Source organism: Microcoleus sp. AS-A8, from assembly GCA_039962225.1.
Classification (GTDB): domain Bacteria; phylum Cyanobacteriota; class Cyanobacteriia; order Cyanobacteriales; family Coleofasciculaceae; genus Allocoleopsis.
On record JAMPKV010000007.1, the window covers coordinates 57,672 to 115,342 of the forward strand.

Annotated in this window: 26 protein-coding genes (2 of these 26 cut by a window edge); 19 read left to right on the forward strand and 7 right to left on the reverse strand. The window is 47.2% G+C overall.

Annotation, left to right across the window (positions count from 1 at the left end; genetic code table 11):
* The 3 genes from NDI48_12645 to NDI48_12655 form a co-directional block, all read right to left on the reverse strand.
* Positions 1-454, reverse strand: partial view of an iron ABC transporter permease gene (locus NDI48_12645; GenBank protein ID MEP0832052.1) — the start only. It extends 581 nt beyond the left edge of the window; 454 of the gene's 1,035 nt are visible here — the first part of the coding sequence; the start codon lies at positions 452-454; the stop codon falls past the left edge of the window.
* Positions 455-507: 53 nt separating this feature from the next.
* On the reverse strand, positions 508-1,833 hold the full coding sequence (locus NDI48_12650) for a TonB family protein (GenBank protein MEP0832053.1): 1,326 nt from the start codon (positions 1,831-1,833) through the stop codon (positions 508-510).
* A 901-nt stretch (positions 1,834-2,734) separates the two neighbouring features.
* Entirely contained in the window at positions 2,735-4,939 is a 2,205-nt protein-coding gene (locus NDI48_12655) for a TonB-dependent receptor (protein MEP0832054.1), read from the reverse strand.
* Between the two features lie 455 nt (positions 4,940-5,394).
* On the opposite strand from NDI48_12655, the gene NDI48_12660 reads away from it, so the two are divergent.
* A complete protein-coding gene (locus NDI48_12660; GenBank protein ID MEP0832055.1) occupies positions 5,395-6,048 on the forward strand; it encodes a MotA/TolQ/ExbB proton channel family protein in 654 nt (217 codons plus the stop codon).
* Positions 6,029-6,430: a biopolymer transporter ExbD gene (locus tag NDI48_12665; protein MEP0832056.1), complete on the forward strand. Its 402-nt coding sequence runs from the start codon at positions 6,029-6,031 to the stop codon at positions 6,428-6,430. The genes NDI48_12660 and NDI48_12665 overlap by 20 nt, the downstream gene beginning before the upstream one ends.
* 81 nt (positions 6,431-6,511) lie before the next feature.
* On the opposite strand, the gene NDI48_12670 is transcribed toward NDI48_12665, so the two are convergent.
* The 4 genes from NDI48_12670 to NDI48_12685 all read right to left on the reverse strand — a co-directional run bounded on the left by NDI48_12670 (position 6,512) and on the right by NDI48_12685 (position 12,485).
* The gene (locus NDI48_12670; GenBank protein MEP0832057.1) at positions 6,512-7,312 is read right to left on the reverse strand and encodes a thioesterase II family protein; all 801 of its coding nucleotides are present in this window, start codon (positions 7,310-7,312) and stop codon (positions 6,512-6,514) included.
* 93 nt (positions 7,313-7,405) lie between these two features.
* Positions 7,406-8,704, reverse strand: coding sequence for an MFS transporter (locus NDI48_12675; protein MEP0832058.1), 1,299 nt, complete (start codon positions 8,702-8,704; stop codon positions 7,406-7,408).
* An 85-nt stretch (positions 8,705-8,789) separates the two neighbouring features.
* Positions 8,790-9,914: an iron-siderophore ABC transporter substrate-binding protein gene (locus NDI48_12680; protein MEP0832059.1), complete on the reverse strand. Its 1,125-nt coding sequence runs from the start codon at positions 9,912-9,914 to the stop codon at positions 8,790-8,792.
* A 15-nt stretch (positions 9,915-9,929) separates the two neighbouring features.
* A complete protein-coding gene (locus NDI48_12685; GenBank protein ID MEP0832060.1) occupies positions 9,930-12,485 on the reverse strand; it encodes a TonB-dependent siderophore receptor in 2,556 nt (851 codons plus the stop codon).
* 603 nt (positions 12,486-13,088) lie between these two features.
* Here NDI48_12685 and NDI48_12690 point away from each other — a divergent pair.
* The 17 genes from NDI48_12690 to NDI48_12770 all read left to right on the forward strand — a co-directional run.
* The gene (locus NDI48_12690; GenBank protein ID MEP0832061.1) at positions 13,089-13,367 is read left to right on the forward strand and encodes a phosphopantetheine-binding protein; all 279 of its coding nucleotides are present in this window, start codon (positions 13,089-13,091) and stop codon (positions 13,365-13,367) included.
* Between the two features lies 1 nt (position 13,368).
* On the forward strand, positions 13,369-13,767 hold the full coding sequence (locus NDI48_12695) for a holo-ACP synthase (protein MEP0832062.1): 399 nt from the start codon (positions 13,369-13,371) through the stop codon (positions 13,765-13,767).
* Between the two features lie 102 nt (positions 13,768-13,869).
* Positions 13,870-15,411, forward strand: a complete 1,542-nt coding sequence (locus NDI48_12700; protein ID MEP0832063.1) for a benzoate-CoA ligase family protein — start codon at positions 13,870-13,872, stop codon at positions 15,409-15,411.
* Positions 15,412-15,525: 114 nt separating this feature from the next.
* Positions 15,526-16,857: a salicylate synthase gene (locus NDI48_12705; GenBank protein MEP0832064.1), complete on the forward strand. Its 1,332-nt coding sequence runs from the start codon at positions 15,526-15,528 to the stop codon at positions 16,855-16,857.
* On the forward strand, positions 16,854-17,309 hold the full coding sequence (acpS, locus tag NDI48_12710) for a holo-ACP synthase (protein MEP0832065.1): 456 nt from the start codon (positions 16,854-16,856) through the stop codon (positions 17,307-17,309). Before NDI48_12705 ends, acpS begins: the two co-directional genes overlap by 4 nt.
* A gap of 191 nt (positions 17,310-17,500) precedes the next feature.
* Positions 17,501-19,015, forward strand: a complete 1,515-nt coding sequence (locus NDI48_12715) for a phosphopantetheine-binding protein (protein ID MEP0832066.1) — start codon at positions 17,501-17,503, stop codon at positions 19,013-19,015.
* Positions 19,016-19,223: 208 nt separating this feature from the next.
* Complete coding sequence (locus tag NDI48_12720) at positions 19,224-22,709, forward strand: non-ribosomal peptide synthetase (protein MEP0832067.1); 3,486 nt, start codon at positions 19,224-19,226, stop codon at positions 22,707-22,709.
* A complete protein-coding gene (locus tag NDI48_12725) occupies positions 22,706-27,478 on the forward strand; it encodes a non-ribosomal peptide synthetase (GenBank protein MEP0832068.1) in 4,773 nt (1,590 codons plus the stop codon). The genes NDI48_12720 and NDI48_12725 overlap by 4 nt, the downstream gene beginning before the upstream one ends.
* Positions 27,475-32,070, forward strand: a complete 4,596-nt coding sequence (locus tag NDI48_12730) for a non-ribosomal peptide synthetase (GenBank protein MEP0832069.1) — start codon at positions 27,475-27,477, stop codon at positions 32,068-32,070. The genes NDI48_12725 and NDI48_12730 overlap by 4 nt, the downstream gene beginning before the upstream one ends.
* Positions 32,071-32,152: 82 nt before the next feature.
* Complete coding sequence (locus NDI48_12735) at positions 32,153-33,163, forward strand: TauD/TfdA family dioxygenase (protein MEP0832070.1); 1,011 nt, start codon at positions 32,153-32,155, stop codon at positions 33,161-33,163.
* Positions 33,164-33,277: 114 nt separating this feature from the next.
* A complete protein-coding gene (locus NDI48_12740; GenBank protein ID MEP0832071.1) occupies positions 33,278-36,553 on the forward strand; it encodes a non-ribosomal peptide synthetase in 3,276 nt (1,091 codons plus the stop codon).
* A complete protein-coding gene (locus tag NDI48_12745; GenBank protein ID MEP0832072.1) occupies positions 36,553-42,273 on the forward strand; it encodes a non-ribosomal peptide synthetase in 5,721 nt (1,906 codons plus the stop codon). Before NDI48_12740 ends, NDI48_12745 begins: the two co-directional genes overlap by 1 nt.
* Positions 42,274-42,518: 245 nt before the next feature.
* On the forward strand, positions 42,519-46,892 hold the full coding sequence (locus NDI48_12750; protein ID MEP0832073.1) for an amino acid adenylation domain-containing protein: 4,374 nt from the start codon (positions 42,519-42,521) through the stop codon (positions 46,890-46,892).
* Between the two features lie 116 nt (positions 46,893-47,008).
* Complete coding sequence (locus tag NDI48_12755; GenBank protein MEP0832074.1) at positions 47,009-48,400, forward strand: aspartate aminotransferase family protein; 1,392 nt, start codon at positions 47,009-47,011, stop codon at positions 48,398-48,400.
* 365 nt (positions 48,401-48,765) lie between these two features.
* Positions 48,766-51,123 carry a response regulator gene (locus tag NDI48_12760; protein ID MEP0832075.1) on the forward strand — a complete coding sequence of 786 codons (2,358 nt, stop codon included), beginning with the start codon at positions 48,766-48,768 and terminating at the stop codon, positions 51,121-51,123.
* 267 nt (positions 51,124-51,390) lie between these two features.
* Positions 51,391-57,543: an AAA family ATPase gene (locus tag NDI48_12765; protein MEP0832076.1), complete on the forward strand. Its 6,153-nt coding sequence runs from the start codon at positions 51,391-51,393 to the stop codon at positions 57,541-57,543.
* A 5-nt stretch (positions 57,544-57,548) separates the two neighbouring features.
* A protein-coding gene (locus NDI48_12770) for a PAS domain S-box protein (GenBank protein ID MEP0832077.1) crosses the window boundary here: on the forward strand, positions 57,549-57,671 show its beginning. 3,771 nt of this gene lie beyond the right edge of the window; the window shows 123 of its 3,894 coding nt (coding positions 1-123); the start codon lies at positions 57,549-57,551; the stop codon falls past the right edge of the window.

Below are 57,671 nucleotides of genomic sequence, written 5' to 3' on the forward strand. Positions count from 1 at the left end.
GAGAGCCTAACAAGTAGACTGTTACGGCTGCAACACCTGCCCCCAAAAAAGCAGACCCGGCATAAACAATGGGAGAGGATGTGCCGAAGATAAAATTAGTCATGACAACAGCCATTGCTGCACCAGCATTAATTCCCAGAATTCCAGGGTCAGCTAAGGGGTTACGAGTCAATCCCTGCATCAAGGTACCAGCTACAGCGATCGCAGCACCGACAAACATAGCAATCAATGATCGCGGCAACCTCACTGTACGAATAATCAGGTGGTCGGTAGAACCGTCAAACGCAAACAATCCGGAACAAACTTGGCTCAGGGAAATGTCTGCTGCACCGTAAGTTAGGCTTACCACTAGACTCATGAGTAAAACCAACAGGCTGACGAACAAACCTGTCATCAGTAAGATATGCGATCGCTTCCTCGATATTCGATTTGTCGTAACAGTTTCAATGACCAATCGCTTCTTTCCTCAATCCAGGATTTATAAAGGTTGAAGGCTGATGAGGGAAACTAATTTTGCACAGGTGGAGGCAGTGGTAGCTTTTCCTGTTGTTCCTGGCGTTCCCGTTCCTGTTGTTGCTGGCGTTCCTGTTGTTCTCGTTCCCGTTCCTGCTGTTGCTGGCGTTCCCGTTCCTGCTGTTGCTGGCGTTCCTGTTGTTCTCGTTCCCGTTCCTGCTGTTGCTGGCGTTCCCGTTCCTGCTGTTGCTGGCGTTCCTGTTCCTGTTGTTCTCGTTCTCGTGCCTTTTGTTCCTGCTGTTCCCGTTCCTGCTGTTGCTGGCGTTCCTGTTCCTGTTGTTCTCGTTCCCGTGCCTTTTCCTTTTGTTCCTGCTGTTGCTGGCGTTCTTGTTGCTCCTGACGTTCTCGCTCTACCTGCCCCTGACGTTCCCTTTGTTGTTCTTGGCGTTGCTGTTCCAACTGCGCTCGTCGTTCTTGTTGTTGACGTTCGCGTTCTAACTGTGCCTGACGTTCGCGTTCTAACTTGGCTTGACGTCTCCTTTCATTCTGGGCTTCACGTTCGCGGGCTTGGCGAATCAAATCAGAGTTTTTGCGTGCAAAGTTAACCTCCATGTTGAACGCAGAACGGCTTCCGCCCTCTGATACGCTAAACTTCATCTTCCTTACGGCTGCGTGCACGGCTTGATTGAATTGGCTACTGCCGCCGCTTCTTTTGATTTCCGAATCAACCACATTTCCGCTGCTATCCAATACAACCCGGACAACGGCTGTACCTTCCTCATCATTTAGTTCAGGTGGATATTTGGGCGGACACCCCCTAATGCAACTCACTCTAGCCTCTCCAGCACGAGTTCCAGTACCACCTGGGACACCACCTGGGACACCACCTGGGACACCACCTGGGACACCACCTGGGACACCACCTGGGACACCACCTGGGACACCGCCTGGGACACCGCCTGGGACACCGCCTGGGACGCCACCTGGGACGCCGTATCTTGACCCTGACCCTAGGGGTGCTGAGCGATTAGCTGCCACCGCTCCTGATGACGGAGTGCGGGCGTTTGAGCCGCCACCATCGGGTGACTTGGCTTGCGAGGAACCCCCACCGCTCAAACTTTCTCTGAGTTGCCGGGAGCCGGAGGAGGAACCTTGTAGCGGCTGGGCACTGCGCTCTGGTTTTGGGGGCGTTAAAGGATTGCTTGCAACTGGACTCGGTGCTGTAGGGCTGGTATCCGAAGAGTTATTACTAGGTGAGGTGGCTGGTTCGGACTTAGTTGGCTCACTCAATCGCTGTCTAAGTGGTTCCGGACTTGAGTCAGTGGGCAGGGGCTGGGAAGGGGCATCGGGTTGTGGAGGTGCCGAGCGGTTGCTTGCCACTGACGAAGGGGGTGAAATCGGGGCGGGTTTAGGAAGAGAGGGAACAACTGGCTGGGGTACTCTAGTTGGTGGGATCGGCGCTGCGGGGACTACGGGTGCAGGCTGTGCCACTGACCTTGGCGGCGCTACGGGCGCAGGGGGGGCTGGAGGAGGCGGGGGCGCTGGAGGGGGCGGGGGCGCTGGCTGAGATACCTGTTTTTGGAGTACTGCTGGTACTACGGCTTGCGGTATAGGTGGCTGAGGAATCTCAGTTTTAATCGGTTGCTCTGGAGTCGGAGGTTCAACTGCCTTTGGCTTTGGTGGGGGTTCAACTGCCTTTGGCGCAAGCGTTGGAGTATCTGCTAATGGTTTTGGTTTTTCCTCAATCTCTGGATTCTCGACCATAGTTACTTCGATTGGGTCGTCGGCAAATTCTGCCTGTTGAGCCAATAGCTGACCTATGCCGAAACCCGCTACTACATGAAACACGGCTGAACCGGCGAGGCTATAGACGAGAAACTTTTTGAGAGCCTGTTGTTCTCTCTCGCGTTGTTCAATGCAGAAGTTTGAAATGCTCATCCCCTCTACTCTTTCCCTGCTTACTAGAACGCATACCGTCTGAACCGCTCAAAATTATTGCATATAAGTTGCATTAACGAGTTAAACGATAAGATGACTAAGATGCTGTTGTCAAGAAAAAAATCAGGCGATCGCAGGGCTAGCGTTCAACGATAACCCATTAACCATAAAGCTTTCACTCTTTCACCCCTTGACAAAATCATCCCCATCTTCTACCACTTGTTGATAATTAATAGGTTAAGCAATTGAGATTAATTGCAATTTTATGCTAAGAGCGGAAGATGAATATAGGTTTACAACGTCACGAAACATCTAGCTGCTATCTTCCATTACCCATTTCTCCTCAAAAACTGGTCTGTAAACCGATGCGGAATGTCAAACCGGGCTGATAAATGCGATTGGCTTTTTCGTAAGTCACATCTGCCAAATTTTCTAAATAGATGACGACGCCTATCGTCCGAGTCACAGGAATACGGCCACTCAAATCTAAATTCACCCAGGACGGAATAAACTCTGTAGTACTCTCATCGGGTCGGTTAAAAAAGGCTCTACGGGCACCACTGTTGTAACTTGCCAAAAAATTTAGCTGCCATCCAGCCGAGGCATAACCGATGCCGAATTGTGCGACAGAGTAAGGAATCATCGCTAACTGTAAGCCTTTCTCAGAGCCAGTTTCAATCTTCGCATCCGTATACGTGTAGTTGAGAAAGGTGGAAAACTCTGAAGTCATTTGCCAGCGAAGTGCCGCCTCAAATCCGTTAGTATTAACCAGACCAATGTTTGCCCATCGACCTGTTTGGATGGCAATGCGGTCATTTAATCGGCTACCAAAGTAGGTAAACTGTCCTGTCAAACTGGGAGACAATGCCACATCAATTCCAGTTGTCCAAGAAGAACCCGTTTCAGACTCTAAGTCAGGGTTGGGCAACCAATTATGAACCGTGTCATAAACATACAATTGGTCTAAACCAGGGTTGCGTTGAACGGAAGCCCAACTTCCACGCACGGCAACAGATGGAGTAACGACCCATCGCGTTCCTACACTTGGATTTAAATAACTACCAAACTCACTATTAAAGTTCTGTCTCAGTCCCAAATCCATCTGGAATGAATCGGTAAGTTTCCAGGTATTTAAAGCAAATAGTGCGGTATGAAACCTATCTCTATTTTCAGTTTCATTCAGGGCGATTCGGTTGGGAACTGTACTCAACGTCTCACCCTTTAACATTTGATTTTGCAAGTCAACTCCCCAAGTCAGCTTGTAGTTAGGAGTGATTTGCCACTGATGTTCGACTCTCCCTGTAATAGATTGTGAATCCAGCGTACCTGTACGGTAATAAATGTTTTGAGTTGGGCCATAAGTGTTGAAGTAATCTTGGTTGTACGCGAGTGTTGTTCTGAGGACAGAATCATCACCGCCACCGAGCAAGGTTTTCCAAGATAAACCTACGTTAACTCCATCGTGGTCTAATCGGTCTGTTTGTAAGGGGAAACCGAAATAAAGTAAACCCCGACGACTGGTAATTTTGTAAGCATCTAAACTAACAGTATTTCTGGGATTCACATCAAGCGCGAGACTACCAAAATAATTGCTAACAGCCGTGTCTCCGTTAAACAAGCGCCCCTCTGAATCACGATTAGCGGCACCTACTGGGACGCGATAGCGGTTATCTGCCTGGTTTTGCTCGTAGCCGAAGTTGAACCTTAACGAACCTGTGGAACCGCCATAACTAGCCCGATAATTCAACTGTTCGTAAGAGCCATATTGCACTGAAAGATTTAGTTTAGGAACTTCTTGACCCTGTTTTGTAGTAATATTGACCACTCCCCCAAAAGCTTCTGAACCATACAGAGTGGAACTCGTACCGCTGGATAATTCCACCTGTTCAATTGCCCCAACTGGAAGGCTATTGAGGTCAGTCGCACCATGATAAATGTTGATATTGGTGCCGATGGGTCTACCGTTGATGAGGAAAACCGATTGATTGATAGAAGCTCCTCGGTAGTAAGTCCCTGTATGAATATCAGCTCCAAAACCGAAATCATTAATGGCAAATCCGGGTAAACCCCTCAACGCTTCTGCTGCACTATCAGCGCCTTGCTTTTGGATCTCTTGTTCAGTGATTGTGTATTCTGGAGCAGATGTCTCTGGGATAGTATCTTTCTCCCCCGTTACAAAAATTTCAATTTCCTCCTCCTGGGTAGCATTGGGTTCAGTTTCGTTAATGGGTGAGGTTGGCTGAGCTTCTTCAGCAATTTGGTTTGTTTGGGTGAGGCTGGGTTGAAATCGAGTTGGCTGTTGAACAAGTAACTGGGCGTTGGTGTGGAGACGCTCTAAGTCACTGATTCGGGGGATGTCTAAGATGGGCTGCTCTGGGGGTAAAGCGTTGGTGGTGGAAGTGAGCTGGGATGACACAGGCTGAGCAGTGGCACTCGTATCTGCCTGATTAATACCGCTTGTTGTCAGGGAAGTTGTCTGTACACTAGCGATTGACTCAATACCCCAGCTGAGTAGGACAACGCTAGGCAGAAGAAGATGCAATTTCATGTATTTTGACGCAAATGACTCACACCACTGGCTCTAGCTTCTTTGAGCAAGCGCTGAAAAAATAAACTTCGCGTTGACTCCAAAAAGCTACAGGTTATTTACGCAGAAGCCCTTATCTACGTCAAAAGACATGCTGTCAAACATGCAACAAGTCGTTAATTGATATTTATTAGCAGTAGTGATGAGAAAATAGAACGAATCGTTCTCTATGTCAAGTCAAAAAAATTAAGGCCGTCGTGGTAGTCGCTCTCACTCTCAATGAATCAAATCCTTATTTTCAGGCAATTCTAGCCTTTATTTTTTCTTGAAATTCTCCAAGGAAGCAACTTCTTTGGCTCAATTACTTGACAAATGATCAGTCTCAGATTTATTTCTATTGAAAAGGATTGTCATCTTTGCCCGTACAATAGGCTCTTAGACTCACTGAGAGTTTTGACCACTATCTTTGAGAGTGCATGACAGCTATTAAATGGTTTCAGGACTGTGGAATCGTCGCTTGGCCGCTCTTGGTGTTTTCCATTATGGCGCTGGCCCTGATTGTTGAGCGCATCGTGTTTTGGTATCAAGTCAATCGTCGGCAGCGTCGGCTTGTGCGAGAAGTACTGAAGACTTACCCCTACGATCCAAACGCGGCTCTCAATGGACTCAAAAGGAATGCAGATTTGCCCATTGCCCGAATTTTTTTGGAAGCTTTGGAGCTACAGCGCCCTAGTCCAGAGAAATTTCGCCTCGCTATGGACAGTGCCATACAAGCGGAAATACCGATACTTAAGCGATTTAACACAATTTTTGACACGATTATCTCTATTTCGCCGTTGCTGGGGCTGTTAGGAACCGTTTTGGGTTTGATTACCGCTTTTGGCTCCCTGTCGCTTGGTGATGTGGGTGGAACTAAGGCGGCGGGCGTTACGGCAGGTATTAGTGAAGCGCTGGTTTCGACAGCTACAGGCTTAGTCGTTGCGCTCTTTACATTGTTGTTTTCCAATAGCTTTCGTGGCTTGTATCTGCGAGAGATTGCCCGAATTCAAGAGTATGGAGGGCAGTTAGAACTGCTGTATATCGAGCAACACGAACAAGGAGAGGTGCCTTATGCCACGACTCATCGATGAACCTGACATTCCTCCCCAGATCAACATCGTGCCGATGATCGATGTGATCTTTGCAATCCTGACTTTTTTCATCGTCGCGTCGATATCTTTGACTCGTTCGGAAGGGCTACCTGTCAATTTACCGAGCGCCTCAACCGCAAAGAGCCAACCCAGTACGAAAATTACGGTGTCGATTAAACCCGATGGCGAGATTGCACTTAACCGTAAGCCAATTAAGTTGGAAGCTTTGGAAGAAGCGGTACGCTCTTTAGTGGAGCCGAACTCCGAACCCCTGGTGATCGTGAATGCTGATAAAAAAGTCGATCACGGTCAGGTAGTCAGTGTGATGGATCGCTTGCGTCAGGTCAAAGGAGCAAAATTGGCGATCGCAACCCAGAAATAGCCGCCCCAATTGACGAAAGCTGCTGCCGTGAAGCGCAGCTACTTCAAAGGGTTAGGCGATCGCTCTTTTCCTAAAAATTCGCTATCTAGAAATTTTTTGTTGATAAACCTCACTACCTACGTCCTGCACAATCTGATGCAGTTTTTGGTGAAGATCTTGTAGCAGGAGTGACCCAGCTGAGTGTAAAAAGAAATGATCGCCAGGAAACATCTTTAAGACAAAGGAAGCATTGGTCTGTTCCCGCCAAGCTTCCAGTTCATCGCAACTGGCTTCCCGATCTTGTAAACCACCAAAAGCCGTGATGGGACAATCCAGCGGCGTCTCTGGTGTGTAAGCATAAGTTTCAATGACAGCAAAATCTGCTCGCAGAGTAGGAAGGAGTAGCTGCATCAGTTCGGCATTCTTTAATACCGCTTCCGGTGTACCGTTGAAGCGGCGCAGTTCCTGTAGAAACTCCGACTCTGGCAGAGTGTGAATAGGTGGGTCTGGATCGGGAACTTGAGGTGCACGATACCCAGATACAAATAAGTGTACTGGACTCACTCCATACTCTCTGCGGAGTAAGCGCGTAAGCTCAAAGCTAACCAGTCCACCCATACTGTGACCGAAAAAGGCGAAGGGTTTGTCCAGGTAAGGAAGGAGAGTACTGGCAAGATGTTGTACGAGAGGCTCTAGTTGGGTGAATGGAGATTCCCTAAGCCGCATTCCTCGACCTGGAAGTTCGATCGCACAAACTTCGACGCTCTGGGGTAGACTATCTGACCAAGTACGAAAGACTGAAGCCCCTCCTCCGGCATAGTGGAAGCAGAACAGTCTGAGTTTTGCCTGAGGATTAGGTTTGAAACAGCTAACCCAACGGTTAAAAGTGAGGGGAGTTTTCATAATTTTGTAGTTGGGAGTCAGGAGTCAGATTTTCATCGCAACATTCGTGTGCTTTAAATGCCAATAGTTATATAGTGATTCTCAAGAGAAACGTTATGCTGCTTTAGCATCATGGTCAGGCACGCTGTCTTCCACATCGCGTAATAAGGGGAAGGCATAGCCAACCAAACCAACGCTCAACATACCCAAAGCACAGATGACGTACAACAGCGCCATGCCAGCACCAGAACCACTGCCAAACATCCCGCCGAAAATGGCTGCAAGATTGCCGTCGGGCTTCATTGCGGGTTCAAAGATGTAATCTGCTAGAGGGCCAGCTAGCAACCGACCGATCGCAGGAGAAAAGCCAGATATCAAAGTGTGGGTGGCTAAAACCTTGCCTTGCAAATCTGGCTCGACTTTGGTCAACCAAATTGCTCGATCAGAGCTAGAGATGGCAGGGAAATTGAACGATGAGCAAAATTGGGCAGGAATCCAGATCAACGGTATCTGAGCCAACCCAAAGATAATCTTACTGACACCAGCGCCCACCATCCCCAACAATAAACTGTGTATCCGGCGTTTGTGACCCCCCCAAACACTCAAAAGTATCCCTCCAGTTACACCACCGACTCCCGCCGCCGCTTGCAAACTTGCCAAGACTTGGGCGTTACTATTGGTGCGAGCCAAAATCATCGGTGAATAAAGTGAATCACCAATGTCGTGAGCGAACCCAAAGAACGACGCTAATAATAGGAGTGCTAGCAAGCTTTTGCGGGCAAAAATGTAGCGGAAGCCGAAGGCAAGCTCTGGGAAGATGCCAGTAGGGCTTTGACGTCCTGCCTCACTAATAACGGGTTGCGGGATGTGTACGGCAAAGATGGTGCTGATACCAACAATAAAGCTGGTGAGGTCAATGAGCAAAATACCAGTGAAGCCAATGAGAGAATAAAGAACACCAGCTAAAGCAGGGCCAATGATTGCAGCACCGTAACTGAGTACCGAACCCATGCTGATAGCGCGAGTGTAGTGTTGCTTGGGCACGAGCATTGGGATGGAAACACTGTATGCCAAGGTTTGAACTTGACTGCAAAGTCCGTTGAGGATGGCTACTAAGTAGATATGCCAGATTTCTAGATTGCCTGCAAGATGTAGGAGTAAGATTGCGACTGTAGACAACCCAGCAACCGTGTCACCGAGTATAATCAGCCGCTTGCGGTTGGAGCGATCGACAATTACCCCTGCAAAGGGAGCGATTGAGATACTCGCTGCGAAGTAAAAGAAACCAATCAAGGCCAATGCTGTTGCTGAGCCGGTGAGTTCCCAAGCCCAGAGTGTGATAGCGAAGACCGTCATGCGGGTGCCGATCGTTGATATCATCTGACCGAGCCAGATGATAGTAAAAGTATGCACGGTAATATGTTTGAGTCTTTAAGTCTGGAACAAAGGAAGAGTGGGAAACGGGGAGAACTTCTTGCGCTCGACTCCTCTTGAGATTCTAAGAGAGTAGTAACTGACGGAGTTGATTCAAGACGAGTTCTGCCGCAATCGGTCCGCGCAGGACGCTCCAAAGATAGTAGTTGACAAAGTACACGCGATCCTGTTTGCTAGCGTTCAGGGTTTGTGCGATCGCATTTGTGTTCCATTCCTGCTGAAGATTTTTCAATGGGTTATCTACTGCGTTAACTGTCTTATTGTCAGGGCTAGAGTCCCAGCCTCGAACGAAAATGAGGTCGGCATCTAACTGGGGTAATATTTCTAGTGAAACGCCGGTACTCTGGTTAGCCTTGGCTGGAAGGGACTTGAGTTTAAAGCCAAGGTCTTCAAGCAATCCACCACTGTAGTCTGTGCGATCGCTAAACCAAATCTGCTCCTTGAGTCCCATCGTCGCTAGCAGCAGCGCTTGGGGATGCGCCGCGACTATCGGCGCTAGTTCGGTACGAACCGTAGCTAGTCGTTGATTGTATTCCTCAATCACTTGTTGGGCTTTTTCAGAGCGTCCCAGTGCCTTGCCAAGCACCTGGATGCTTTGCTGCCAGTCATCCTTTCTAGAACCCTTGAACAACAATGTAGGGGCGATTTGTGAAAGTAAGGCATACTCATCGCGATTCGGTCCAATTTCGCCCAAGATCAGATCGGGTTTGAGCTGGACAAGCAATTCTAAAGAGGGTTCGCCCCGTGTACCGACATTAACCGGCTGACTCGTCACTCGGCTGCCCAAGTAAGAAATCTGCTCGGCTGGGTTATTGTAGTCACTGCGCTGAAGTGCTTCTATCTCAGCAAAACCCGCAGGCTGCACATCCAGCGAAAGCAGGATATCTAACATGTGCGGCCCCAACACAACCACCTTTTGTGACTGAGTGCAAACTTGAGTTTCACCCGCCTCGTGCTTGATAACTTGGCAGTCGCTAGTAGGAGACTGCGCTACCTCGATACTGGTTCTATTTTTGGAGGCATTGCTACTACAGGCGGTAATGAAGATGGCCGTGAGAATCCCCAGGATCAAGAGTTTGAGTGTGCGACTCCATCTCCAGCTGATGACGGCTTGTTTGATATGACGATAATTGCGGTGAAGCTGCCGACCTGCACGGGTTGCCTGCCATAACCCAGTAAGATTTATCATTTCAGACCTCTCCGCTCAAAATTCCACTGATATTGAGCCTAAAACCGTCAGCGGAGCACCAGGGTAACCTCCTCTTGCTCTAAGGCCACTCGAACTCTCAAAATAACCGACGTTGAAAAGGTTTTTGACACTGAGAGCTGCTTTCCAATTAGCTCGTCGGTAAGAGATAGTGCCATTCGTTACGAAGTAACTTGGCAACTCAAAGGTATTTTCAATATCTCCTTCTCTTTCTCCCACAAAGGTAAATCCAATTCCAAAGCCTAAACCTTGCAAATCGCCGCGTGGAATTTCATAGGTCGTCCAGAGACTTGCGCTGTGTTCGGGAATATTTCTTAATCTGTTGCCAACTGGAATCCTATTATCTTTTGTCACTTCAGAGTCAGTGTAGGCATAAGATGCAATAATTTTCCAGCTAGGAAGGATTTCCCCAGCGACATCGAGTTCAATCCCTTGACTCCTTTGCTCACCTGAGGCAATTACAAAGTTAGGATTGTTGATATCGACCGTGGCAACATTTGTCTTTGTGATGCGGTAGAAGGATAAATTCGTGGAGAGTCTGCCGTCGAGCAAATCTGCTTTGGCACCTACTTCATACTGCGTACTGCGTTCAGGTTCGAGGAGCGAACCGTCGAATGTATTTCCCTCGTTGGGTCTAAACGAGCGGATATAGCTGGCGTAGAGGGAAATAGGTTCGATCGGTTGATAAACAATACCAACTCTTGGGCTAAAGGCTTCATTATATTGAGTTGACGAAGAACTGGTTGCAGCGGAAGCAGTCGGATTGTTTTTTATATCTTGGTCTACGATGTCAAAGCGTCCACCTAGCAACAGTTTTAAATTGTCGGTGAGCGTAATCTGATCTTGTAGATAGACGCCCAAACTGTCTGTCTTTGTTGTTTGGCTACTCAGCAAACCCAGTTCGCTAAAACTCTTTCTGGGAACCAAGCCGTAAACTGGGTTAAAGATATTGAGTGGTGCTGGCGTAGACGAATCGGCGGCCAAATCCACGTCTCTGTCTCTATGACTGAGATCGACACCAAACAAAAGAGTGTGTTTAATTGGACCCGTGGCAAACTTGCCCACTAAATTGGTTTGTAGGCTATAAGATTGACTTAGTACATTGATACGTGTTTGGCGACGAGATAAGTTGCCGTTGCTCTCTGAAAGGCGACGGGGGTCAAAATTCCTGACACTGACATCTTCGTCGAGAAATTGAAACCCATTACGTAATGTCCAGTTTTCGCTGAAACGATGCTCTAACTGATACTTAGCCGTCAACTGTTCGTTTTGAACAAAATCGTCGGGTTCGCCGGTAATGCGACTCAGTGGGATATCTGCTATCCCTTCGCCAAAGGCAGGTATGCCTCGATCTATCGGTCGCTTATCGTCCGAATACGCCAATTGAAATGTTACATCGGTGCGATCGCTAATGTTCCAAGTCACGGATGGACTAATGAAAATACGCTCGATGTCCTGATCAAAGTCACGAAAACCGTCAGACCTCTCGTAAACTGCGTTCAGCCGGTAGAGTAGGCTTTTGTCTGGATTTAATGGCCCGGAAATATCAAAACGAGGTCGGATCAAACCAAAGCTTCCCGCTTGGAATTCAGCTTCAAAAAAAGGCTCTGATAAAGGCTTTTTGGTGACTAAGTTCACCACTCCCCCCGGTTCAGTCGCGCCGGATAAAATCGAAGCTGGACCCTTGAGGACTTCAACGCGTTCGAGATTTGCCGTTTCTGGAGAACCATAGTCAGACAGTACGAACCCATCTTGCAGGGTAGAGAGCTGCTCGAAACCACGAATAATATACGCAGTTGTTGCACCACCCGCACTATTCCCTTGGGACACACCACTGACGTTACGTACAGCCTCTTCGACTCGAATAACTTGTTGATCTTCAAATACTTGTTCAGGAACAGCCTGAATGGATTGAGGGATGTCGCGTAACGGGGTGTCTGTCCTAGTCACTGATACGGCGCGCTCGACTCGATATCCTCTTTCTGGCTCTTGTTCACCCGTCACCACGATTTCAATCTCCTCCTCAACCTGCGGCGCTTCGCTAGGCACCTCAGATTCAGCCCCTGGCGTACTCGGAGCCGAGGGCTGTGTCTGCCCATCAGGCTGGGTTTGGGAGGTTTCTGGAGTAGGCGTTGCCTCAGCCGTAACAGAAGGAGCGCTAAAGCTGAATACCAGTCCCTGAGGACTCGGAATGACTTGTGCTTTTGGCACAGCGCGATCGCCTGTCACTGTCACTCGAATGCTGTTAGGAGACAGAGAGGTTACCGTTACAGAAGTGATGCCCTGAGCTGGGTTTTCGGAACGAAACTCCCGACCCCCTCGTAAGTTCAACTGAGCATTGCTCAAGTCAATCAACAAGGTTTGCTTCTCGCTGGACGTGTTGACTTGGGGTGATGCTCCTGAAGCCGTCTCTAAAATCACTTCTAGACCATCAGTGGTTGTGTTGAGCCGCACGTCCGTCACTTGTACGACATCTGCTTTGGCTGGCATCCCTACCAACACAGCAACTGAGCCTGTGAACAACAGGCTAGGGAGTAAGGGCTGTAGTTTCAATCCGGTTTCCTCACACTCAATCGATGCACTCGATTTGCCGTCGGTGCCCTAGTTACTTATTGCGACTATTTATCACTAGACTTGAAAAAATTACACCAATTGATAAATCAATGTCAAGGGAGTAAAATTTTTTCTTATTGACAATCTATATCAATTCTCTAGTAGAATGTGCTGATTAGATTGGCGATTGCCTTCGGCAGCAGTAAAGCATGTCGTAGCCAGAAACACCTTGCCCGTGTTTCTATGGCGTTTTGACAGATACACCATTAAAAGCCTTATAGAGGGATGTTGGTTGATGTCTGCTAAAAGCCTTCTGCTGGTGTCGTCGCTCTAACGGGAAGTGATTGCTAAAACCGTCCAAGTAAGCTGTAATTTACTATTGCGGCAACCCTCAAGAGTTTTTTGACTATTACTTTCATTTAGGGCTTGTCAATAGCAAAACAATGTAATAAGCTGGTCAACACTATCAAGAAAGACTTCTAATAAGCAACATCAGTTGCTAGGAAATTCATTTCTTAACCCGCAAATTGCAACTAGGTTGTTCTAGTGCAGATAAGCTGCGTCTGACCTTTCAGTCGCACAATTCAAGAACGGTGCATTGTCATGGAAACTCTCAAAGTGATGGAAACTCTCAAAACAACCCTAACTGACTTAGGTATTCCCGCAGAGATGATTCATCAAGACGCTTTACTACGCGAAGATTTGCAGCTTGATTCTACTGAAACAGTGGAACTGGCTTTAGCACTCAAGCGTATGTTAGGAGTCAGTGTAAAACTCGAAGGTCGGCAAGATATAACATTAGCTCAACTCTGCGATCGAGTTGAGATAGCAATGTCCGCCGCTGCTGGGGGAATTCAGGACAAATCAGCATCGCGTGTGTGAAATGATAGTTCTCGAACACGAGCAAATCACTGGAGTTAAAGGAATTGGCATCGATATCACACCCATTCCTAAAATTGCCAGAATAATCGACCGATGCGATTGCGAAACACTCAATTCCTTATTCACTGCCAACGAAATAGACTACTGCCAATCTACTAGCAATCCCCACCAATTTTATGCCTTATGCTTTGCCACTAAAGAAGCCGTGGGAAAAGCACTAGGTACAGGATTAGCTGGCATTGATTGGAATGAAATTGAAGCCAACATCACCCATGACCAATTAACCATGCACCTCCACGGAAAAGCCAGGATTCAGGCAAAAAAACGTGGTATCCAAGACTGGTTTGTGACGTGGTGGTATTGGGATAACCATATATTTGTTCACGTCCTCGCTCATTAACCCAATTTAAGGTTGGAATTTCCAATAATTCGGTAACTTACCGTTTGTAAAATCCCAAACTCACTCCCAAATCCAAAAGCCAAAATCTACCCAAATCGGAACATGGACAGTATTGCTGAACAGTTGCCCGATATCTTTAACGTTGCTGCCTACTTTTTAGAAAGTAACTTAGCGCAAGAACGTAGCGAAAAAGCCGCCTTTTACCATCAAGGTGACATCTACACCTACGCACAAGTAAACCGCCTCGTCCGGCGCACAGCTAGATTGCTGTCTGAACTCGGGTTAGAACGGGAAAACCGGATAGCTATTTTATTGCCAGATACTCCAGAATTTGTCTTTGCCTTCTGGGGGGCTATCTGGTTGGGTGCTGTACCCGTTCCGATTAATACAGCTTCTACCCTTGACGACATTCAGTATATTCTGCAAGATTCACGCGCCAAAATCTTGCTCACTACTCAGGAGTGGCAGGAAAAACTAACTCCTATCTCCTCTCAATTCTTGCGCCGCGTTCTGCTAATAGATGGGGAAAATCCATTCACCTCCCTACTTACCCAACAGGACGAACAACTCCCTCACGCCGAAACCTCTCGCGACGAACCCGCGTTCTGGCTTTATACCTCCGGCAGTACGGGACGCCCTAAAGGTGCAATTCACCTCCATCGCAGCATGGTGGTTTGTGCAGAACACTATGCTAAAACCACACTTGGCTTGCGCGGCGATGACATCACCTACTCGGTTGCCAAGATACCCTTTGCATACGGCTTGGGGAATACGCTTTATATGCCAATGGCAGTTGGTGCCGCCGCTGTTCTATCCGATGCTAGCAACGCCTTTGATATCATCAACGATATCCAACAGTATCGACCCACAATTCTGTTTGGCATACCCAGCGTTTATGCAGGTATTCTTGCTATACATGACATTGCGCCCTTAGATACATCTTCCCTGCGTTTGTGCGTATCCGCCGCCGAACAACTGCCTAAGCCTATCTGGCAAAAATGGCGAGAAACTTACAACCAGCAAATTTGCGAAGGGATTGGCACCACAGAATTTTTGCACATTTTCCTCTCTAACAGAATTGGGGAATGCAAACCTGGCAGTTCCGGTCGCCCCATTCCCGGTTACGATGTGCGAATTATTGATGAAAATGGCTTCCCTTGTTCTCCTGGTGAGATTGGCGACTTGCAGGTGAGTGGCGAAAGCTTGATGCTGGGGTACTGGAACCGACTGCGGGAAACCCGAAAGGCTATTTATGGGAACGCAATGCGAACTGGCGATAAGTATCTGTGCGATGCTGACGGTTACTTTTGGTTTATGGGACGCAAGGATGATTTATTTAAGGTGAACGGTCAGTGGGTATCACCTTTAGAAATTGAGGATATCTTGCACCAGCATCCGGAGATTCTTGAAGTTGCAGTAGTACCCGACTCCGACCAGGGTGAACAATTAACTCAAATTGTGGCTTATGTCAGTCTCAGACCCGGACATAAACCGTCGTTGCAACTAGAGGACAACATTCGTAAATTTGCTAAACAGAAACTTCCGCATTTTAAAGCCCCGAAAGTTATTCACTTTGTCGAAAATCTACCCCGTACTTCCACTGGGAAAATTCATCGCAAATCATTACAAGCTATTCCAGTGTGAAAGATGAAATAAAAACTAAAAAAAACTTGTACTTATACGTTGGAAGAGACGGAAGCGTTTCTGTAACTTTCTCTAAAAGTAAACTATTAACGAATTATCAACAAAGAGAAAAGGATGCTAACTGAATTAAGGACGGCAATAAAATACAATGAAACCTTTATCCCTGGAAAAAGGGAACCTGTCGCCGTATTGCAAAATTTCCTTCAAGCTAATATTTTTTCCAATTACCTCCTGTATGAAGGAAAAAATGAAGTTCGTATTGCTGGAAATGAGCTAGTTAAAGTATCGGTAAGTCAGGATGCTGTATTGTTCAAAGGGATAGATACGTCTTACTCTGAACCAATCAGCGACCCTTTGAAACAAGTTGAAGGCTGGTTGGAGTCTTTACCGATTGAGAATTGGACAGCTTATGGTTATGTCGCGTTCGATATAGCTCGTTTTTATTCCTCTTACTCCAAAGCTATCGAGCAGCCTATTCTCTATTTTTTGATTCCTGAAACTGAACTACGCTTTACAGAAGAAGGAATTTATATCAGAAGTACAAAGTCATTAGAGCGAGTCCGAAATGTTGTAGAATTTGACAGTAAAATCCCCAATTATGTGCCAGCCTCTCTAGCCGTTGATTGCAGCGATCGCGAAATTTACCAAAACCGCATCAAGGCGTTAATCGAAGCAATTCAAAGCTCCAAGCTGCACAAAGCCATTATTTCCCGCTCCATGAAAATCGATGGCGATTTAGATGTTCTTGGAACCTATGTCGTCGGAGCGAGAGCCAACAATGCAGCGCGTTCCTATTGCCTCAATATAGATGATGTCCGCGCCGTTGGCTTTAGTCCCGAAATTCTCATGGAAGTCGATGAAAGCGGGTTTGTTGTGACGAATCCGCTAGCGGGAACCCGACCCCGTGGTGAAAGTTTAGATGAAGATACGCATCTCAACGATGAATTGTTCACTGATGCGAAAGAAGTGAAAGAACACGCGCTTTCTGTTTGGTTGGCGCAAAGCGAAATCGCCTCGCTTTGTTTACCGGGAACCGTTCAAGCGTTTAATTTTATGGAGGTCAAGAAGTATCGGTGTGTGCAACACCTATCTTCTCGTGTTGGTGGTCAACTCAAGCCAGGAAATACCCTGTGGGATGCGTTGAAAATATTATTCCCAGGAATTACAGTTTCTGGGATTGATAAAGAACAAGCTCTTGAATGGATTGACCGCTTGGAAGACGAACCAAGGGGCCTTTATGCAGGTGGCATTGGTTGGGTCGATAGTAGGGGGATGGCAGATTTAGCGATCGCAATTCGCTCTGTTTACCAATATGGTGACTCAATTTGCTTAAATGCCGGAGCAGGTATCGTCGCCGAATCAGTTCCGGAAAACGAATACATCGAGTCAGTCAACAAAATGAACACCATGCTGACCAATTTGGTGTTGAAGTCTTCTGAGAAATGAGCGAATCGGCAGACACCAAACTAATTGGTCATGGAATCGAAATTGTGGAAACAACACGCATTCAAGAACTCGTAGAGCAATCAGGGAAGCAGTTTGAAATGGAGTGTTTCACAGCTACAGAACGCAGCACACCTGCATTGGGTGCAAAGCGTATTGAGTACCTTGCAGGTCGATTTGCTGCCAAGAAAGCGGTAATCAAAGTCCTCGGCATGGCAAAAAACCAAGACGTTTCCTGGCTTGATATTGAAATTCAACGGCTTAAGAGTGGTGAACCGTCAGTCGCGCTGCATGGCAAATGCCAAGACATTGCAGAACAACTCGGTGTTACAAACTGGTTGCTGAGTATCAGCCATACCTCATCCTATGCCGCTGCGAGTGCGATCGCTTGGCGCGGTGCCAGAGGCGATCGCTTTGCACTGCCCCGAAGAGGTAATCGCTTTGAAGGGCAGTAATCAAAAACCTAACCCCCTAGCCTCCTCATCCTCACTAAAGTCCTCACTAAAGCTCCGGCGGTCGCTCCGGTTCCCTGCAAGGGAAGGGGGAACAAGAACTCCCCTCTCCTCGTAGCCGGAGCTTTAGTGAGGAAGGGGTTGGGGGAGAGGTTCTTCCCATCGCGATCGCACATAGCAGGAGTTTTGTCATAATGAATCCTCCAGTCGGTATTCGCTCACTCGCACTCAGCTTTCCCAGCATCATCCGCACCAACGATTATTGGCTCGAGACGTCTCCTGAATTAGTGCGTCGAAACAAACCAAGACGAGCAAGAACATCTAGATCTACGGAACTCATCAATAGCAACAATGGACTGGATATCTGGTCACAAGAAGTAGCGCCCTATCTACCTGATCCATTCCGAGGTAGTATCGAACGGCGAGTACTTGCCCCCAATGAGTCATCACTCACACTCGAATACCAGGCAGCTAAAGAAGCCCTCAATGCAGCACAACTTGCTCCCGAAGATGTTGATTTAGCGATCGTTGCCTCACTCTTCCCGGAACACATCGGTCCCGGCAGTGCCGCCTACCTCGCCCGCAAACTCGAATTGCGCTGTCCCGCCTGGAATCTCGAATCGACTTGTTCGAGTGCCATCATTGCGCTTCAGAATGCCTGTGCGCTGCTGAAAACGCGAGAATATCGCAATGTCCTAGTAGTTGTCTCGCATATTGGCTCTAATTCAGTAGACGAGGAAGATACACTCTCTTGGTCGATAGGCGATGGTGCGGGAGCATTTGTGGTCGATTCAATCCAACCTAACCAGGGAATCCTGGGCAGCAAAATTGTTCCTACGGTTGCTACCTGTGGAGCTTACTCCTACGAACTGATCACAGACACCGAGGGCAACCCTCGAATCCGTACCCGGACGGGTGAGAATGCAAGTATGCTTGCCGAAACGGCTGTGGATTGCGTGCGTACTTGCTGCGAAGGCGCTGCTGCTGCTGCTGGCGTGACTTTCGAGCAAATCGACTTTTTTGCCTTCAATACTCCGACTGCCTGGTATGCCAGCGTTTGTACGAGGGCGCTAGGAATCGATCCGGAGCGAACAATTAACCTTTACCCTCGCTATGCCAACATTGGGCCTGTATTTGCGATCGCTAACTTGTACCACGCCGCACAAGTCGGCAAAATTCGCGAAAACGATTTAGTTCTCGTCTACACCAACGGTGCAGCAGCTACGGCAGCAGCTATGGTAATGCGCTGGGGTGATGTGGCACTCGGTTCAGCCCCTGCTTTTCCCATTAGTGTTACTCCGGAACAAGAGAGAATTCATCTAGCGATAAAAGCAGAAAAACTCTGTACTGAAGTAAAAAGTTTGCTCTCCAGAGAACAAATCCTCGCTGCAAAACCAGGGGAACGGCGGCAGATACTAGAGAGTTACCTTCTGGAATGTTTAGCTAGTTCGCTACAGCTTCCTATAAACGAGTTGAACTCTCGGCAGTCGCTTGCCACATTACTGGATTCTTTGATGGCGATCGTACTCAGAAGTCGAATCGAAACTGATCTAAAGGTGCGAGTACCAATGGAGAAATTTTTTGGTGAAACTACCGTAACCCAACTAGCTGAATATCTACTTAATCAATTAACCTTAGCGAGCCTAATTTCATTAGACTCGATTGCTAATGCTATTGGAGGCGAAGAACGGGAAGTATTGAGTTTCTAAACCAAGCACAACCGCTCAAATTCCTATATCAGAAAGCACATAAATAACTCACCATAGCCCTTTTTGTATGCAAATTTTCCTGGTCTTGCGACACGCTTAGATCCCCCCCAACCCTCCTTAAAAAGGGGGGAGCAAGATTAGAACTGTTGCAATGGTTTGGAAAAACAGTACTACTCCTAACATCTAACTCCTGACTCCTACTTTAAACATGGATTTGCATTTACTTTTAACCAATCTTTCTAACAAAGGTATAAAACTCTCTGTCAATGGAGATTCACTCTTGGTTGATGCGCCTAAGGGAGTGATGACACCAGAAGTGCGCGACTCGCTTACCGAGCATAAGGCAGAGATTTTGTTAATGCTGTGTCAATATGATTTGGGGACGAGTTCTGGTGTTTTGCCAACTATTGTGTCAGCGCCAGAACAGCGCTATGAACCGTTTCCTCTCACTGACATGCAACATGCCTTCTGGGTCGGTCGTAGTGGGGCGATAGAACTGGGTGGTGTGTCCAATCACGGTTACTACGAGATTGAGGGGAATGATTTAAACCTAGAACGCTTGAACTGGGCGCTGCAAGAATTAGTTAAACGTCACGATATGCTGCGGGCTGTGGTGTTACCAGATGGTCAGCAGCAAATTCTGGAACAGGTGCCTGCTTACCCGTTTGAAGTTTTGGATCTGAGGGGAAAGGATGAGGCATTTGTCAAGGCTCAGTTAGAGGCTATTCGGGAGCGAATGTCTCATCAGGTTTTACCGTCTGATCGATGGCCTTTGTTTGACTTTCGAGCAACGTGTTTGGATGAGGAGCGCGTTCGGCTACATATCAGCTACGACTTGCTAGTATTTGATGCCTGGAGTCTGTTTCGGCTATTTGAAGAGTGGTTTCAACTGTATCAAAATCCTGAAGTTATACTGCCACCGTTAGAACTTTCATTCCGCGATTATGCTTTGGCAGAGCAAGGCTTGCGAGAGACGGAATTGTATAAGCGATCGCAAGATTATTGGTTAAGCCGCATCGATAGTCTTCCCCCAGCCCCAGATTTACCTCTAGCGAAGAGTCCCCAGCAACTCAAACAACATCGAGTCAAGCGTTATGAGGGAGGCATCGATCGCGCAGATTGGCAGGAGTTGAAGCAGCGTGCCGCCAAAGCTGGTTTAACCCCTTCTGGAGTCTTGCTTGCTGCTTTTGCTGAAATTATGACTCTTTGGAGCAAGAATCCTCAATTTACCCTGAATCTTGCCCTGTTTAACCGCCTGCCTCTGCATCCCCAAGTCAATGACCTCTTGGGAGACTTTACCTCTGTAACTCTTCTGGCAGTGGACAACTCGGAAGCAGAGTCATTTGGCAAACGCGCCGTTCGCCTCCAGAAACAACTTTGGCAGGATTTAGAACATCGCTACTTTAGTGGAGTGCGCGTGACACGGGAACTGTCGCGCAAGAAAGGGGCAGCCCCCAATGCCATGCCTGTGATTTTCACGAGTACTTTGGGCTTTGGTTCGTTGGGACAGGAAACCCGAACGTTCAGTCATTTCGGAGAATTAGTCTACGGCATCAGCCAAGCATCCCAGGCATGGATGGACATTCAAGTCTGGGAGGAAAAAGGCACACTGACGTTTAACTGGGATGTCGTTGAAGAACTCTTCCCTGAAGGTTTGATTGAGGATATGTTTGAGGCGTATTGCCGCTTCCTCAAACACTTAGCTAGCTCAGAATCGGCCTGGGTTGAGACGACTCGACAACTGTTGCCTCCTGCTCAACTGGTGCAACGGAATGCTATTAATGCGACTGAAGCATCTATTTCCGAGGAACTGCTACACGAGTTATTTGCCGCGCAAGTACAGCTTCGAGGAAATGAGCTTGCGATTATTTCGTCTGAGCGTAATTTAACTTACCAGGAATTATGCGATCGCTCCAATCAGGTTGGTCATAAGCTTCGGTCATTGGGGGCAACTCCCAACCAATTGGTAGCCGTCGTCATGGCAAAGGGATGGGAGCAAATTGTTGCGGTTATGGGTATTTTGGCGGCTGGTGCTGCCTACGTTCCCATCGATCCAAACCTACCTCAAGAGCGCTTTTTATACCTGCTAGAAAATAGCCAAGCTGACATTGTTCTGACCCAATCTTGTCTAGATAAAAAACTTTCTTGGTCTGAGAGGGTTGTGCGCCTATGCATAGACACTGAAGACTTTGCACAGGAGAGTAAAGAGCCATTACAGCCAATCCAAACTCCAGATGATTTAGCCTACGTTATCTACACTTCTGGTTCCACAGGGTTGCCCAAAGGGGTGATGATTACTCATCGCAACGTTGCTAACGTCGTCATTCACACTAATCAGCGTTTTAATATTAGTTCTCAAGACAGAATTTTAGCGCTTACCGCTCTCAATCATGACTTGTCTGTTTATGACATTTTTGGTCTTCTGAGTGCTGGTGGAACAATTGTCATGCCTGAGGCTTGTGGTGTTAAAGACCCCAGTTATTGGGCTGAATTAATGGTGCGAGAACGGGTAACGTTGTGGAATTCAGTCCCCGCCATGATGGAGATGTTGGTGGACTATGCACAGAGTTATTCGGTAGCGCTACCTTCAAGCTTGCGGCTAGCAATTATGGGTGGAGATTGGCTTCCAGTTTCCCTTCCCAATCGGCTTAAAACTTTAGTTTCAGGAATACAAATCCTTAGTATTGGCGGTCCTACGGAAACGACGATTTGGAATATTGGTTATCTGATAGAAAAGGTTGACCCAAATTGGAAAAGTATCCCTTATGGTCAGCCGATGGCTAATGCAAAATACTACATTTTGAACGAAGCTTTAGAAGACTGTCCCGTTTGGGTTCCTGGTGAAATGTACTGTGCGGGAGTGCAGTTGGCAAAAGGCTACTGGCGGGATGAAGAAAAAACAAATGCTAAATTCATCACGCATCCTCGCACGGGAGAACGTCTCTACCGTACAGGAGATTTAGGTCGTTATCTGCCGGATGGCAATATTGAGTTTTTGGGACGGGTAGACTTTCAAATTAAGATTCGGGGATATCGCATTGAGGCAGGAGAAATTGAGGCAGCTTTGATGCAACATCCCGCTGTGCGATCAGTAGTGGTGAGCGTTACAGGTAAACAGCATAACAAAGAGCGTTTGGTCGTCTACGTGGTTCCAGAGCCAAAATCCTTACCCACAGTTGAAGAATTGCCTCTCTTCCTCAGGAGTAAGTTGCCAGAGTATATGGTTCCCTCAGTTTTTGTAATGCTGGATGCCCTACCCTTGTCAGCGAACGGGAAAGTAGACCGTTTTGCTTTGCCTGCGCCCGACTTGGCACTGTCAAAGTTGAATTCCACGTTTGTTGCTCCTCGCACTCCTGTTGAAGAAGTAATTGCAACAGTTTGGGCTGAAGTCTTAGAGGTGGAACAGGTGGGTATCGATGACAACTTTTTTGATTTAGGCGGTGATTCTCTGCTGGCAACCAAAACGCTCTCCCGACTGCGCGAAATCTTCCAGGTTAACTTGTCTGTGCGCCATCTTTTTGAGGGGTTGACTGTAGCTGGCCTAGCTGATGTCCTGCTCCAAAATCCGGCTCAACGGTTAAACCTTGAAAAGACGGCTCAACTGATGCTGATGCTCGCAGAAATTTCAGAGGATGAAGCAGACGCCATGCTGAATCAAAGAACATTGCTGACTCAAGATGGAGGGACGAGATGAGTCGTTTTGCTAAAGGAGCCTTCAATCTTTCTCCTAAAAAACAAGCACTGCTTCAGGCGTTGCTTCAAGCAGAGGGGGTAGAGTCCCGAACGCCCCAAAAGATTTCTCGCCGGAAGGATGACGCATCCATTCCTCTGTCGTTTGCTCAAACGAGGCTTTGGTTCCTCGACCAGTTGCAACCTGGTACTGCCATTTATACGATCCCCGGAGCGTTTCGCCTCAAGGGTTTGCTCAACATAGCTGCGCTCCAATCCAGCTTCAACGAGATCATCCGGCGTCACGAAGCCTTGCGAACCACCTTTACTACAGTGGAGGGGCAACCCGTAGTAGCGATCGCTCCAGCACCTACAGACGAAGAGGTGCTAAGTCCTTACACGTTGTCAGTGACAGATCTGCGGTACTTACCCGATACTGAGCGGGAAGTAGTGGCACAGAAACAGGCAATTGAGGAAATTCAGCAACCCTTTGACCTCGAACGCGGGCCGTTACTGCGAACGACACTGCTGAGGTTGGGGGAGGAGGAGTTCATCCTTGTTCTTACTATTCACCACATTGTTGCTGACGGCTGGGCTTTAAGCTTGTTAATTCGGGAACTGGCAGTTGTTTATGAAACTTTCTCCACCCAGAAGCCGATGCTACAGCCAGCAAAGCTTTCTCCCCTTCCTGAACTGCCCATCCAGTACGCAGATTTTGCCGACTGGCAGCGAAAGTGGCTGCAAGGAGAAGTATTAGAAACCCAGTTGTCTTACTGGAAGCAGCAGCTAGGGGGCGATCTCCCCGTGTTACAGTTACCCAGCGATCGCCCACGACCAATCCGTCAGACTTTCCAGGGTAAGTCGAAATCGTTTGTGTTGTCTCAACGCTTGAGTAGAGCGATCGCATCTCTTGCCAGCTCTGAAGGAGCCACACTATACATGACGCTGCTGGCAGCGTTTAAAGTCTTGCTCTACCGCTATACAGGGCAAGAGGACATTCTCGTGGGTTCTCCTATTGCCAACCGCAACCGGACTGAGACTGAAGGGCTAATTGGAGTCTTTGTCAATACCCTAGTGATGCGTACTCAGCTTGACGGCAATCTCAGCTTTCGGGAGTTATTAGGACGGGTTCGTGAGGTGGTGTTGGGTGCTGATGCTCACCAAGATTTGCCTTTTGAAAAGCTGGTAGAGGAATTACAACCGGATCGGAACACCAGCCACTCACCCTTGTTCCAAGTCATGTTTGTTCTCCAAAATGCGCCTGTAGAGAGCTTGGTGTTTTCGGGTTTGACTCTAGAACCCATCGTCCTGGACAAAGGGACAGCTGAGTATGACTTGACGCTTAACATATCAGAAACAAGGGAAGGCATCTACTGTCGGGTTGAATACAATACAGATTTATTTGACGACACGACGATTTTCCGAATGATGGGGCATTTCCAGACGTTACTGGAAGGCATTGTCATGGATTGTGAACAGCGAATTTCACAGCTCCCTCTACTGACTCAAATGGAGCGGTATCAGTTGCTAGTGGAGTGGAATAACACTCAGGCAGATTATCCCAAGGATGCGTGTATTCATCAGCTATTTGAAGCCCAGGTAAAACGGACACCGGACGCAGTGGCTGTGGTGTTTGAACAGCAGCAGCTAACTTATGGACAGTTAAACCAGCGATCTAATCAACTAGCACGCCACCTCAAGCAGCTAGGGGTAGAACCGGATGTTTTGGTGGGGATTTGCGTAGAGCGATCGCTAGAAATGGTAGTTGGGCTGTTGGGCATTCTCAAGGCCGATGGAGCCTACGTGCCCTTAGACCCAACCTATCCTCAAGAGCGCTTAGCCTTCATGTTGTCAGATTCGCAGGTGTCGGTGCTGTTGACTCAGCGGAAGTTGTTGCCCCGACTTCCCAAACATGAGGCGCATGTAATTTGCTTGGATACAGATTGGGAAGTAACTCTGGCGGAAAGTGAGGAGAATTTTGTTAGTAATGCTAAGCCTTTTAACTTGGCTTATGTAATTTACACATCAGGCTCAACCGGAAAGCCCAAGGGGACAATGATTCCCCACCAAGGAGTCGTCAATTATCTGAGTTGGTGTACGAAGGCTTATTCCGTAGCAGATGGTTGTGGCGCTCCAGTCAACTCTTCGATTGGGTTTGACGCGACCATAACCAGCTTATTTTCTCCCTTATTAGTGGGGCAGAAAGTAGTACTGCTCCCAGAAGAACAAGAAATAGAAGCCCTCAGCGCTGTCTTGTGTTCTCAGAGTAATTTCAGCCTAGTCAAAATTACTCCAGCTCATCTAGAGATGCTCAGCCAGTTGTTACCCAGTTACGAAGGTACGGGTCGGACGAGAGCGTTGATTATCGGTGGCGAGGCGCTGTTGGCAAAGAGCCTGACATTCTGGCGTACTAATGCGCCTGACACCAAGCTTATTAACGAGTATGGTCCTACAGAGACTGTCGTTGGATGCTGTGTCTATGAGGTTTCAACTCAGACCTCTCTATCAGGTGTGGTTTCAATCGGTCGTCCGATTGCTAATACCCAGATTTATCTTTTGGATCGGCACCTACAACCCGTTCCTATTGGTGTACCAGGGGAACTGCACATAGGTGGCGATGGAATGGCACGGGGGTACCTCAACCGCCCTGAGTTGACCCATGAACGCTTCATCCCCAACCCCTTTAGCGACAAACCTGGGGCACGCCTCTACAAGAGTGGCGACTTAGCCCGCTATTTGCCGAATGGAGAGATTGAGTACCTGGGTCGAATTGACCATCAAGTGAAGGTTCGGGGTTTCCGTATTGAACTTGGAGAGATTGAGGCGGTACTGAGCCAACACCCAGCCGTGCGAGAAACTGTGGTTGTGGTTCGGGAGGATGAACCAGGTTCTAAGCGCTTGGTAGCCTACGCAGTGTTGCACCCAGAGCAGACACTGACAATTACTGAACTGCGCCGCTTCCTAGAGGAGAAGCTGCCGAACTATATGGTGCCAACAGCCTTGGTGATGCTGGAGGAGCTGCCTCTGACGCCCAACGGTAAGGTGGATCGTCGAACACTGCCCGCGCCTGACACAGCTAGACCTGAGTCTGAAAGCACCTTTGTACCGCCTCGGACTCCTGTCGAGGAAGTACTAGCTGGAATTTGGAGCGATGTCCTGAGGCGCGAGCCGATAGGAGTAGATGACAACTTTTTTGAGCTAGGTGGGGATTCTATCCTCAGTCTTCAAATTATTTTCAGAGCCAATCAGGCAGGTTTTAAGCTTACTCCTAAACAGCTGTTTGAACACCAGACAATTGCCGAGTTAGCAATAGTGGCGGGTACTAATCAGCTAACTCAAACTGAACAGGGCGTAGTGAGTGGTGCGCTACCGCTCACTCCCATCCAGCAGTGGTTTTTTGAGCAGGAACTTCCAGAACCGCACCACTGGAACCAAGCGGTTTTGCTGGAAGTGCGGCAACCTCTGAACCCTGCTGTGTTGGAGAAGGTTGTGCAGCACTTGCTGGTACACCATGATGCACTCCGCCTACGTTTCGAGCGGCAGGCATCCGGCTGGCAGCAGGTCAACGCTGATTCTGACGAAGCTATCCCATTCACAAGGGTGGATTTATCGGCGCTGTCAGACACAAAGCAGAGAGCAGCAATTGAGGCAGCAGCAGCTGAACTACAAACCAGCTTGAATCTGTCAAAGGGACCGTTAGTGCGGGTCTGTCTGTTTGACCTCGGGGCTGACAAGCCGGGTCGTTTGCTGATCGTCATCCATCACCTGGCAGTAGATGGTGTCTCGTGGCGGATAATGCTGGAGGATCTACAGACGGTCTACCAACAACTCAGTGTTGGGCAAGTAGTTCATCTCCCGTCTAAGACAACTTCTTTCAAGCATTGGGCTGACCGACTGACAGAATATGCTAGATCCGGAACATTACAGCAAGAGCTGAACTATTGGCTCAGCGAGTCTCGGACACGAATCTCCACACTACCAATAGACTATCTTGAGGGTGACAACACCGAGGCGTCAGCTAGCACTGTATTGGTGTCGCTCAGCCCAGAAGAAACCCAAGCTCTGCTACAAGAGGTGCCATCAGTCTACAATACCCAAATTAACGATGTATTGCTGACCGCCTTGGTGCAGATTTTTGCGCGGTGGACTGGCGTGAAATCGCTGCTACTTGATTTGGAGGGTCACGGGCGAGAAGAAATATTCGATGATGTGGATCTGTCGCGCACTGTGGGCTGGTTCACTACGGTATTCCCCATCCTGTTAGATCTGCGGGAGACTTCCCATCCAGGGCAGGCATTGAAATCGGTCAAGGAGCAACTACGCCGCATCCCGAATCGAGGCATTGGCTACGGTTTGCTGCGCTATCTCAGCGATGATCAGGAAATTGCAGCGAAACTGCGGGAGCTTCCCCAAGCCGAAGTAATTTTCAACTACCTAGGCCAGTTAGACCAGGTTTGGTCAGGGTCATCTCTGTTTCTACCGGCAAAAGAGTCGATTGGACCCGCTCACAGCCTAAAGGGAAGTCGCCGCTATCTGTTGGAAGTGAACGGGTTTGTGGTCAGAAGCCAACTCAAACTGCTTTGGACGTATAGCAAAAATGTTTATAAACGAGCTACAGTTAAACGCTTGGCTCAGGACTTCCTGCAAGCGCTGCGATCGCTTATCGCCCACTGCCAATCTCCCGAAGCTGGAGGCTATACACCCTCTGACTTCCAAAAAGCGAAGGTGAGTCAAAAAGACCTCGATCAGTTACTGGCGCAAATCAAGAGAGGGAGTGAGAAGACAAGCCAATGAAAGCAGAAAATATCCAAGATATCTACGAACTTTCACCCGCACAGCAAGGCATTCTCTTCCACAGTTTGTACTCTCCTGAGTCAGGAGTATATTTCGTCCAGATTCGTTTTACCTTGCACGGACTACTCAATGTTGTGGCTTTTGATCGCGCTTGGCAACAAGTAGTGGCTCGGCATACAGCCTTGCGAACCAGCTTTTATTGGGAAAAGCTTGACAAACCACTACAAGTTGTGCAGCGAGAAGTCAAGGTCTCTCTAGAGCAGCACGATTGGCGAGGGATTGCCCCAGTAGAGCAGCAAGAGCAGCTAGATGCTTTTCTGGAGAGCGATCGCAAGCAGGGTTTCGACCTGTCCCAAGCCCCCCTGATACACCTGACTCTAATCCGCGTCGCCGACAACTCTTATCAATTTGTCTGGAGCCAACATCACCTAATTCTAGATGGCTGGTCAACAGTGTTGGTGCTAAAGGAAGTTGTTGAACTTTACGATGGTCTTAGCCAGGGTAAAGATTTGACCTTAACACCTAGCAGAGCCTACGGAGACTACATCGCTTGGTTGCAGCAACAGGACTTATCCACAGCAGAGACGTTCTGGCGGCAAGCGCTTGGCGGAATCCAAGCACCCACACCCCTGATTGAGCTAGATGCGGACAACTTGTCCAACCAGGAAGAAAGATACGATGAGCAACTTCTCAATCTATCGGCAGAAACCACAGCCACCCTGCAATCCTTGGCAAGGCAGCATCAGTTGACGCTGAACACGCTAGTTCAAGGAGCCTGGGCTTTACTCCTGAGTCGCTACAGTGGTGAGGAGGACGTAGTTTATGGCAGCACCGTTTCTGGTCGTCCAGCACACCTAGTAGGCGCAGAGTTGATGGTGGGGCTGTTTATCAACACCTTGCCCGTGCGGGTCAAAGTGGATGCCGAGCAATCTTTACTAGTGTGGCTAAGACAGCTTCAGGGTCAACTGGTTGAGATGCGTCAGTATGAGTACAGCCCACTAGTAGAGATTCAAGGGTGGAGTGAAGTACCGCGAGGTGTGCCCTTGTTCGAGAGCATTGTGGTGTTTGAGAACTACCCGGTGGATCGATCATTACTGGAGAGGAAGGCAAATCTAGAGATTCACTATGTTAGTTCCTTTGAGAAGACGAATTATCCTCTAACGCTGACGGTACTGCCTGGTTCAGAGTTAAAGTTTGCAGTCTCTTATGATCGCCGCCGCTTTGACGGGGCAACCATCACCCGGATGCTGGGACATTTCCAAACATTGCTCCAAGGTATGGTGACTAATCCTAAAATGTCCCTCAAGGACTTACCGCTGTTAACAGAAACTGAGGAACATCAGCTGCTCGTAGAGTGGAATGACACTTGGGCTGAGTATCCCCGAACGGTGTGCATCCATCAGTTGTTTGAAGCTCAGGTGGAACGAACACCTGATGCTGTAGCGGTGGTATTTGACAATGAACAGCTAACTTACCAGGAGCTGAACAGCCGCGCCAATCAACTGGCACGCTACCTGCAAAAGTTGGGTGTGGGACCGGAGGTACTGGTTGGCATCTGCGTTGATCGCTCAATAGAGATGTTAGTCGGCCTGTTGGGCATCCTCAAAGGTGGGGGAGCCTATGTCCCCCTAGACCCCGCCTACCCCCAACAACGCCTTGCCTTGATGGTGTCAGATTCCCAAATGCCCTTCCTGCTGACTCAACAGCAGTTACTCGCAAGGCTACCCTCTCATCAGGCACGAGTCGTCTGCTTGGATAGGGATTGGCACACCATCAGCCAAGAAAGCCCAGACAACCCAGCTAGCAGCACCACACCGGAAAACCTAGCTTACGTCATCTACACCTCAGGTTCCACAGGAAAGCCCAAAGGGGTGCAAATTCCTCATGGGGGTGTGGTCAACTTCTTAACCTCCATGCAGTGCCAGCCAGGATTAACACAAACTGACGTACTCCTAGCTGTAACATCCATCTCCTTCGATATTGCTGCCCTAGAACTATACCTACCTCTAATTACGGGTGCCCGTGTTGTATTAGTTAGCCGCGAAGTTGCCAGCGACGGGAAACAGCTCATCGAACAGCTCACTACTTCGGGTGCCACAGTGATGCAAGCGACTCCAGCCACTTGGCAGATGTTGCTTACAGCGGGTTGGGATGGCAGTTCCCAACTGAAAATCCTCTGTGGTGGTGAAGCCTTACCCCGCGACTTAGCCGAGCAGTTATTGGCGAGAGGTGCTGCTGTATGGAACCTGTACGGTCCGACGGAAACCACCATTTGGTCTACTGTCTGCCAGGTAGAGGCAGCCAAACTCGTCAAAGCGAAAGTCCCGGTTGGACGCCCGATTGCTAACACTCAAGTGTATCTGCTCGACCAGTTTGGGCAACCCGTACCCATTGGTATTCCCGGTGAGTTGCACATCGGTGGTGCAGGATTGGCGCGAGGTTACCTCAACCGCCCGGAACTGACCGAGCAAAAGTTTATCCACCATTCGGTAGCTGGGAGGTTGTACAAGACGGGGGACTTGGCGCGTTACCTCCCCAATGGCACGATTGAGTACATCGAGCGCATTGACCATCAGGTAAAACTGCGAGGCTTCCGCATTGAGCTGGGTGAGATTGAATCCCTTGTGCGGCAACACCCAGCCGTAGAACAAGCGGTGGTGATATTGCGGGAGGACGAACCGGGCAACCCGCGTTTGGTGGCTTACCTTGTGAGTCAATCTTGCCAAGATGAACTAGCCCAGAAATTGCGTCGCTTTGTGGGGGAACACTTGCCCAGTTACATGGTGCCCTCGCTGTTTGTGAAGCTAGAGGCGCTACCGCTAACTCCCAATGGTAAGGTAGACCGCAAAGCGTTACCCGTACCTGAGGCAACTACAACTAGTCCCCAAGAAGCTGTTGTCCTACCTCGCAACCCAGTTGAGGAAGTATTAGCAGAAATTTGGTATCAGTTGCTCGGTGTTGAGGCAGTAGGAATTGATCAGAATTTCTTTGAGTTAGGTGGACATTCCCTGTTAGCTACCCAAGTGATTTCTCGAATTGAGAAGGCTTTTGGAGTCGAATTGCCTGTGCGCTGCTTGTTTGAATCCCCTACTTTGGCTGAACTCGCCGCCAGCGTTCAAAAGTTGATGCAAAGCCAATCGGAACGGCCAGTCCCTCCGATTGAACGAGTCTCCCGCGACGGGGTGCTACCGCTTTCCTTTTCTCAATATCGCCTCTGGTTGCTGGATCAACTACAGCCAGGGAGCATTGCCTACAATATGGCAACTGCCCTACACCTCGTTGGTTCCCTCAATGTGGCAGCGCTAGAGCAAGCTTTAAATGAAATCGTGCGCCGTCATGACGCTTTACGCACAACCTTCTGTGTGGTTGAAGGGCAACCGATTCAGGTGATTGCTCCATCCCTAACGATGAAGCTGTCAGTAAGGAACCTAAGCGAGGTGCTAGAGGCCCAGAGAGGACAAAAAGTTCAACAGTTAGTCACGCAGTGGAGCCAACAACTCTTCGACTTAACCCAAGGCCCGTTGCTGCGATCGCTGCTATTACAGCTAGACCAGCAGGAACACTTACTCGTGTTGAGTGTACATCATATTGTGGCTGATGGCTGGTCTGCTGGAGTGTTTTTCCGAGAACTGACAACCCTGTACGATGCCTTCTCTCAAGGACAACCTTCTCCCCTGCCAGAACTTCCAATTCAGTATGCAGATTTCGCCGTGTGGCAGCGACAGTGGTTGCAGGAAGAGGTGTTAGAACCTCAGCTCACTTACTGGAAGCGACAACTGGGCACCATTCCCCCTGTACTGAAATTATCCAGCGATCGCTCCTCCACTTCATCCTCCACTGGGAAAAAGCACAGCTTTGCCTTGTCCTCAACCTTAACGGAAGCACTCAAAGCACTCAGTCAGCGGGAAGGCGTCACCCTGTTTATGACTCTATTGGCGGCGTTCAAAACCTTGCTCTACCGCTACAGTGGTCAAGAGGATATTGCCGTCGGTTCACCCATCGCCAATCGCAATCGACGCGAAACGGAAGAACTGATTGGATTTTTTGTGAATACCCTTGTCCTACGCACTGATTTATCAGGTAATCCCAGTTTCCGGGACGTGTTGAGGCAAGTGCGGGAAGTTGCTTTGGGAGCCTACGCCCATCAAGATTTACCCTTCGAGAAGCTGGTGGCAGAGTTACAGCCAGAGCGTAATCTCGGACACAATCCCCTGTTTCAGGTGTGGTTTGTCCTCCAGAATGCTCCCATGCCAACCGTAGAACTTCCAGGTCTAACGCTCAACCTTTTAGAGGTAGAAACTGGGGTAGCGCGATACGACCTCAAGCTCGATTTAACAGAGACATCAGAGGGGCTGAAAGGCTTCTTCGAGTACAAAACCGAACTTTTTGAAGCGGCAACAATTGCTCGCATAGCAACGTTGTACGAAACGCTTCTCGATACAGTTATCAAACAACCCGATATTCAGCTCAACGAGCTAGTGAAAGTCTTAGAAAATATCGAAAAACAAGAACAACTTGCACAAGAAGAAGAATTCAAAACAGCACGCCGTCAAAAACTCGGACACATTCGGCGCAAGCAAGTCAAAAGTTAAAAGGCAAAAGTCAACAGGAAAACAGTGCTAATAAAACCCCTGACTCCTGGCTCCTGACTCCTGACCCCTGACCCCTAACAGCATGAAATTCAAAACGACCAAACGCCAAGCCGTCAAAGTATCGCCAACCGACCTAGCCAAAGCTGAGTTGTTCCAGCCGGAACAGCTGCTGCCTTTGGTAATTCAACCCGCTGTTGAAGGCATTAACTTGGTCACTTGGGCAGCTAACAATCGAGATGCGATCGCATCCTGGCTTTTGCAACATGGTGGTCTTTTATTCCGGAACTTTAATATTAGAGAAGTCGTTCAATTCGAGCAATTTATCCAAACCCTTTCCGGAACGTTGCTGGACTATTCCTATCGTTCAACACCGCGCAGTAAAGTTAGCGGTAAAATCTATACCTCCACCGAATATCCTGCTAATCAATCGATTCCCTTACATAACGAGATGGCTTACTCTCTGAATTGGCCCATGAAAATCTGGTTTTGCTGCCTAAAAGCAGCTGAATTGGGAGGGGAAACACCAATCGTAGATAGTCGAAAAGTCTTTCAACGTATCGACTCTAAAATCAAAGATAAATTTATGCAAAGAAAGGTGATGTATGTCCGAAATTATAGTGACAATTTAGACCTTTCATGGGAAAATGTATTTCAAACCAAAAATAAATTAGAAGTCGAAAATTATTGTCAAAGTGCTGGCATTGAATTCGAGTGGAAAGATAGCGGCAAGCATTTAAGGACTCGTCAAGTTTGTCAAGCCGTTGCCACACATCCTAAAACAGGGGAAACCGTGTGGTTTAACCAAGCTCATTTATTCCATGTCTCCAGTTTGAATCCGGAAGTCCGCCAAACACTTCTGTCAACGATAAAAGAAGAAGACCTTCCGCGTAATGTTTATTACGGCGATGGTTCTCCGATTGAAGCTTCTGTATTAGATGAAATTCGCGAAATATATCAGCAGGAAGCTGTTACCTTTCCTTGGCAAGAAGGGGATGTCTTGATGTTAGACAATATGCTAATAGCTCATGGACGCAAGCCGTTCGTGGGTTCTCGGAAAGTTGTAGTAGGAATGGCAGAACCTTTTAGCGCTTAACCGAGAAGGGAATATGAGTTTAAACCACAGCTTAGAGTAGATAAATATAAAGACTGCTTCAGATAGAAAAGATTTTTTTGAAAATATTTAGCTCAAGAGAATGGAGTTAAGACTATGCAGGGGCTATCGATAGAGGGGTTTCGACTTTCCCCTCAGCAAAAGCGTTTGTGGATACTACAGCAACGTGTACACAGTCAACCTTATCGCGTTCAATGTACTGTTCTCATTGAGGGGAATCTCAATACACAAATTTTAGAGTCAGCCTTACAAAAGGTTATTGAAAAATACGAGATTCTTCGCACTAACTTTCAGGCGTTGCCGGGGATGGACTTTCCCCTACAAGTCATCACCGCTAACAGCCAACCAGTCGTTCGTTACCATGATTTGAGTTGTTTATCGCCTGAAGAACAACACGCTAAAATTGAGGCACTATTTAACGCCAGTAATCAGCTACTTTTTGACTTCGAGCAGGGTTCTGTTGTAGATATTTCTCTAGTCATTCTTGCGCCCAATAAGCATATATTGCTGGTTAGCTTACCAGCTATGAACTCGGATGCGGCAAGTATCGAGAATCTTGTGCGTGAAATCAGCCGCTTTTATGCAGCAGAGTTGCAGAATCAGGAATTGGAAGATGAGCCATTACAGTATGTTGATATTGCTGAATGGCAAAATGAATTGTTTGAAGGCGAAGAAGCGGTAGTTGGAAGAGAGTATTGGCGGAAAAAGAATTTTTCTGATTTGGCAAAGTGGCAGCTTCCTTATGAAAATCAGCCTGCCGTAAAGCCAGGATTTGTACCTGAATTTATTAACTTAGCATTCGACTCCAAGACTGTCGCCAAGCTGGAAGAGATTGCTCAAAACTACGGCACTTCAATTTCTGTCCTTCTGGAAGCTTGCTGGCATATCTTGCTCTGGCGTCTTACCGGACGGTCAGATATTGTTGCTGGCAGGTATTGTAAGGGGCGGAATTATGAAGAACTAGAGTCTGCGTTAGGGCTGTTAGCTAAATATTTACCTGTTAATAGTCATTTAGAAGATAAATTTAAATTCCTTGATGTATTAAAACAAATTGATGAATCGATAAACGATGCCTTTAAATGGCAGGAATCATTTACTTGGGAACAAATTCCAGCAGAGAATGAAAAAGACTTAAATTCATCGTTTTTTCCCTTTTGTTTTGAATTCGATGAACAGCCGAAGCGGTATTCTGCTACTGGCGTATCGTTTTCTATTTACAAACAATATGTTTGTGTTGAACCGTTTAAAGTGAAACTCTCCTGTATTCGTCAGGATAATTCTGTAATCGCGGAATTTCACTACGATTCAACGTTATTTCAGGTAGAAGATGTTGAACGCTTGGCAAGATACTTTCAAACCTTGTTGATAAGTGTCGCAGAAAAGCCTGAAGCTGCTATTGGTGAGTTGGAGATTTTGAGTGAGTGCGATCGCAAACAACTGCTCGTCGAATTCAACAACACCCAGGCCAATTATCCCAAACACCTTTGCATCCATCAATTAATCGAGCAGCAGGCAGCACGCACCCCTGACAACATTGCCGTTGTCTTTGAAAACCAACAACTGACTTACGCCCAACTCAATACCCGTGCCAATCAACTCGCCCATCACCTGCAAACGTTAGGCGTTGGTGCTGAAACGATTGTGGCGCTGTGCGTAGAGCGTTCCCTGGATATGCTCGTTGGTTTATTGGGAATTCTCAAAGCAGGTGCAGCTTACCTCCCATTAGACCCTATCGTTCCAATCGATCGCCTTTCTTACATGGTGCAAGATGCTGGGGCATCTGTCATCTTGACCCAACAGGACTTAGCTCAAAGGTTCTCCGAACAAGCAACACCGCTCATCTGTTTGGACAGCGACTGGGAGGTTATTGCTCAGCAACCGGATGAGAATCCACTCAGTAAAGCAACGCCTGAGAATTTAGTGTATGTAATTTACACTTCAGGCTCAACCGGAAAGCCTAAAGGTGTTGCTGTCGAGCATCGTCAACTCCTCAATTACCTATACGGTATCTTAGAAAGACTAGATTTGCCGGAGGGTACTAGCTTTGCAACGGTTTCTACCTTTGCGGCAGATTTAGGGAACACGGCTATTTTCCCAGCCTTGTGTACAGGTGGATGTTTACACATCATCTCGCACGAACGGGCAACGAGTCCGGAGGCATTAGTAGAGTATTGTGAAAGTCATCGGATTGACTGTCTTAAAATTGTCCCTTCTCACTTAAACGCTCTTTTGACAGCTTCCCACCCGGAGCAGATTTTGCCGAAACAGTATCTGATTTTGGGGGGTGAAGTGCTGAGTTGGCAGTTAGTTGAGAAAATTCGGCAGTACGTACCTAGTTGTCAAATCCTCAACCATTACGGGCCAACTGAAACGACTGTCGGTGTCTTGACTTATCCTGTCCATGAGCGAATGAGGGATAAATCTGAGACAGTACCCTTAGGGCGTGCGATCGCAAACACCCAAGTTTATATTCTCGACCATTACCTGCAACCTGTACCCATCGGGGTGGCTGGTGAGCTGTACATTGGTGGGGATAGTGTGGCGCGGGGCTATCTCAATCAACCGCAACTAACGGCTGACAAGTTTATTACCATCGAGCATTTGGGCAGGCAGGATGCCCACCCCACAAGAGTTTACAAAACTGGGGACTTGGCTCGTTATCTCCCAGATGGCAATATTGAGTTTTTGGGTCGGGTAGATGACCAAGTCAAGATTCGGGGTTTCAGAGTTGAGTTAGGAGAGATTTCATCCCTACTTGCTCAACATCCCAGTGTCAGGGAGAGTGTAGTTCTGGTTCGGGAAGATGAACCGGGAAATCAGCGTTTAGTTGCTTATATTCTCCCCCATCCCGATGCTAAACCTGTCGTCAGCAACTTAAAAGACTTCTTGCAAGAACAGTTGCCCGACTACATGATACCCACTGCCTTTGTACTGTTAGATGCTTTTCCGCTAACGCCCAATGGCAAAATAGACCGCCTTGCCTTGCCTGCGCCAGACAGCGCTAGATTCAATTTAAAAGAATATGTAGCTCCTCAAACCCCCATTGAAGAAGTGCTAGCTGATATCTGGGCTGACATCCTGAAAATCGAACGAGTGGGAATTCATGACAATTTCTTCGACTTGGGTGGACATTCCTTGCTAGCCACTCAATTGATATCGCGGGTACATAAAATCTTACGAGCGCAATTAACTCTGCGCGACTTATTTGAAGAACCAACGATCGCAAATCTGTCAAAAATCCTCATCGCCAATGAAGCCAAACCGGGGCAGACAGAAAAGATTGCTCTCACTCTAAAGAAGATTAAGACGATGTCTGCCGAAGAGAAGAAAAAACTTCTAGCTCAGAAGAAGAAAGAAGGAGTTCGCGTCTAATGCATCCAACCAATTCTCCAAATCCGACTGCGCTTTCTGCCGATGAGCTTGAGCTTCTCGATTTCCTCCTTGAGGATGAAGACATCGAAGTCTCTGTGACGCAGACGATTTCCCGCAGAGAAAATTTAGAGGAAGCGCCTCTCTCCTTTGCTCAAGCTAGGCTGTGGTTTTTAGATCAACTGGAACCCGGTAGTTCTGCTTACAACATACCCGCTGCTGTGCGTTTGGTTGGGGTACTCAATGGGGCGGTGCTAGAGCAGAGTTTGAATGCCATTATCCAGCGTCACGAAATCTTACGCACGAGGTTTGTACTGGTAGACGAGCAACCCGTCCAAGTCATCACCCCAACCCTGACTGTAACGCTGCCAGTGGTAGATTTGCAGCAACTTACTGACCCGGAAGCCGAAATTCAGCGGCTTGCTGCCCAAGAGGCTGAGCAACCCTTCGACCTCACCAAAGGGCCGTTGCTACGAGTCACGCTGCTGAAATTAGGCGAGACAGAGCATATACTCCTGTTTACCATTCACCATATCATCTTCGATGCTTGGTCAAGAGAGGTACTGATTCGGGAACTGGCAACGCTTTATGAAAGCTTCTCCCGTGGACAATCTGCCCTCCTGCCTGAACTTCCTATCCAATACGCTGACTTCGCATACTGGCAACGGCAGTGGTTGCAAGGGGAAGTACTCGAACAACAACTAACTTACTGGAAGCAACATTTAGGGGGCAACCTCCCCGTGTTGCAACTCCCTAGCGATCGGCTTCGCCGGTGCCCCTTGGGCAATCGCGCACGACCCCCTGTTCAAACGTTCCGGGGAGCTACCCAGGAGTTTGAGGTAACAGCACCTCTGACTGAAAAACTCAAACAGCTAGGCCAGTCCGAAGGCGTTACTCTGTTTATGACTTTGCTGGCGGCATTTGAGACACTCCTCTACCGCTATACCAACCAAGAGGACATCTGTGTAGGCTCACCGATTTCCAATCGTAACCGCAGCGAGATCGAACCCCTGATTGGTTTTTTTCTCAATACTCTGGTATTACGCACCGACTTATCAGGCAATCCTCCGTTTCAAGAGTTATTGGCACGGGTGCGGCAAGTCGCTTTAGACGCTTATACTCATCAAGACCTTCCTTTCGAGGTACTGGTAGAAGCTCTACAGCCAGAGCGTTCCCTATCGCACACGCCATTGTTCCAGGTCATGTTTATCTTACAAACTGCACCCTTGGAGCCTCTGGAACTGCCAGGAGTTACCCTCACTCCCTTGAAAATGCCCGGAGTGACGGCAAAGTTTGATTTGACTTTATATCTCAGGGAAACTGAGCAGGGATTAACGGGAGCATTTGAATACAGCACCGATTTATTCGACGAGGCGACCATTGCGCGGATGGTGGAACATTTCCAAAGCTTGCTCGAAGGTATCGTTGCCAATCCCGCTCAACGTCTCTCAGAATTGCCACTCTTGACGGAAGCTGAACAGTATCAATTACTGCTGGAGTGGAATAACACTCACTCCGAGTATCCTCAAGACCAGTGTATTCATCAACTCTTTGCAGCCCAAGTCGAACGGACACCCGATGCTGTCGCCGTTGTCTTTGAAGATGAACATTTGACCTATCGACAGCTCAACGAGCGGGCAAATCAGCTAGCGCATTACCTACAGCAGCTAGGAGTATGGCCAGAGGTACTGGTGGGGATTTGTGTAGAGCGATCGCTCGAAATGGTAGTCGGACTTTTGGGCATCCTCAAAGCGGGTGGAGCTTACGTCCCTCTCGATCCAGCTTATCCCCCAGATCGCTTGGCGTTCATGCTCGAAGATGCCCAAGTTTCAGTGCTGCTCACTCAGGAGAACTTGGTCGCTGCGTTACCGAAACATCAAGCTAAGGTTGTATGTCTAGATGCCGACTGGGAAGGTATTAGTCAAGCCAGCGATGACCCTAGCACCAACACGGCAACCCCCGAAAACTTAGCCTATATCATCTACACGTCCGGCTCTACTGGCAAACCCAAAGGCGTACAAATTCCCCACAGTGCCTTAGTGAACTTTCTCACAGCAATGCGCCAGACGACCGGGCTAAATGAGAGAGATATCCTTTTATCTGTCACCACACTCTCATTTGATATTGCCGCACTGGAATTGTACCTACCGCTGATTATGGGGGCTTGCACCGTTATTGTTAGCCGTGAAGTTGCTGCTGACGGCACCCAATTATTAAAACGCCTGTATGGCACAAAAGGAACAATTATGCAAGCTACTCCCGCTACTTGGCGGCTATTATTAGCGGCGGGATGGCAGCAGAACTATCCCCTAAAAATCCTCTGCGGAGGTGAGGCTCTATCGCGCGAACTTGCCAATCAGTTGCTCGAACAGGGGACTGAAGTCTGGAACTTATACGGCCCAACAGAAACAACGGTTTGGTCAGCCGCTTATAAAGTAGAGTCTAAAGAGGGTATTGTTGCGATCGGGCGACCGATCGCTAACACTGAATTTTACGTTCTCGACTCCCATCAGCAGTTAGTTCCCGTAGGGGTTCCCGGTGAATTGTACATCGGTGGTGCTGGGTTAGCTCGTGGTTATCTCAACCGAGTCGAACTGACGGCAGAAAAATTTATTACTGTAGAGCATTTGGGCGGCGAGGATGCCCACCCCACAAGGCTTTACAAAACGGGAGATTTGGTGCGCTACCGACCCGATGGAACGCTGGAGTATCTGGGACGGATTGACGATCAAGTTAAAGTCCGGGGTTTTCGCATTGAGTTGGGAGAAGTTGAAGCGGCACTCAGTCAACACCCCGCAGTAAGAGAAACAGCGATCGCACTTCGGGAGCATGAACCCGGAAATTCGTCCTTAGTTGCCTATGCCGTCCTGCACCCAGAGCAGACTTTAACGATAACCGAGTTGCGCCAATTTTTGGAGGCAAAGCTACCGAAGTACATGGTGCCATCTGCGTTAGTACTGCTCGAAGCGCTACCTCTGACACCCAATGGCAAGGTGAACCGCCGCGCACTGCCAGCGCCAGATTGGTCGCAACGCAACTCAGAGCAGGCTTATACTGCACCTCACACCCCCGTTGAGCAGGTTATCGCTGACATCTGGGGAGAAGTGCTAGGTGTTCAGCAGGTGGGGATTGATGACAACTTCTTTGAGCTTGGGGGGCATTCCTTATCGGCAACTCAGCTAATTTCCAGGTTGCGAAATGTTTTCCAACTCGAACTGCCTTTGCGCCATATCTTTGAGTATCCTACAGTGGCAAGTTTGGGGAAAGCGATCGCAAAATTGCAGCAATCCAAAGATGATGTACAGGTTTCGCCTCTACAACCCATCTCTCGCAATGGCAACCTGCCCCTTTCCTTTACCCAACAACGATTGTGGTTCCTCGATCAGTTGGAGCCAAACAACACCACCTATAATATGCCTGCTGCGGTACGTCTGATGGGTGCGATCGACATTGCAGCACTAGAGCAGAGTTTCAACGAAATCGTGCGGCGTCACGAAGTCTTGCGTACCACCTTTATCGTTGCTGATGGGCAACCCGTTCAGGTTATCACCCCAACTTTGACCCTAACCATTCCGGTGGTGGACTTGCAAGCGTTACCGGAAACCGAACGAGACGCTGAAGTTCTGCGACTGGCAAAGCGAGAAGCTCAATTACCCTTTAACTTAACCAAGGGTTCATTGCTGCGAGTCACGCTGCTGAAATTGAGTGCATCGGAACACATCCTCCTGTTCACAATTCACCATATCATCTGCGATGGTTGGTCGCTGGGAATATTCATCCGAGAGTTCACCACGCTTTACGACGCCTTTTCTCAGGGAAAACCATCACCCCTACCAGAACTCCCCATCCAGTATGCTGACTTTGCTCACTGGCAGAATCAGTGGTTACAGGGAGATGTGTTGGAAAACTTGCTGTCTTACTGGCAGCGACAACTCGCAGGTGCGCCTTCAACGCTAGCACTACCGATGCAGCAACAGCGCCCTGCCGTTCAGAGCTTCCGAGGCGAAACCCAATCGTTCCAACTCTCTGTTGCCACAACCGAACAACTCCAAATTCTCAGCCGCCAAGCAGGGGTTACCCTGTTCATGATTCTACTGGCAGCCTTTCAAACCCTGCTACACCGCTACACCCATCAAGATGATATTGTCGTAGGCACCGATGTGGCCAATCGCAACCGCCACGAAACTGAATCCCTCATCGGGTTTTTTGTCAACCTCTTAGTCATGCGGACTGACTTATCTGGCAATCCCAGTTTTCGGGAGTTACTTGAACGGGTGCGCGAAGTCGCCTTAGGAGCCTATGCTCACCAAGACTTACCCTTCGCCAAGTTAGTAGAGGCTTTACGTCCAGAGCGAAATTCAAGTCATACGCCACTATTCCAAGTATTGTTTGTGCTGCAAAATGCTCCCTTGCCAGCATTAGAGCTTTCCGGTTTAACCGTTACGCCAATAGAGATGAATACCGGAATCACTAGATTTGACTTAGCTCTATTTATGGAAGAAACAGAGCAAGGAATTATTGGGACTTGGAAATACAGTACTGACTTGTTTGAAAAATCTGCGATCGCTCGCCTTTCAGGTCATCTTGAGACATTACTTAGCAGCATTGTCAAAGACCCCGATACTCGAATTGATACCTTAGAAATGTTAAGTGAAGCTGAAAAACAAAAACAACTTGCCGAACAAACCCAGCGCGACAAAGCAAAGTTCAACAAATTCAAAGCCATTAAACCCAAAGCGGTCAGTTTACCCCAAAAGCAATTAATCAAAACTAGTTTTCTTCAACCCGAACAATCCCTACCTTTAGTCATTGAACCGGATAGCGATGAAATCGACTTAGCCGACTGGGCAAGTAGCCACCGAGAATTCATCGAAACTAACTTGCTCAAACACGGAGCTATCTTATTCCGAGGATTTAATCTCAATTCTGCTGCCGATTTTGAAAACGTGGCTAATGCCATTCACCCGAATTTGTTCGGAGAGTATGGAGACTTACCTCGCGAAGGAGTTAGCGGTAAAGTTTACGGTTCCACCCCTTATCCACCCGATAAAGCCATCCTCTTCCACAATGAAAGTTCTCACTTGCACCGCTGGCCCCTAAAAATCTGGTTCTTCTGTGTCCAACCCGCACAGCAAGGGGGAGAAACTCCTATTCTTGATTGTCGAAAAATCTATCAACTCCTCAATCCAAAGTTGCGAGAAAAATTCGAGAAAAAGCAATTGATGTACGTTCGTAACTACATTGAGGGCTTAGATGTCAGTTGGCAAGATTTCTTCCACACCACCGACAAAACCGAAGTTGAAAACTACTGCCGTCAAGCAGGAATGGAATTTGAGTGGCTAGAGAACAATGGCTTGAAAACTCGCAAAATTCGCCCCGCAGTAGCGGGGCATCCCAAAACTGGGGAGTTGGTATTTTTCAATCAACTTCAGTTACACCATGTATCCTGCTTAGACTCAGTCGTTCGCCAATCGCTGCTGTCTTTATTTGGGGAAGATAAGCTACCGCGCAATGTTTATTACGGTGATGGAACTCCCATTGAAGATTCAGTAATGGCAGAAATTGGAGCCATCTATCAAGAAAATCAAATTAGTTTTTACTGGCAGAAAGGGGACATCTTGATGTTGGATAATATGCTGACTTCCCACAGCCGCAATCCTTATGTCGGTTCCCGCAAAATTGTTGTCGCGATGGGAGAATTGATAACTAATGCGAACGTTTAGTGTTGATGGATGATTAGGCGTGTCTGCTCATATCTTGCATCATTCTCAGTAGATAGCATAGCCCACCGTTTTAGTAAGCGTTTAGTCCTCTTAAGAGGACTTGAGCTATTAGCCAGGGATTTGAATCCCTGGCGGGTGATTGGGATTGCGAAGATATGAAAGATAGATAGGTCGATTTTTTCGCTTCCTCACTAGAAGGAAAGGAAAATTTAAAAGATAAAATTGGTAGAATTCAGGATTAATCAATGCAAACTCTTCAAGGATTTCGGCTATCACCCCAACAAAAGCATCTTTGGTTATTACAACAAGATAGCTTGGCTTATTGCGCTTCTTGTGCTATCCAAATTGAAGGTAATCTTAACGTACAAGCCTTAAAATCAGCCTTAAATCAAATTGTTAATAGGCATGAAAGTCTCCGCACCACCTTTCACCGACAGCCTGGAATTAAAATTCCCATCCAAGTCATAGCAGAGAGTGGAACCCTATCTTGGAATCAAGTCAATCTGAAAGAATTAAATTTTCAAGAACAATCAGCATACATTGAGCAACTATTTCAAGATACAGGAGGCTTTAATTTCAAATCTAAACCAGAATCTATCTTGTCTTCATCTTTATTAACGCTGTCAGACAATCAGCATATTTTGCTCGTAACGTTGCCAGCGTTCTGTGCAGATAGTTGGACACTAAAAAACCTGGTTAAAGAAATCAGCCAAACCTATCAAGCTTATTTCAAGGACGAAAATTTACCCGATGAAGAACCCGTACAATACATCCAATTCTCTGAATGGCAGAATGAACTTCTAGAGGACGAGGATGCCGAAACTGGAAAAGGTTACTGGCGTAATCAAGCTTTTCCAAATCTAGCGCTTCCGTTTGAGGGTAAATCTCAGAGTTCAGCGCGATTTGAGCCGGAAGTTTATACTGTAAAAATTAATCCCGATGTTGCGGCTAAGCTGGATGCGATCGCTACTTTATATAAGACCAGCCTTTCTGAAGTATTATTTGCCTGCTGGTATACCTTACTTTGGCGACTCACAGGACAGTCAGATATTGCCATCAGCACGGTTTACAGTGGCAGAAAATATGAAGAATTGCATGAAATTCTAGGACTGTTAGCAAAATGGTTGCCTGTCCGCTGTTCTTTGCAAAAAAACTTTAATTTTAGCGAAGTCTTGTCACAACTTGGCGAAAATTTGCGTGAAGTTGACCAATGGCAGGACTATTTTGTAGGGGAAGAAAGAACAGATTCTGTTAACGATGCTGTAAACTTCCCGATTAGTTTTGAATTTGAGGAATGGTCCGAGCAGTATCGTGCTGGTGATGTTTATTTTTCGATTTGTCAGCAGTATGTCTGCTTCGATCGCTTCAAGTTGAAGCTTAACTGTGTTCGTAGAGAAGAGTCTCTTACGGCAGAATTTCACTACGATACTGAGCTATTTGATCAAGAAGCAATTCAATGCATAGTAGAGCAATTTCAGACATTGGTTGAAAGTGCTGCCAACAATCCAGAGGCGGTAGTGAGTGAGTTGAATATAATTAGCGATCGCACTCGCGATCACCTACTCGTTGAACTCAACAACACCCAATCCAACTATCCTCAAACCCAGTGCATTCATCATCTATTTGAACAGCAGGTAGAACGCACACCGGATAACATTGCCGTTGTCTTTGAAAACCAGCAGCTAACTTATGCCGAACTCAATGCAAAAGCTAATCAACTCGCGCATTATTTGAAGCGGCAGGGTGTTGGTGCTGAGGTGTTGGTGGGAATTTATGCCGAGCGATCGCTCAATAGTATCATCGCTTTACTCGGTATTCTCAAAGCTGGTGGAGCCTACTTACCCGTCGATACGGCATTACCTCAAGAAAGTTTAGCCTTCCGGTTGCAGGATGCTAAAGTTCCCGTTCTGTTGACGCAACAAGGACTCCTCAAACGGGAGGATGCTCAACCTCAGACTGTGGTTTATCTGGATGCAGATTGGGAAATCATTGCTCAAGAATCTGATGCCAATCCTACCAGCGAACTAACACCGGAAAACTTAGCCTATGTACTCTACACCTCTGGTTCTACAGGTCAACCTAAAGGTGTTGCCATTGAACATCAGCAAATGCTGAATTACCTGCACGCCATCTTGGAGAAATTGGAACTGCCTGCTGGTGCCAGCTTCGCGATGGTTTCCACCTTCGCCGCAGATTTAGGCAACACGGTAATTTTTCCCGCTTTGTATACGGGCGGATGCTTGCATATCGTATCCCAAGAGCGAGCTTCTGACCCCGAAGCGTTAGCAGAGTACTTCCAGCGCCATCCCATCGACTGTCTTAAAATCGTTCCCTCCCACCTCGCTACCCTCTTAGCCTCCTCGGCGTCCTCCTCTCTCCTGCCGCGCCAATGTCTTGTGCTGGGTGGTGAAGCGGCAAGTTGGGATTTAATTGAAAAAGTCCAGCAGTATGCACCAAACTGTCGAATTCTCAACCACTACGGGCCGACAGAAACTACCGTTGGCGTTCTCACCTATCCAGTTAAGAGCAAGGGCGATAGTTATAACGCCAAAACCGTTCCCATTGGTCGTGCGATCGCAAATACCCAAGTTTACCTACTCGACGAACAATTGCAACCCGTACCCATCGGCGTACCAGGAGAAATTTATATCGGTGGTGCCCCTTTAGCTAGGGGTTATCTCAATCGTCCCGAACTAACTGCTGAGAAGTTTATTCCTGTAGAAAATTTGCGGGGACAAGATGCCCACCCCACAAGAGTTTACAAAACTGGGGATAAGGCACGTTATTTACCCGATGGCAATATTGAGTTTCTTGGACGGGTAGACTATCAAGTTAAAATCCGAGGTTTCCGTATTGAACTCGGAGAAATCGAGGCGGTACTGAGTCAGCACTCAGGAGTGCGGCAAGCAGTTGTCTCGCTGTCTGAAGATGAATCGGGTACCAAGCGATTAATCGGTTATGTAGTTCCCAAGCAACAGCAGGCACCCAACATTAGCGACTTGCGCCAGTTCTGTTTAAACAAATTACCTGAATACATGGTGCCTTCAGCGTTTGTACCGCTCAAATCACTGCCACTAACGCCAAACGGTAAAATTGACCGTCGTGCCTTGCCAGCACCAGAACAAACTCGTCCCGAACTTGAAGGAATCTATGTCGCACCGCGCACTTCAATAGAGGCACAGTTGGCTGAGATTTGGACGAAAGTCCTCGGTTTGGAAAAAGTAGGCATCCACGACAATTTCTTCGATTTGGGGGGACATTCCCTACTCATTACTCAGCTACTTGCTAAGGTGCGAGATACTTTTAAAGTCAATCTATCCTTGCGTAGTCTGTTTAAAGACCCTACTGTAGCTAACATCGCCAAAAAAATTGCGATAGCACAACAGGCAAAACCGGGTAGCAAAGTTGAGGAAGATGCGATCGACCTGAAAGCTGAGGCAGTTTTAGACTCCACCATTCACCCAAATGGTATTCCTTATAACCCGGATATTGCCCCGACAACTATCTTTTTAACTGGCGCAACAGGTTTCTTAGGAGCTTTTTTACTTTACGAACTCCTACAGCAAACTCAATCCGCTATTTACTGCTTAGTGCGTGCTGAAACTATTGAGTCAGGTAAGAAGAAGATTCAACACAGTCTCGAATCTTACTTACTTTGGGATGAATCGTTGAATTCCAGAATTATCCCAGTCCTCGGAGACCTATCTCAACCCCTTTTAGGTCTTTCCGAAGAAATGTTTCAACAGATGGCAAGTCAAGTTGATGTCATCTATCACAATGGTGCGTTCGTTAACTTTACCTATCCCTACTCTGCACTCAAGGCAGCGAATGTACTCGGCACTCAGGAAGTTCTGAGATTAGCTAGCCAAATTAAAGCCAAACCCGTCCATTTCATTTCGACTATTAGTGTTGTTGTCCCGAACAATCGTGATGTTTCACTTGTTCGAGAGCAAGACAGCCTCGATGAGGCTAAAATCCCATCGAATGGCTATACTCAAAGCAAATGGGTGGCTGAAAAGTTAGTCACGATTGCGCGAGAACGAGGACTTCCTATCTGTATTTATCGTCCGGGACGCATATCAGGACACAGCCAAACGGGAGCTTGTAATCCTGGCGATCATACCTACAGAATGATTAAAGGCTGTATTCAACTTGGAAGTATCCCAAACCAGGATATCCAGTTAAATTTCAGTCCCGTTGATTATGTCAGTCAAGCCATTGTTTCTCTCTCAAACCAGAAGGAATCCATAGGGAAAGCATTTCATCTGGTCAATCCTCAACCGTTACCGTTGAAGGAGATGGCTAACTATATTCGCTCCTTGGGTTATCCGATTGAGTTAGTAGGTTATGAGCAGTGGCGATCGCAACTAATTAATACAGCAGATTCCTCAGAAAATGCCTTGTATCCACTGCTGTCTATTTTCGCTGAAGAAACCAGCAACACCCAGTCCAAAAACTCAGCAATCCGAAAATTAGATTGCCAGAATACTCTCACTGGACTTGCCAAAACCTCAATCAGTTGTCCTCCAGTTGATGCTGAATTATTCAGTACTTACTTCTCATACCTGATTCAAACGGGTTTCCTGAATTCTCCGGCGCTTCAACTTCAAACGACTTAGGACTAACAATTAGCCCCCCTTAAAAAGGGGGGTTAGGGGAATTGTTGTCCTACTTTACCGGATTATGCTTATCAGAATTTAAGCGTTCTCGTTATCACTATAATTCAACATCAATCATGACATTAAAACTACAGACTCAAACAGGCCAATATCTTAAAGATTTTATCCAACACTACAACCAGCGCACAAAAAAATCCAAACAAATTTCTCAAAAAATCCGCCCCTTTTTAGCTGATAATAAAGCTTCCTCACTTTTCAGTCTTCCCTTAAAGGAAATATCTTATCCGATTGTAGGAAAACGCTCTTTTGGCTCCAAAATATGGGATGTGGATGATAACGAATACATAGACCTGATAATGGGATATGGAGCGAACTTATTTGGTCACAACCCACCGTTCATTAAACAGGCTATAGAAGAGCAACTAGATTTAGGCATCCACCTCGGCACCCAATCAGAAGTTGCGGGTGAAGTTGCCGAGTTAATTTGTGAACTAACCCAGATGGAGCGGGTAGCTTTTAGCAATACGGGTACAGAAGCGATAATGACGGCAATTCGACTCGCTCGAACTGTAACTAACCGTACCAAAATTGCTTTATTTTCCGGGTCTTATCACGGTCATTTTGATGGAACGCTGGTTAAAGCACAACCGGGAAATGGCACTCTTCACGCCGCAGCTAAGGCACCGGGAATTCCAGCCAATATCGTGAAAGATATTTTGATTTTAGAGTACGGAAATCCTCATTCACTCGATATTATTAAAGACCACGAAAGCGAATTAGCCGCTGTTCTCGTTGAACCCGTACAAACCAGCAACCTCAGCTTACAGCCCAAAGAATTTCTCCAGCAGTTAAGACAACTGACAAAAGAAGCTGGAATCGCCTTAATTTTTGATGAGATGGTGAGCGGTTTTCGCATTCATCCAGGTGGGGCGCAAGCGTGGTTTGGCATTCAAGCCGATTTAGCCACCTATGGAAAAATTGTTGGCGGTGGAATGCCGATAGGCGTTATTGCGGGTAGGGCGGCTTACATGGATGCGCTCGATGGTGGAATGTGGAATTATGGAGATGACTCCTATCCTCAGGCGAAACAAACATTTTTTGCAGGCACTTATTGTAAACATCCTTTAGCAATGGCGGCGGCACGAGCTGTACTTAATCATTTAAAGAGGCATGGTGCTTCACTTCAGGAACAATTAAATCAACGCACTTCGCAATTAGCTGAAGAATTAAATGCTTATTTTGAAGAAGATAAATTATCACTTAAAATCGAAAATTTTGGTTCACTTTTTGGCTTTACCGCTTCTGGGAGTTTAGCTGTATCGCAGGATTCTGATTCACAAACTATTGCACAACTCTTAATCTACTACAAACTGCTTGACAAGGGAATCTTACTAAGAGGAAATGGTGGTTTTATATCCACAGCCCATACTGATAAGGATATTAACTCTCTAATTCAAGCTGTTCGAGATAGCATAACAGAACTGCGAAAAGGAGGATTATTAGGGTGAAACTAAGTCGGGCTGTTGCCAACCTAACTCTCCTTCAGAACTGTGCGTGAAGCGATAGAGTCGCACATGTCGCACATATAGTGCGGAAGGAGAAGTGTCGCCTAGTAAGCTGTCGTGCCTCCAAGTTGCATAAAATTGGCAACTAGCAATGGATAAGGCAATCCCTACCTGGAGATTTTGGCAGCTGACATAGTTTATTAGAGGTGGTTCCAATTCTACATCGGCTCCTTGGACTTTCCTGAACGCTTACATTTTTGATGAATATGAACTGAACTAGAGCTAGGCTTAACCTAGAGAGTGCTCTGTAAGTGGCAGAGTTTTCTCATTGTCCAGTCAGTCCTTGGAGTTCGCGGTCATCAGCCATTATGAAAATTTTACTGGTAGAGGATGATGCGCTCATTGTTGAGCCACTTGCCAAAGCCCTGATTGACCAACGCTATGCTGTTGATGTGGCGACAGATGGTCAAGCGGGTTGGGAATTGCTTGAATCCTTTGCCTATGATTTAATCCTGTTGGATGTCATGCTGCCCAAGCTTGATGGGATGACGCTTTGTCGGCGGCTGCGATCGCAAGGCAATCAAACCCCAATTCTCCTATTGACTGCCCAGAAGACCAGCAGCAATACAGCCATAGGTTTGGATGCAGGGGCAGATGACTATGTTGCCAAACCTTTTAATTTGCAGGAGTTATTGGCTCGTGTCCGCGCCTTACTGCGGCGGGGGGGAGCAGCGTTACCACCGCTCTTGGAGTGGCGAAACCTAAAGCTTGACCCTAGTATTTGTGAAGTAACCTGCGATGGTCAATCGGTACGTTTGACGCCCAAAGAATATGGTCTGCTAGAACTTTTCCTACGCAACCCGCATCGCATCTATAGCACTGGTGCATTGATTGACCACATCTGGTCATTTGAAGAACCGCCTACAGAAGACACCATCCGCTCCCATATCAAGGGATTGCGCCAGAAGATCAAGGCAGCAGGGGCTTTAAATGACCCAATTGAGACAGTTTATGGTATTGGCTATCGACTCAGACCAGTAGAAGAAAACAACAAAGGAGCAAAACAGCAAAAGAGTAAAAACGGAAAGGGGCAGGAAAGCAAAGCAGTAGAAGAATCTACAGTCGAATCCGAGACTCTAGCCGGAATCAGTGATATTTGGGAACAGGTTAAAGAGGATACCAATGGTCGGGTTGATGTGCTTGAGCAAGCGGTAGCGCTATTGCTCCAAAATAAGCTGACTGACGAATGGCGGCAACAAGCAGAGTCGGCGGCTCACAAGCTAGCAGGCTCGTTGGGCATGTTTGGGGCTGATGAAGGCTCCCGTTTGGCTCAAGAAATCGAAACGTTATTGGAAAAGGGAGTATCGCTGGATCGCAATCAAACGCAGCACCTCTCCCAACTTGTCACAGCGCTGCGTCAGGAAGTGCAACGCATGAACACCGGGCAACTTCCTGAAATAATCTCAGCAGGTGAACCCATTGATGAGCGTCCTTGGCTGTTAATTGTGAGTCCGAATCGGTTACTGGCTGAACAATTGGCGGCGGAGGCAGCGAGTTGGGGAATGCGATCGCAAATCACATCAAACCCCGTTGTCGCTAGAGAGCAGATAACTGATGAGCGCCCGAATGCTGTTTTGCTGGATTTTGCTGGGGCTGACACCCTTGATAACAATTTGACATTGTTAGCGGAATTGAGTGCTTGTACTCCACCAGTACCCGCTCTTGTCCTCACAGAGCGGGATAGTTTGATTGATCGCGTGAAAATCGCTCGTCTGGGCGGCCACCGGGTTTTACAGCAGCCTGTCACTGCTACTCAGGTATTAAAGGCAGTCAATCAAGTACTGCAAAATACCCGTCTGACTAAAGCAATGGTGATGATTGTAGACGACGATCCGCAGGTATTAATGGCACTACAGCATTTACTGATACCTTGGGGGCTTTATGTGTCCGTTCTCGACAATCCGCTCCTATTCCTGGATACGCTGGAGGCTACCCCACCAGATATATTAGTTCTGGATGTAGAGATGCCCCATATCAGTGGGATTGAGCTATGCCAGGTGGTTCGCAATGACCCACGATGGAGTGGATTGCCCATCCTGTTTCTCACGGCTCATACCGATGCTGAAATCATGCATCGGGTATTTGCCGCAGGTGCAGATGACTATGTGAGAAAGCCGATTGTTGGTCCAGAACTCGTCAACCGGATTTTCAATCGCTTGGAGCGATCGCGTCTGCTCAAAACGCTATCAGAAACTGACGCCTTGACTGGAGTTGCCAATCGTCGCAAGTCCACTCAAGAGTTGACTCAATTTCTTGAATGGAGCCGACACTGCCATCAACCACTTTGCTTTGCGATCGTGAAGCTAGACCATCTCGGTCATATTACTCAACAATACGGTCATGCGGCTGGAGATGAAGTGCTAGCCCGATTTGGGGAACTGTTACGGCAAACATTCCATAGTGATGATGTTGTCGGTCGCTGGGGAGGTGCAGAGTTTGTGGTAGGTATGTCCGGCATGACGAAAGAAGACGGTGTGCGACGGCTTTCGGACTTGCGGAAGATGCTGCGTCAATTTGAGTTCAAGGCGGAAAACGGCACCTCGTTTCGAGCGACCTTTAGCGTGGGAGTCGTTCAGTATCCTCAAGATGGGGATGCGCTACAGTTGCTTTATCGAGCTGCTAGTGCTGTGTTGGGTCGAGAGGATGTGAGGGGCGATTCTGCCTAGGGGGTGTTTTCAAACCCTTTGATCCCCCCCAGCTCCTCACTAAAGCTCCGGCCTTAAAAAGGGGGGAGAATTTAATCAAAGTCCCCCTTTTTAACTCTGATTTAGAGGGATCTTCTAGGATGAAATGTAATAACAAGTGGTTTGAAAACACGCCCTAGGGGGTGTTTGGCGATCGCATTGAGATGTCAGGTGTTCAGATTCCCGACTTCTTAAAGAAGTCGGGAATCTCGGCTTCACGAAGAGTTTTAATTAAAGGTAAATACGACCATGAATATTGCTGGCTACACCGTCTTAGACGTGATTTATGAGGGAATAAACACCGTCATTTATCGTGCTGCTAAAGAGCCAGAGCATACCTGCGTTATCATCAAAACCCTAAAAGCTGAGTATCCCACAATTGAAGAACTCACAAAACTGAGGCATGAGTTTAAAATCCTCCAGCCTCTAGATATTGATGGAATTCTGAAACCAATTGCTCTAGAAAGTTACCAGAATGGCTTAGCGCTAATTCTACCCGATTTTAAAGGAGAAGCACTGACAAGTTTTTTCTCGGCTCAAGCACTTGAGTTGAGCAAATTTTTGCAAATTGGTATTCACTTGGCTTCAACCTTAGCTCAGCTTCATCAGAATAATATTATTCATAAAGATATTAAACCCCATAACATCCTGATTGATTCAACAACAGGTAAAGTTAACATTATTGATTTTAGTATTGCTTCTCGTTTATCTAGAGAAAATAAAACAGTTAATAATTCTAGTTCGTTGGTTCACGAAGTATCCTCCACTGTTGGTGTACCGCAGGACATCGGAGTAGGCACGCTTGCCTATATGGCACCCGAGCAAACCGGGAGAATGAATCGTGCGATCGATTATCGGACTGATTTTTACGCTTTAGGCGTTACGTTTTACGAAATGCTAACGAGTCAGTTGCCCTGTCAGGCGACTGATGACCCACTAGCAATGGTTCACTGCCATATTGCGAAAACTCCAACCCCACCACAGGAACTAAATCCAGCCATTCCTCTGGCGGTATCTGACATTGTAATGAAACTCCTTGCTAAGACAGCAGAAGACCGTTATCAGAGTGCGCTGGGACTGAAAGCCGATCTAGAAGTTTGTTTGAGGGTGCTGCAAACGTCTGGAGAGGTTGCTCACTTCAAAGTTGGAGAACTGGATTTATTTAGTCAATTTTCGATTCCGCAGAAGCTGTATGGACGCGAACAGGAAGTTGGTTTGCTAATGGATACTTTTGACCGTGTCAGTTCTGGCAGAACAGAGATGATGCTGGTCAGTGGTTACTCTGGAATTGGAAAATCCTCGCTGGTGAATGAGGTTCACAAACCAATTGTGCGTCAGCGAGGATACTTTATTTCTGGTAAGTTTGACCAGTTCAAGCGCAATATTCCCTATGCTTCTATCATTCAAGCGTTTCAGGACTTGATGCGGCAGCTACTGACGGAAAGCGATGACAAAGTAGCAATTTGGAAATCAAAACTTTTAGAAGCCCTCGGTTCCAACGGTCAAGTCATTATTGATGTGATTCCCGAAGTAGAACGAATTATTGGACTACAGCCAGCGGTTCCTCAACTTGGTGCATCTGAATCGCAAAACCGATTCAATCGAGTATTTCAACAATTCATCCACGTCTTTTGCCAACCCGAACATCCGCTTGTTGTCTTTCTAGATGACTTGCAGTGGGCCGATTTATCTTCTCTCAAGCTCATTGAGCTAATCGTGACCGATCCGGATAGCCAATATATGCTGCTAATTGGGGCATATCGAGACAATGAGGTCAGTGCCACTCATCCCTTAATTCATACATTGGAGCAAATTCAACAGGCTGGAGCGGTTATAAATAACATCATTCTCCAGCCGTTGAATATTGTTCATGTTAGCCAATTAGTCGCTGATACTCTCCACAGTGCTGCTGCCCAAGCTAAGCCACTAGCTGATTTAGTTTTCAAGAAAACACAAGGTAATCCTTTCTTTTTAACTCAGCTACTCAAATCACTTCATCAGGAAGACCTCCTGACATTTAATTTCAGTCAAGGTTGCTGGCAGTGGGATATCGATGTTCTTCAAGGCATTGATATCACTGAGAATGTTGTCGAACTGATGGTCAGTCAAATTCAAAAGCTGTCCCCCAAGACGCAGAATGTCCTAAAGTTAGCCGCCTGCATTGGGGACAAATTTACGTTAGATGTTTTAGCCATTGTCAATGAAAAATCTCAGTCAGAGACAGCAACGGATTTGTGGGTTGCCTTACAAGCAGAGCTGATTTTACCGCTTTCGGAGGCTTATAAAACTCCGATGGTGTTTGACATAGAACCCTCAACCGCTTTGCAAGTTGAGCCGTTAAGCGTTGGCTACAAGTTTTTGCACGATCGCGTCCAACAAGCCGCTTATTGTCTCATTCCAGATTCACAGAAGAAAGAAACTCACCTCAAAATCGGTCAGTTGCTTCTACAAAATACGACGCCTGAAGAACAAAAAGAAAATATCTTCGCGTTGGTGAATCAACTGAATTACGGCACCGACTTACTTACCTTAGAGTCGGAACGATATAAGCTGGCTGAACTTAATCTTATGGCAGGTCAGAAAGCGAAAGCAGCGACAGCGTATGAATCTGCTATCCGCTACCTGAAGGTTGCTTTGGGGTTATTGGCAGTAAATAGCTGGCAAAGTCAGTACGAGCTAACACTAGCACTTTATGAATCAGCGGTAGAAACAGCGTACCTGAACTGCGATTTTGAGCAGATGGAGAAATGGGCAACAGTTGTCCTGCAACAGGCAAAAACCCCTATCGACAAAATGAAAGTTTATGAGGTGAAAATCCAAGCCTACATGGCGCAAGTTAAACAGCTAGAAGCTGTCAAGATGGGATTGCAAGCGCTGGAAAAATTGGGGGTAAGGTTGCCAGAGGTGCCCAGCGCCTCAGATATTGAGCAAATACTAGCTAAAACAGCGGCTAATTTAACGGGTAAGAATGTAGAAGACTTGATTAACTTACCGTTAATGACGGAGGTAGAGAAGGTGGCAGCTACACGGATGCTAGCGAATATGGGGTCTCCTACCTATCAAGCAGCACCTGCACTGTTTCCGTTCGTTGTATGCGAACAAGTGAATTTATCGATCAACTATGGCAATACACCTGCTTCAGCCTATGGTTATGCTTGTTACGGTCTCATGTCAAACGGGATACTTCAAGATGTTGAATTGGCTTATCAATTTGGCAAGTTAGCTTTAAACCTAGTAGAACGATTCAATGCCTTACAACTCAAAGCGAGCGTATATTTTGTGGCAGTGTCATCAACGATTCATGGAAAAGCTCATGTTAAGGAGACGTTGCCACTTTTACTAGAAGGATACCAAAGCGGGCTGGAAAACGGACATTTTGAATATAGTGGCTATGCTGCTATGCAAAGGTGCCAACATTTCTATTTCATGGGGCAGGAACTGCCAAGAGTTGAACGAGAAATGGCAACAATCAGTGATAGCCTTGCTCAACTCAAGCAAGAAAACGCCTTGAGCTGGAATCAAATCTTTCAGCAGTCTGTCCTTTCCTTGCTCGATGCCGCTGAAAATCCGTGCTGCTTACTCGGTGAAGCTTACAATGAGGAGAAATCATTGCCGCTTCTTAAGGAAGCCAACGATAGAACTGGGCTTCACTACTTTTATATAAACAAACTTATTCTTTGTTATTTATTTGGAGAATACCAGCAAGCCGTAGAAAATGCAGCTCAAGCCGAACACTATTTAGATGGCGTAAACGCGTTCCTAGTTGTTCAAATCTTTCATTTCTATGATTCTTTAGTACAACTTGCGCTCTACCCAACAGCGTCACCCTCACAGCAAGAACATCTCTTGAGTAAAGTGACGAGTAATCAGGAAAAAATGCAAAGATGGGCAGACCATGCTCCGATGAATTTTCAGCATAAGTACGAGCTTGTGGAGGCAGAGAAAGCACGGGTATTGGGGCAATATTGGCAAGCAACAGAGTATTACGATCGCGCGATCGCAGGAGCCAGAGAGCATGGATACATCCAAGAAGAAGCTCTAGCCAATGAACTAGCGGCAGAATTTTATTTCTCGCTTGGTAGGGAGAAGTTTGCTCAAATTTATCTGACTGAATCCTATTATGGATATGCTCGGTGGGGAGCAACAGCGAAACTAAAACAGTTAGAAGGAAAATATACAAATTTTTTATCTCGGAGAGCTAACCAAGAAACTCCCAGTAAGGAAGGAGCGCGAAGAACAGTATCAACAACTGATAATACTGCATCTCTAGATTTAGATACAGTTCTCAAGGCATCACAAGCTCTGTCTGGCGAGATTGTTCTCGAAGAATTACTGGTTAAGTTAATGAAGATTGTAATTGAGAATGCTGGTGCTGAAACTGGATTCTTAATTTTAGAAAAGTCAGGTGAATTGCTCATAGAGGCTCAAGGAACTACCGAAAAAACTGAGGTTATGGTACTGCAATCGCTACCATTAGCTACTAGCCAGCAATTACCTGTCTCTATCATTAAGTATGTAGAGAGAACTCATGAAGACGTTATTTTAAAGGATGCATCCTCTACAGGAATTTTCACAACTGATACTTATATCATTAACAAAGAAACAAAATCGGTTTTATGTACGCCACTGATTCACCAAGGTAAGCTTGTAGGTATTCTTTATCTAGAAAATAATTTAACGACTGGAGCCTTTACTTCCAATCACCTAGAATTACTAAAGCTTTTATCATCTCAAGCGGCGATATCAATAGAGAATGCGCGTCTTTATAAAGACTTAGAAGCAGCCAATAAAAGCTTAGAAAGCAAAGTCCAACAGCGCACGCTAGAGTTGCAACAAGAAATTAGCGATCGCAAACGCGCAGAGGAAGTGGCTGACGCTGCCAACCGAGCCAAGAGTGAATTTTTGGCAAACATGAGCCATGAACTCCGAACTCCCCTGAATGGCATTTTAGGCTATACCCAAATCCTGAATAAGGACAACACGCTCACAGACTTACAAAAGAGTGGTGTTAATACCATCCATCGCTGTGGCGAACATCTGCTGATGTTGATTAACGATGTTTTGGACTTGTCCAAAATCGAAGCTCGAAGAATGGAACTCTACCTGAACAATTTCCAACTTCGAGACTTTCTGGAAGGGATTGTTGCAATCTGTCGAATCCGGGCAGAGCAAAAAGGAGTTTTGTTTACTTATAAAGTGCTTTCGTCACTTCCCCGATTAATTCGGGCAGATGAGAAACGGTTGCGGCAAGTTCTGATTAATCTACTGAGCAATGCGGTTAAATTTACCGAAAACGGTGAGGTAACCTTTAAAGTTGGATATGTCGATAATTTTGAAGGCTCAGCCTTAACTCAAAACTCAAAATCCCTACGGGGCGCGTCTCCTTATTCGGAAAAGGTTCCGAATACCGACGCACTTCATACTCAAAACTCTTCCAAACTTCGGTTTCAGGTAGAAGATACGGGCGTTGGAATAACACAAGAGCATCTCCAGGAAATCTTTCTGCCATTCCGACAAGTGGGCGATCGCTATCGGCAGATTGAAGGAACCGGCTTGGGTTTAGCCATCAGTCGCCAACTCGTTCAATTGATGGGAAGTGACATCAATGTGCAGAGTACGCCTGGAAAAGGAACCATTTTCTGGGTTGATTTAGATCTGGCTGAAGTTGACTGCCCGTCTGATATTGCCTCTCCCGATCGTCGCTGTGTTCGTGGATTCAAAGGCTGCAAGCGAACAATCCTGGTAGTAGACGACAGGGAGGAAAACCGCCTAGTTCTGATTAATCTACTACAGCCGTTAGGATTTGAAGTGATAGAGGCGATCGATGGTCGAGATGCTCTACACAAGGCACACCAGTTTCGACCTGATGCAATTTTGATGGATTTGGTGATGCCTGTTATGGATGGGTTCGAGGCAACCCGTCAAATTCGGATGTCTCCAAGCTTACAGCAGACAGTTATTATTGCGACCTCAGCTAGCGCATTTGATATGGATCGAGAGCAGAGTCGAGAAGTCGGCTGCCATGATTTTCTACCGAAGCCAATCCACGAAGCAGAGCTATTGGAGCGATTATCCCTTCATCTGAAGCTAGAGTGGATTTATGAAGAATCAAGCGCTGAGCGAAAGGACTCAGTTCAACCTACTCTACTGGAAGGACAAAGCCCTCCAGCACCCAACACTCAAGATGCTTCTCCATTGATAGCTCCCCCTGCTGAAGAAATTGCAGCTTTACTCAACTTGGCAATGATGGGCGACCTCCAAGCAATTGCTGAACGAGCAGCTACATTAGAAACGCTCGATCCACAGTTGATTCCCTTTGCTACCCATCTTCGCCAACTTGCTAAAGGCTTCAAAGCGCGGCAAATTCGGGAGTTTATCAAACAATTTCAGAGGTCAGAATAAGCGCTATGACTGACACGGGAGTCATCTTAATCGTGGATGACACACTGACCAATTTAGAAGTCCTGTTTGGCTGTTTGACCAATGCTGGCTTCAGAATCTTAGTGGCGGAAGATGGGATGAGTGCGATC

Bases quoted from the DNA above. Each gene is read 5' to 3' on its own strand.
- NDI48_12655 (MEP0832054.1), bottom strand. From the start codon at position 4,939: ATGAAATTGCATCTTCTTCTGCCTAGCGTTGTCCTACTCAGCTGGGGT.
- NDI48_12660 (MEP0832055.1), top strand. From the start codon at position 5,395: ATGACAGCTATTAAATGGTTTCAGGACTGTGGAATCGTCGCTTGGCCG.
- NDI48_12665 (MEP0832056.1), top strand. From the start codon at position 6,029: ATGCCACGACTCATCGATGAACCTGACATTCCTCCCCAGATCAACATC.
- NDI48_12670 (MEP0832057.1), bottom strand. From the start codon at position 7,312: ATGAAAACTCCCCTCACTTTTAACCGTTGGGTTAGCTGTTTCAAACCT.
- NDI48_12680 (MEP0832059.1), bottom strand. From the start codon at position 9,914: ATGATAAATCTTACTGGGTTATGGCAGGCAACCCGTGCAGGTCGGCAG.
- NDI48_12690 (MEP0832061.1), top strand. From the start codon at position 13,089: ATGGAAACTCTCAAAGTGATGGAAACTCTCAAAACAACCCTAACTGAC.
- NDI48_12695 (MEP0832062.1), top strand. From the start codon at position 13,369: ATGATAGTTCTCGAACACGAGCAAATCACTGGAGTTAAAGGAATTGGC.
- NDI48_12700 (MEP0832063.1), top strand. From the start codon at position 13,870: ATGGACAGTATTGCTGAACAGTTGCCCGATATCTTTAACGTTGCTGCC.
- NDI48_12705 (MEP0832064.1), top strand. From the start codon at position 15,526: ATGCTAACTGAATTAAGGACGGCAATAAAATACAATGAAACCTTTATC.
- acpS (MEP0832065.1), top strand. From the start codon at position 16,854: ATGAGCGAATCGGCAGACACCAAACTAATTGGTCATGGAATCGAAATT.
- NDI48_12715 (MEP0832066.1), top strand. From the start codon at position 17,501: ATGAATCCTCCAGTCGGTATTCGCTCACTCGCACTCAGCTTTCCCAGC.
- NDI48_12720 (MEP0832067.1), top strand. From the start codon at position 19,224: ATGGATTTGCATTTACTTTTAACCAATCTTTCTAACAAAGGTATAAAA.
- NDI48_12725 (MEP0832068.1), top strand. From the start codon at position 22,706: ATGAGTCGTTTTGCTAAAGGAGCCTTCAATCTTTCTCCTAAAAAACAA.
- NDI48_12730 (MEP0832069.1), top strand. From the start codon at position 27,475: ATGAAAGCAGAAAATATCCAAGATATCTACGAACTTTCACCCGCACAG.
- NDI48_12735 (MEP0832070.1), top strand. From the start codon at position 32,153: ATGAAATTCAAAACGACCAAACGCCAAGCCGTCAAAGTATCGCCAACC.
- NDI48_12740 (MEP0832071.1), top strand. From the start codon at position 33,278: ATGCAGGGGCTATCGATAGAGGGGTTTCGACTTTCCCCTCAGCAAAAG.
- NDI48_12745 (MEP0832072.1), top strand. From the start codon at position 36,553: ATGCATCCAACCAATTCTCCAAATCCGACTGCGCTTTCTGCCGATGAG.
- NDI48_12750 (MEP0832073.1), top strand. From the start codon at position 42,519: ATGCAAACTCTTCAAGGATTTCGGCTATCACCCCAACAAAAGCATCTT.
- NDI48_12755 (MEP0832074.1), top strand. From the start codon at position 47,009: ATGACATTAAAACTACAGACTCAAACAGGCCAATATCTTAAAGATTTT.
- NDI48_12760 (MEP0832075.1), top strand. From the start codon at position 48,766: ATGAAAATTTTACTGGTAGAGGATGATGCGCTCATTGTTGAGCCACTT.
- NDI48_12765 (MEP0832076.1), top strand. From the start codon at position 51,391: ATGAATATTGCTGGCTACACCGTCTTAGACGTGATTTATGAGGGAATA.